Annotated in this window: 53 protein-coding genes, 1 tRNA gene and 2 pseudogenes (2 of these 56 only partly in view); 29 read left to right on the top strand and 27 right to left on the bottom strand. The window is 62.8% G+C overall.

Translation table 11 applies throughout. The annotated features are described in order from the left end of the window. A protein-coding gene (locus tag B0G83_RS27420) for a methyl-accepting chemotaxis protein (RefSeq protein WP_105510520.1) crosses the window boundary here: on the top strand, window positions 1-1,041 show its 3' portion. Its footprint begins 519 nt before the window's first position; the window shows 1,041 of its 1,560 coding nt (coding positions 520-1,560); the start codon falls outside the window, past its left edge; the stop codon is at window positions 1,039-1,041. Window positions 1,042-1,176: 135 nt separating this feature from the next. Here the strand turns inward: B0G83_RS27420 and B0G83_RS27415 are convergent, their stop codons facing one another. Then, window positions 1,177-1,530 carry a transposase gene (locus B0G83_RS27415; RefSeq protein WP_146120303.1) on the bottom strand — a complete coding sequence of 118 codons (354 nt, stop codon included), beginning with the start codon at window positions 1,528-1,530 and terminating at the stop codon, window positions 1,177-1,179. Between the two features lie 219 nt (window positions 1,531-1,749). On the opposite strand from B0G83_RS27415, the pseudogene B0G83_RS27410 reads away from it, so the two are divergent. Next, window positions 1,750-2,328 (top strand): annotated as a pseudogene (locus tag B0G83_RS27410) (porin); the annotation flags it as partial. 160 nt (window positions 2,329-2,488) lie between these two features. On the opposite strand, the gene B0G83_RS27405 reads toward B0G83_RS27410, so the two are convergent. The 4 genes from B0G83_RS27405 to rpoD all read right to left on the bottom strand — a co-directional run bounded on the left by B0G83_RS27405 (window position 2,489) and on the right by rpoD (window position 7,491). Next, a complete protein-coding gene (locus B0G83_RS27405) occupies window positions 2,489-3,622 on the bottom strand; it encodes a porin (protein ID WP_035561201.1) in 1,134 nt (377 codons plus the stop codon). A 904-nt stretch (window positions 3,623-4,526) separates the two neighbouring features. Beyond that, on the bottom strand, window positions 4,527-4,733 hold the full coding sequence (locus tag B0G83_RS27400) for a hypothetical protein (RefSeq protein WP_105510599.1): 207 nt from the start codon (window positions 4,731-4,733) through the stop codon (window positions 4,527-4,529). 309 nt (window positions 4,734-5,042) lie between these two features. Next, window positions 5,043-5,130 (bottom strand) — tRNA-Ile (locus B0G83_RS27395). Between the two features lie 153 nt (window positions 5,131-5,283). After that, complete coding sequence (rpoD, locus tag B0G83_RS27390) at window positions 5,284-7,491, bottom strand: RNA polymerase sigma factor RpoD (RefSeq protein ID WP_374954946.1); 2,208 nt, start codon at window positions 7,489-7,491, stop codon at window positions 5,284-5,286. Between rpoD and B0G83_RS39605 the strand changes: the two genes are divergently transcribed. Then, window positions 7,391-7,783 carry a hypothetical protein gene (locus B0G83_RS39605; RefSeq protein WP_374954947.1) on the top strand — a complete coding sequence of 131 codons (393 nt, stop codon included), beginning with the start codon at window positions 7,391-7,393 and terminating at the stop codon, window positions 7,781-7,783. The genes rpoD and B0G83_RS39605 overlap by 101 nt on opposite strands. Here B0G83_RS39605 and dnaG read toward each other — a convergent pair. From dnaG to B0G83_RS27370, 4 genes and pseudogenes are all read right to left on the bottom strand, one after another. Next, a complete protein-coding gene (dnaG, locus tag B0G83_RS27385) occupies window positions 7,780-9,642 on the bottom strand; it encodes a DNA primase (protein WP_105510517.1) in 1,863 nt (620 codons plus the stop codon). The genes B0G83_RS39605 and dnaG overlap by 4 nt on opposite strands. A gap of 81 nt (window positions 9,643-9,723) precedes the next feature. Further along, window positions 9,724-10,170, bottom strand: coding sequence for a GatB/YqeY domain-containing protein (locus B0G83_RS27380; protein ID WP_105510516.1), 447 nt, complete (start codon window positions 10,168-10,170; stop codon window positions 9,724-9,726). A 224-nt stretch (window positions 10,171-10,394) separates the two neighbouring features. Then, window positions 10,395-10,606 (bottom strand): annotated as a pseudogene (rpsU, locus tag B0G83_RS38925) (30S ribosomal protein S21). A gap of 68 nt (window positions 10,607-10,674) precedes the next feature. Continuing rightward, window positions 10,675-11,892: an NAD(P)/FAD-dependent oxidoreductase gene (locus tag B0G83_RS27370; protein ID WP_105510515.1), complete on the bottom strand. Its 1,218-nt coding sequence runs from the start codon at window positions 11,890-11,892 to the stop codon at window positions 10,675-10,677. Window positions 11,893-12,049: 157 nt separating this feature from the next. Between B0G83_RS27370 and tsaD the strand changes: the two genes are divergently transcribed. Further along, the gene (tsaD, locus tag B0G83_RS27365) at window positions 12,050-13,078 is read left to right on the top strand and encodes a tRNA (adenosine(37)-N6)-threonylcarbamoyltransferase complex transferase subunit TsaD (RefSeq protein WP_105510514.1); all 1,029 of its coding nucleotides are present in this window, start codon (window positions 12,050-12,052) and stop codon (window positions 13,076-13,078) included. A 90-nt stretch (window positions 13,079-13,168) separates the two neighbouring features. On the opposite strand, the gene folE2 is transcribed toward tsaD, so the two are convergent. The 4 genes from folE2 to B0G83_RS27345 all read right to left on the bottom strand — a co-directional run bounded on the left by folE2 (window position 13,169) and on the right by B0G83_RS27345 (window position 17,428). Next, window positions 13,169-13,975: a GTP cyclohydrolase FolE2 gene (gene folE2 / locus B0G83_RS27360; RefSeq protein ID WP_105510513.1), complete on the bottom strand. Its 807-nt coding sequence runs from the start codon at window positions 13,973-13,975 to the stop codon at window positions 13,169-13,171. A gap of 275 nt (window positions 13,976-14,250) precedes the next feature. Next, window positions 14,251-16,158 (bottom strand): 1-deoxy-D-xylulose-5-phosphate synthase, encoded by a 1,908-nt coding sequence (gene dxs / locus B0G83_RS27355; RefSeq protein WP_105510598.1) that lies wholly within the window; start codon window positions 16,156-16,158, stop codon window positions 14,251-14,253. An 83-nt stretch (window positions 16,159-16,241) separates the two neighbouring features. Beyond that, complete coding sequence (locus B0G83_RS27350) at window positions 16,242-17,123, bottom strand: polyprenyl synthetase family protein (RefSeq protein ID WP_105510512.1); 882 nt, start codon at window positions 17,121-17,123, stop codon at window positions 16,242-16,244. Then, window positions 17,120-17,428 carry an exodeoxyribonuclease VII small subunit gene (locus B0G83_RS27345; protein WP_105510511.1) on the bottom strand — a complete coding sequence of 103 codons (309 nt, stop codon included), beginning with the start codon at window positions 17,426-17,428 and terminating at the stop codon, window positions 17,120-17,122. Before B0G83_RS27345 ends, B0G83_RS27350 begins: the two co-directional genes overlap by 4 nt. Window positions 17,429-17,736: 308 nt before the next feature. On the opposite strand from B0G83_RS27345, the gene B0G83_RS27340 reads away from it, so the two are divergent. After that, window positions 17,737-18,843 carry an aromatic ring-hydroxylating dioxygenase subunit alpha gene (locus B0G83_RS27340; protein WP_105510510.1) on the top strand — a complete coding sequence of 369 codons (1,107 nt, stop codon included), beginning with the start codon at window positions 17,737-17,739 and terminating at the stop codon, window positions 18,841-18,843. Between the two features lie 181 nt (window positions 18,844-19,024). Beyond that, window positions 19,025-19,894: a sulfurtransferase gene (locus tag B0G83_RS27335; RefSeq protein ID WP_105510509.1), complete on the top strand. Its 870-nt coding sequence runs from the start codon at window positions 19,025-19,027 to the stop codon at window positions 19,892-19,894. A 99-nt stretch (window positions 19,895-19,993) separates the two neighbouring features. Here B0G83_RS27335 and B0G83_RS27330 read toward each other — a convergent pair whose 3' ends face one another. The 3 genes from B0G83_RS27330 to polA all read right to left on the bottom strand — a co-directional run bounded on the left by B0G83_RS27330 (window position 19,994) and on the right by polA (window position 25,254). Beyond that, window positions 19,994-20,866, bottom strand: a complete 873-nt coding sequence (locus B0G83_RS27330) for a dienelactone hydrolase family protein (protein WP_105510508.1) — start codon at window positions 20,864-20,866, stop codon at window positions 19,994-19,996. 141 nt (window positions 20,867-21,007) lie between these two features. Further along, entirely contained in the window at window positions 21,008-22,357 is a 1,350-nt protein-coding gene (locus B0G83_RS27325) for an NAD(P)/FAD-dependent oxidoreductase (RefSeq protein ID WP_105510507.1), read from the bottom strand. A gap of 155 nt (window positions 22,358-22,512) precedes the next feature. Then, window positions 22,513-25,254, bottom strand: coding sequence for a DNA polymerase I (gene polA / locus B0G83_RS27320; RefSeq protein WP_105510506.1), 2,742 nt, complete (start codon window positions 25,252-25,254; stop codon window positions 22,513-22,515). Between the two features lies 1 nt (window position 25,255). On the opposite strand from polA, the gene B0G83_RS27315 reads away from it, so the two are divergent. After that, entirely contained in the window at window positions 25,256-25,999 is a 744-nt protein-coding gene (locus B0G83_RS27315; RefSeq protein ID WP_074766765.1) for a TIGR00730 family Rossman fold protein, read from the top strand. 91 nt (window positions 26,000-26,090) lie between these two features. On the opposite strand, the gene B0G83_RS27310 is transcribed toward B0G83_RS27315, so the two are convergent. Next, window positions 26,091-27,008: a transcriptional regulator GcvA gene (locus B0G83_RS27310; RefSeq protein ID WP_105510505.1), complete on the bottom strand. Its 918-nt coding sequence runs from the start codon at window positions 27,006-27,008 to the stop codon at window positions 26,091-26,093. 97 nt (window positions 27,009-27,105) lie between these two features. Here B0G83_RS27310 and B0G83_RS27305 point away from each other — a divergent pair, with 97 nt between their 5' ends. Both B0G83_RS27305 and B0G83_RS27300 read left to right on the top strand, forming a co-directional pair. Beyond that, on the top strand, window positions 27,106-27,675 hold the full coding sequence (locus B0G83_RS27305; RefSeq protein ID WP_105510597.1) for a chromate transporter: 570 nt from the start codon (window positions 27,106-27,108) through the stop codon (window positions 27,673-27,675). Further along, on the top strand, window positions 27,672-28,202 hold the full coding sequence (locus B0G83_RS27300) for a chromate transporter (RefSeq protein ID WP_105510504.1): 531 nt from the start codon (window positions 27,672-27,674) through the stop codon (window positions 28,200-28,202). Before B0G83_RS27305 ends, B0G83_RS27300 begins: the two co-directional genes overlap by 4 nt. Window positions 28,203-28,236: 34 nt before the next feature. Here B0G83_RS27300 and B0G83_RS27295 read toward each other — a convergent pair whose 3' ends face one another. Then, complete coding sequence (locus tag B0G83_RS27295; RefSeq protein WP_105510596.1) at window positions 28,237-29,763, bottom strand: AMP nucleosidase; 1,527 nt, start codon at window positions 29,761-29,763, stop codon at window positions 28,237-28,239. Window positions 29,764-29,963: 200 nt separating this feature from the next. Between B0G83_RS27295 and B0G83_RS27290 the strand changes: the two genes are divergently transcribed. The 7 genes from B0G83_RS27290 (at window position 29,964) to B0G83_RS27260 (ending at window position 35,884) form a co-directional block, all read left to right on the top strand. Further along, a complete protein-coding gene (locus tag B0G83_RS27290) occupies window positions 29,964-30,359 on the top strand; it encodes a hypothetical protein (RefSeq protein WP_035561139.1) in 396 nt (131 codons plus the stop codon). 297 nt (window positions 30,360-30,656) lie between these two features. Then, entirely contained in the window at window positions 30,657-31,652 is a 996-nt protein-coding gene (locus B0G83_RS27285) for a homoserine kinase (RefSeq protein ID WP_105510503.1), read from the top strand. Continuing rightward, entirely contained in the window at window positions 31,643-32,449 is an 807-nt protein-coding gene (locus tag B0G83_RS27280; RefSeq protein ID WP_105510502.1) for a BPSS1780 family membrane protein, read from the top strand. The genes B0G83_RS27285 and B0G83_RS27280 overlap by 10 nt, the downstream gene beginning before the upstream one ends. Window positions 32,450-32,602: 153 nt before the next feature. Next, on the top strand, window positions 32,603-33,055 hold the full coding sequence (locus B0G83_RS27275; protein ID WP_105510501.1) for a MarR family winged helix-turn-helix transcriptional regulator: 453 nt from the start codon (window positions 32,603-32,605) through the stop codon (window positions 33,053-33,055). Between the two features lie 176 nt (window positions 33,056-33,231). Next, on the top strand, window positions 33,232-33,651 hold the full coding sequence (locus tag B0G83_RS27270; protein WP_105510500.1) for an organic hydroperoxide resistance protein: 420 nt from the start codon (window positions 33,232-33,234) through the stop codon (window positions 33,649-33,651). Window positions 33,652-33,868: 217 nt separating this feature from the next. Then, on the top strand, window positions 33,869-35,368 hold the full coding sequence (locus tag B0G83_RS27265; protein WP_105510499.1) for a deoxyribodipyrimidine photo-lyase: 1,500 nt from the start codon (window positions 33,869-33,871) through the stop codon (window positions 35,366-35,368). 42 nt (window positions 35,369-35,410) lie between these two features. Then, window positions 35,411-35,884, top strand: coding sequence for a TspO/MBR family protein (locus B0G83_RS27260; RefSeq protein WP_258168325.1), 474 nt, complete (start codon window positions 35,411-35,413; stop codon window positions 35,882-35,884). Window positions 35,885-35,971: 87 nt separating this feature from the next. Here B0G83_RS27260 and B0G83_RS27255 read toward each other — a convergent pair whose 3' ends face one another. Together B0G83_RS27255 and B0G83_RS27250 are read right to left on the bottom strand one after the other, a co-directional pair. Next, a complete protein-coding gene (locus B0G83_RS27255) occupies window positions 35,972-36,148 on the bottom strand; it encodes a DUF3563 family protein (RefSeq protein ID WP_105510498.1) in 177 nt (58 codons plus the stop codon). 108 nt (window positions 36,149-36,256) lie between these two features. After that, a complete protein-coding gene (locus tag B0G83_RS27250; protein WP_105510497.1) occupies window positions 36,257-37,450 on the bottom strand; it encodes a PHB depolymerase family esterase in 1,194 nt (397 codons plus the stop codon). Window positions 37,451-37,817: 367 nt separating this feature from the next. Between B0G83_RS27250 and B0G83_RS27245 the strand changes: the two genes are divergently transcribed. The 4 genes from B0G83_RS27245 to B0G83_RS27230 all read left to right on the top strand — a co-directional run bounded on the left by B0G83_RS27245 (window position 37,818) and on the right by B0G83_RS27230 (window position 40,853). Further along, window positions 37,818-38,519 (top strand): phosphatase PAP2 family protein, encoded by a 702-nt coding sequence (locus B0G83_RS27245; protein WP_105510496.1) that lies wholly within the window; start codon window positions 37,818-37,820, stop codon window positions 38,517-38,519. Between the two features lie 136 nt (window positions 38,520-38,655). Further along, window positions 38,656-39,429 (top strand): molybdate ABC transporter substrate-binding protein, encoded by a 774-nt coding sequence (gene modA / locus B0G83_RS27240; RefSeq protein WP_105510495.1) that lies wholly within the window; start codon window positions 38,656-38,658, stop codon window positions 39,427-39,429. 46 nt (window positions 39,430-39,475) lie between these two features. Further along, window positions 39,476-40,150: a molybdate ABC transporter permease subunit gene (gene modB, locus B0G83_RS27235; RefSeq protein ID WP_105510494.1), complete on the top strand. Its 675-nt coding sequence runs from the start codon at window positions 39,476-39,478 to the stop codon at window positions 40,148-40,150. Between the two features lies 1 nt (window position 40,151). Further along, window positions 40,152-40,853, top strand: a complete 702-nt coding sequence (locus B0G83_RS27230) for an ATP-binding cassette domain-containing protein (protein WP_105510493.1) — start codon at window positions 40,152-40,154, stop codon at window positions 40,851-40,853. 29 nt (window positions 40,854-40,882) lie between these two features. Here the strand turns inward: B0G83_RS27230 and B0G83_RS27225 are convergent, their stop codons facing one another. Continuing rightward, a complete protein-coding gene (locus tag B0G83_RS27225) occupies window positions 40,883-41,719 on the bottom strand; it encodes a TOBE domain-containing protein (RefSeq protein WP_105510492.1) in 837 nt (278 codons plus the stop codon). Between the two features lie 207 nt (window positions 41,720-41,926). Here B0G83_RS27225 and B0G83_RS27220 point away from each other — a divergent pair, with 207 nt between their 5' ends. Beyond that, on the top strand, window positions 41,927-42,721 hold the full coding sequence (locus B0G83_RS27220) for an SDR family NAD(P)-dependent oxidoreductase (RefSeq protein ID WP_105510594.1): 795 nt from the start codon (window positions 41,927-41,929) through the stop codon (window positions 42,719-42,721). Window positions 42,722-42,859: 138 nt separating this feature from the next. Here B0G83_RS27220 and B0G83_RS27215 read toward each other — a convergent pair whose 3' ends face one another. Continuing rightward, window positions 42,860-43,243, bottom strand: a complete 384-nt coding sequence (locus tag B0G83_RS27215) for a tautomerase family protein (protein WP_105510491.1) — start codon at window positions 43,241-43,243, stop codon at window positions 42,860-42,862. A gap of 100 nt (window positions 43,244-43,343) precedes the next feature. On the opposite strand from B0G83_RS27215, the gene B0G83_RS27210 reads away from it, so the two are divergent. The 4 genes from B0G83_RS27210 (at window position 43,344) to B0G83_RS27195 (ending at window position 45,965) form a co-directional block, all read left to right on the top strand. Beyond that, a complete protein-coding gene (locus B0G83_RS27210; protein WP_105510490.1) occupies window positions 43,344-44,195 on the top strand; it encodes a LysR family transcriptional regulator in 852 nt (283 codons plus the stop codon). A gap of 57 nt (window positions 44,196-44,252) precedes the next feature. Further along, on the top strand, window positions 44,253-44,495 hold the full coding sequence (locus B0G83_RS27205) for a DUF4160 domain-containing protein (protein WP_105510489.1): 243 nt from the start codon (window positions 44,253-44,255) through the stop codon (window positions 44,493-44,495). Beyond that, on the top strand, window positions 44,492-44,893 hold the full coding sequence (locus tag B0G83_RS27200; protein ID WP_181157098.1) for a DUF2442 domain-containing protein: 402 nt from the start codon (window positions 44,492-44,494) through the stop codon (window positions 44,891-44,893). The genes B0G83_RS27205 and B0G83_RS27200 overlap by 4 nt, the downstream gene beginning before the upstream one ends. 148 nt (window positions 44,894-45,041) lie before the next feature. Beyond that, the gene (locus B0G83_RS27195; protein WP_105510487.1) at window positions 45,042-45,965 is read left to right on the top strand and encodes an HTH-type transcriptional regulator ArgP; all 924 of its coding nucleotides are present in this window, start codon (window positions 45,042-45,044) and stop codon (window positions 45,963-45,965) included. Window positions 45,966-45,981: 16 nt separating this feature from the next. Here the strand turns inward: B0G83_RS27195 and B0G83_RS27190 are convergent, their stop codons facing one another. Then, complete coding sequence (locus B0G83_RS27190) at window positions 45,982-46,650, bottom strand: hypothetical protein (RefSeq protein WP_105510593.1); 669 nt, start codon at window positions 46,648-46,650, stop codon at window positions 45,982-45,984. A 113-nt stretch (window positions 46,651-46,763) separates the two neighbouring features. On the opposite strand from B0G83_RS27190, the gene B0G83_RS27185 reads away from it, so the two are divergent. Then, the gene (locus tag B0G83_RS27185) at window positions 46,764-47,201 is read left to right on the top strand and encodes an MbcA/ParS/Xre antitoxin family protein (RefSeq protein ID WP_105510486.1); all 438 of its coding nucleotides are present in this window, start codon (window positions 46,764-46,766) and stop codon (window positions 47,199-47,201) included. Next, window positions 47,198-47,899, top strand: a complete 702-nt coding sequence (locus B0G83_RS27180) for an RES family NAD+ phosphorylase (RefSeq protein ID WP_105510485.1) — start codon at window positions 47,198-47,200, stop codon at window positions 47,897-47,899. Before B0G83_RS27185 ends, B0G83_RS27180 begins: the two co-directional genes overlap by 4 nt. Window positions 47,900-47,968: 69 nt before the next feature. Here the strand turns inward: B0G83_RS27180 and B0G83_RS27175 are convergent, their stop codons facing one another. The 4 genes from B0G83_RS27175 to B0G83_RS27160 all read right to left on the bottom strand — a co-directional run bounded on the left by B0G83_RS27175 (window position 47,969) and on the right by B0G83_RS27160 (window position 52,591). Further along, the gene (locus B0G83_RS27175) at window positions 47,969-48,706 is read right to left on the bottom strand and encodes a metallophosphoesterase (RefSeq protein ID WP_105510484.1); all 738 of its coding nucleotides are present in this window, start codon (window positions 48,704-48,706) and stop codon (window positions 47,969-47,971) included. Between the two features lie 145 nt (window positions 48,707-48,851). Then, a complete protein-coding gene (locus tag B0G83_RS27170) occupies window positions 48,852-50,312 on the bottom strand; it encodes a cytochrome c (RefSeq protein ID WP_105510483.1) in 1,461 nt (486 codons plus the stop codon). 20 nt (window positions 50,313-50,332) lie between these two features. Further along, window positions 50,333-51,934 (bottom strand): GMC family oxidoreductase, encoded by a 1,602-nt coding sequence (locus B0G83_RS27165; RefSeq protein ID WP_105510482.1) that lies wholly within the window; start codon window positions 51,932-51,934, stop codon window positions 50,333-50,335. A 39-nt stretch (window positions 51,935-51,973) separates the two neighbouring features. Then, window positions 51,974-52,591, bottom strand: a complete 618-nt coding sequence (locus tag B0G83_RS27160; RefSeq protein WP_105510481.1) for a sugar dehydrogenase complex small subunit — start codon at window positions 52,589-52,591, stop codon at window positions 51,974-51,976. 292 nt (window positions 52,592-52,883) lie between these two features. Between B0G83_RS27160 and B0G83_RS27155 the strand changes: the two genes are divergently transcribed. Both B0G83_RS27155 and B0G83_RS27150 read left to right on the top strand, forming a co-directional pair. Beyond that, complete coding sequence (locus B0G83_RS27155; RefSeq protein WP_035561076.1) at window positions 52,884-53,546, top strand: DUF1345 domain-containing protein; 663 nt, start codon at window positions 52,884-52,886, stop codon at window positions 53,544-53,546. Between the two features lie 448 nt (window positions 53,547-53,994). Then, window positions 53,995-56,032, top strand: partial view of a maltotransferase domain-containing protein gene (locus tag B0G83_RS27150; RefSeq protein ID WP_105510480.1) — the 5' portion only. The gene runs 1,415 nt beyond the window's last position; 2,038 of the gene's 3,453 nt are visible here — the first part of the coding sequence; the start codon lies at window positions 53,995-53,997; its stop codon lies beyond the right edge, outside the window.

Raw genomic sequence — 56,032 nt, 5'->3', positions numbered from 1 at the left:
GGCGCCTATATGGACGACATTCAGGCGCAGTTCTACGCGACGTTGGCCCGTTCGGCCGGCATGCTCGTGGTGCTGGGCGTGCTGGTCTCGTTTGTCGCTTCGCGCGTGGTGCGCAACGTGTCGCGCTCGATCGGCGGCGAACCGGCCACGGCGGCCGCGATCGCCATGCAGATAGCGCGCGGCGATCTCGCCACCCGCATCGACCTGCGCCGCGACGACACGTCGAGCCTGCTGTTCTCGCTGCGCGAAATGCGCGATCAACTGGCGGCCACCATCGCACGCATCAAGACGTCCGCGGAGACGATCACGATTGCGTCGAAGGAAATCGCCGCGGGCAACCTGGACCTGTCGAGCCGCACCGAGGAACAGGCCGCGTCGTTGCAGCAAACCGCCGCCAGCATGGATGAACTCACCAAGACCGTCACGCAGAATGCCGACAACGCGGCCACTGCGTCGGAACTGGCGACAGACGCCTCAAGCATCGCCGCACGCGGCGGTCAGGTGGTCAACGACGTGGTGCAGAAAATGGCCGGCATCACCGATAGTTCGCGCAAGATCGGCGAAATCATCAGCGTGATCGAAGGCATTGCGTTTCAAACCAATATTCTTGCGTTGAACGCGGCGGTCGAAGCCGCCCGCGCTGGCGAGGAAGGGCGCGGCTTCGCGGTGGTCGCGGGTGAGGTGCGCAATCTCGCACAGCGCAGCGCGACGGCGGCCAAGGAGATCAAGGTGTTGATCGATCAGTCGGTGACGCAAGTCGGCGAAGGTTCGACGCTGGCCGGCCGTGCCGGCAGCACAATCGGCGAAGTGGTCGATGCGGTGCGCCGCGTGACGGCCATCATCAACGAGATTTCGGCGGCTTCCAAGGAGCAGAGCTCGGGCATCGGTGAGGTCAACCTCGCGATCCGTCAGATGGACGACGTCACGCAACGCAACGCCGCGCTCGTCGAGCAGGCCGCGGCAGCGGCGGGTTCGCTCGATGAGCAGACCGAGCGTCTGCAGCATGCCGTTGCGGTGTTCAAGGTCGAGCAGCGCGCGTAGCCGGTTGGTGGATGGCGCCGCATCGGGCGCGAGAAGCTTCAAAGAAAAAACCGTCACGGGGAATCGATGCCCGGTGACGGTTTTTTCTTTTGAAACTTAGATTACTCAACAAAAATGGACGATGCCCGCTGCGATTTACGCGGCCCGCACGTCGCTTCTTCGCGTGAGTGGCCGCTCGAGCATATCGTCGCTGCCAAACAACGTGAACGCGATATCGGCCAGCACACCTGACTTCTTCCAGCGCAGGTAATAACGATGTGCCGTCTGATACGGCGCATAGCGCTCGGGCATCGCGCTCCACGGCGCGCGTGTGCGTAGCACCCATATCACGCTATTCATCACGCGGCGAATGTCGATACTGGGACGGCCACGCCGTGGCCCGTGCTCCTTCATTTCGGGCAGCAGCGGCACAATGCGGTGCCATTGCTCGTCCGTGAGATCGTGAACGACCGGTGCGTGGGTCAGCGGATTTGAAGCGAGAGTATTCATGCAGTAAAAACGTGCCTGCAGCACACGTGCTAGCGTCGCCGCGAAAATAAGTCGATCAGTGAATGAATTTCAGACTAACGCAAGCAAGCATTCGCGAAAGTTAATTCTTGTCAGATGCACGTAGACAAATGTCAATAAACGCAACGATTTATTGTGCCAAAGGACTTTTGGCGTGGTGAGGAGGGTGATTTATTGTCGGCGCCCACGGCTCGCTAGAAGGGCGTGGGCGGTTTCTCCGGACAGGTTCCGGGTCATCTCGGCGCGGGCAATAAGATCGGCTTCACGTTGTCATACGTGGCCGGTCCATCGAGCGTCGCGGCCGGGGTGCAGCAGAGCAGCGACAACAGCAATCACAAACAAACTCGCTGCAACGCGGACACGGTCTATGCCTTCAGCACGGCGAACGTGTACATCGGCTATCTGCATTCGAAGGACGACACCGGTTTTGTCGACAGCGCATTGGTGCAACAGCCGCTGGTGCAAGGCGTCGACACTCTGAAGGGATCAGGTCGGGTCGACAACGGCCCGTTTGCCGGCGTGACCTGGCAGGCTATCCACGCGCTGATGCTGACCGGTGCGGCGTACTACGACCACATGTCGAATGCGGCGATCGGTAACGGTTTGCTGGGCAGCGGCAATCGCTATACGTTCGTGGCGCCGGCGGAATACGCGCTGTCGAAGCGCACCGAGGTATACGGCACGGTCGATTTCGACAGGGTGTCGGGCGCTGCCTCGGTCGAGTTGCCGGGCAAAAACAGTCAGACCGGCGTTGCGCTCGGTCTGCGGACGATTTTCTGAAGCGTCTGAATCAGCGGTGGGCCCGCTCGGGGCTGCTCGGACTTTGCTGGGCGCGCGGCGTCTGGCGTCCCGATGGGGCGCCGCTCATCAATATCTTTCGCCCATAAAAAAAGGTGCCGCGAACGGCACCTTTTCCACAACAACTAGCTTCGGTGGAAGCTTAGAAGCGGTGACGCAGACCGACCGTAGCAGCCGTCTGGTTCTTCGACGACGACGGCAGTTGCGAGTTGTCGCCGCTGTAGATCGAAGCGACACCGCCGTCGCCCATTGCGTGCTGGTACACGGCTTGAGCGTAGACGTCCGTACGACGCGACAGCGAGTAGTCAGCTTGCACGCCGATCTGGTGGTAGCGAACCGATTCCGAACCACCGTTGGCAGCAACGCCGTAGCCCTTGCCGTCGGTGAACGTGTACGCAACGCCCAGGCTCATAGCCGGCGTCAGGTTGTACTTGCCGTTGACTTCGTAGTTGTTAGCGCGCAGCGACTGTGCACCACCGACGAAGTTGTCCGAACGCGATTGCGTCCATGCCAGACCCAGCGTAGCCGGACCGAATGCGTACGAACCAGCAAAGCCGAATTCACGCTGACGGAAGCTGCCGACGTTACCTGCCAGTGCGTTGACGTACGAACCGTCAGACGCGCCGCCGTTGCCTGCGCCCGGGTTGTTTTGCTGTGCGTAAGCAGCGCCCAGGTGCAGACCTTGCCACTGGTATGCAGCACCAACGCTGTATTCGCGGTTGTTTGCGAATGCACCAGCCTGGTTCGAGAAGCCGTACGTGCCGCCGAACGTGAAGCCAGCGTAGTTAGCGCTCGAGTACTTGATCGAGTTGTTGACCGAGTAGCCGCCGTTTGTGCTCAGGTTGTCGTTGTTGAACGGGTGAGCGAAGTACGTACCGCCCCAGCTGCCCGTTGCGGTCAGCGGTGCCAGGTAGTCTTGTGCTGCGTCATATTGACGACCCAGCGTGACCGTACCGAATTGCGCGCTCGACAGACCGACGAACGACTGACGGTTGAACATGCCGTTGTTGTTAGCGAACTTGCCGTTGTTGATGTTGAAGCCGCTTTCCAACGTGAAGATTGCCTTCAGACCGCCGCCCAGATCTTCCGAACCACGCAGACCGAACATGCTTTGGTTGATGCCACCGCTACCTGCCGAGTACTTTGCGTTGTGGTTGACGTTGCTGGTGTACGTCAGGCCTGCGTCGAGCAAACCATACAGGGTCACGCTGCTTTGTGCGTGAGCGACGGATGCGAACGATGCGGCAACCGCAACAACGATGAGACTCTTTTTCATGCGTGGGACTCCTGTTCGATAAATTTACGCGGGGAGCGGGACCTGCCTCAGCAGCGCATGCGTTGCATCCACTGCTGCCCGTGTTCGCCGAACCGTTTTCCGCTCGGCAGCCGGGCACCCTTGAAACGAAGCGTGAGTGTAGGGGGCGACCCTGGTGGTAACGCCCGCAATTTACACAACAGGATTTTTCAGAATCCGCAACAATCCGAGCGCACTGGGCATTAAGTCGTTGTTTTTCATGCATTTATCGCAACATCGCAAAGGTCTGACGCCTGCTCTAGCCACAAGTCATTTGCAATCTCTCAATATTAAAAGTTGTGCGTATGCAACAGTGTTTAATACCCGTGACGTAATCGGGTCGGACCCAATAGCGACGAGCGCCGGTATATTGCTCGAAAATGAGGCAATGAGAAAGTGCCCATTACAGAGGGGAGTAAATTTATTTTAGAAAGACGGGAACTTAATTCAGAAAATACGGTCCCTGCATTTAAATGCCGGTTAACTCGCGATATCTGATGCGAGTCATTAATGTCTTTACAGGTCTTTACAACGGAAGTAGCCGCGAATTCAATTCTTGGTCAATTCGCGCGGCCCGGATGCCGCTGGGCCAAGCGTTGCCATAATTTGGCCGCCCAAGAAAAAACCGCCATGGGGCGGTCTGATGAAATCCGGCTTTAGTCGCTCACGTCCAGTCAGCGCTGCGACAAGCGCGCGCGTCAACAGTAAAGCCTTCGGCACGGGCATTGCCCGGAGGTAAATTGCGGCGCCGACCGCCGCGTGACAAAAACCCGTGCTGAAAGCGGACGGCAAACATCGAACAGCCTTCCGTCTTCATTTAACGGCGAAGCAGCGCCATTTTTTACACGGAGTTTCCCTAATTACCGGCAAGGCTTACCTTGTGAATTCAGTGGCGGTCCAGCCGGGAGCGCGGCACCTCGTCCGCCGACGCACTCAGGAACGGCTCGAGTCCAAATAGCCAGGCAAAGCAGAACGTCGCGCGCGTCAGCACAGAAATTTGCCTGCGCGGTACGGCTTCCCCGCCGTCTTCCACGGATGAAGCCAACAACGATTGAGGCGGAACGAATTCGGTAACGGTGTGGTCGGGTCGCATGATAGTTCTCGTTATGGGTACGGTCGTGACGCCGACACTGAGCAAACCACGTGCCACGCGGGCAAGGACGGATTTCAGGATCGTACCGGGGTGAGATTAGCGGAACGCCGCGGATCAATCTGTGCGCTTGACCGCCAACGAGAAACCCTGAAACGGCACGATGGCCTGGCGGAGATAGCAAGGCGTATCGACATACGCCAATCCGAATTAATCACGCGGCGTAAGCGCCTTATCGCCGCACGCCGTTATTGATTTCAAGCCGCAAAAACGAAAAAGGGTTTCGAAGTCTCGAAACCCTTTTTACGTTTATGGTGGGCCGGGTCGGATTCGAACCGACGGTGTCCTTTCGGAGGCGGATTATGAGTCCGCTGCCTGCAACCAGCACGGCGTCCGGCCCAAGAAAAAGACCCGGTCTTGAAGGCCGGGCCGATTCATTGATTGGCCGACATACTACACGAAAAAGGGGCCTCCGCAACCGCCTCGCTCTCGCGAAACAACCGGGAAGCCCCTTCAAACCGCTATGTGGATTACTACACGCCACCAGCGTCGCTCAATTCCCTTCGAGGAACGACTTCAGCTTGTCCGAACGGCTCGGATGACGCAGCTTGCGCAGCGCCTTCGCCTCGATCTGACGGATCCGTTCACGCGTCACGTCGAACTGTTTGCCGACTTCTTCGAGCGTGTGATCGGTGCTCATCTCGATACCGAAACGCATGCGTAGCACCTTCGCTTCGCGCGGCGTCAGCGAGTCGAGCACGTCTTTCACGACGTCGCGCATGCTGGCATGCAAAGCCGCATCCGCCGGCGCCACCGTGTTCGTATCTTCGATGAAGTCGCCCAGATGCGAATCGTCGTCGTCACCGATCGGCGTTTCCATGGAGATCGGCTCTTTCGCGATCTTCATGATCTTGCGGATCTTGTCTTCCGGCATTTCCATCTTCTCGGCCAACGTTGCCGGATCCGGCTCGAGACCGGTTTCCTGCAGAATCTGACGCGAGATACGGTTCATCTTGTTGATCGTTTCGATCATGTGAACCGGAATCCGGATCGTGCGCGCCTGGTCGGCGATCGAACGCGTAATGGCCTGGCGAATCCACCACGTGGCGTACGTGGAGAACTTGTAGCCGCGACGATATTCGAACTTGTCCACCGCCTTCATCAGGCCGATATTGCCTTCCTGAATCAGGTCGAGGAACTGCAGACCACGGTTCGTGTACTTCTTCGCAATCGAGATCACGAGACGCAAGTTCGCCTCGGTCATTTCACGCTTGGCCTGCCGCGCCTTCAGTTCGCCGGCAGCCATCTGACGGTTGGTTTCCTTCAGGTCCTTCAGCGGCAGTACGACCCGCGCCTGCAGGTCCAGCAGACGCTGTTGCTGCTCGCGAATAGCCGGAATGTTCCGCGTGAGGATCGCGCTGTAGGCGTGACCCTCGCCGACAATCCGGTCGGCCCATTCGAGATCCGTTTCGCTGCCCGGAAAACGCGCGATGAACTCCGCACGCGGCATGCCGCACTTGTCGACCACCGTATGCAGAATCTGACGTTCGACCTGGCGCACTTCGTCCACTTGCGCGCGCAACGTATCGCACAGACGCTCGACCGTACGCGCGGTGAAGCGGATCGTCATCAGTTCGTTCTGGATCGTTTCCTGAGCCTTCAAATACGACTTGGACTTGTAGCCCTCTTTCTCGAACGCGCGACGCATCTTGTCGAACCATTCGCTGATGAGGGCAAACTTCTCGAGCGACGCACGCTTGAGCGCTTCCATCTGCGCTGCGTTAGCCGTGGCTTGCGCCGTGCCGTCGTCTTCTTCCTCGTCTTCGTCGGACTCTTCTTCGACTTCTTCTTCGTCGCTCTCGATCGCTTCCGCCTCTTGCGCGGAGAAGCCGTCCGCGTCTTCCGCATTGGCGTCGATCAGACCGTCGACCAGTTCGTCGATCCGGATTTCCTCGTTCGCGACCCGCTCAGCCATGGCGAGGATGTCGGCGATCGTGGTCGGGCACGCTGAGATCGCCATCACCATGTGCTTCAACCCGTCTTCGATCCGCTTGGCGATTTCGATTTCGCCTTCGCGCGTCAGCAGCTCGACCGTGCCCATTTCGCGCATGTACATGCGGACCGGGTCGGTGGTGCGGCCGAATTCGGAGTCGACGGTGGAAAGCGCGACTTCGGCTTCCTCTTCCACTTCGTCGTCCGACGAAGCGGCGGGTGCGTTGTCGTTCAGCAGTAGCGTTTCAGCGTCCGGGGCCTGTTCATACACCGCCACGCCCATGTCGTTGAACGTGCTGATGATGCCTTCGATCGCCTCGGTCTCGGTGAAGTTGTCCGGCAGGTGGTCGTTGATTTCGGCGTACGTGAGGAAGCCGCGCTCCTTGCCGAGCTTGATCAGCGCGCGCAGTTTGGAACGACGCTCCTCGAGTTCCTCGACCGTGCCAGGCTGTGACGACGCGAACGCGTCTTTCAGCAGCGCTTTTTCCTTTGCACGACGGTCGCGAGCCTTGACCTTTTCCACTTTGGCCGGAGCCGCGGCGGCAGGGGTTTCTTCGCTTTGGGTTGCTTCGTCATCGACGGGTACTTCATTCAGCTTTTTCGTCATGGAGTTCGCCGTACCGGCTGTAGTCTCGACTCGCGGCTGGTGGACGCCAGCCGGTTGAACCGTGGATACTGGAACCTCGCGGACTGCCGCATCGTCCTGCGCGACAACCGCTTCCCTTGCGCTTCTGACACCCGGCCGCTTCGTGACCGGTGGTGATACCACTCTCGCTGCCTTGACCGGCTCCGCTCGCGCAGCCGAACTGGTCAAGGATTTCTTCCCCGCAACCGGTGCAACACTGACGGTAGACGTTTTTCTGGCGGAAGAATCTAGCCTGGCCTCGGTGACCTTCTTTCGGGTCGGCTCCTTCGAGCCTGTGCCTGCCGCTTTATTTCCGCCTGTAGTCTTTGCCATCGCATCGCCCTTCGCCTATCGGCCTTTGCTAGGAAAACCCTTTGAAAAACAAACCGCTGGAAACCTTTTATTATACCACTCCGACCCTCGGCAACCCGCCTAGAGCCCCAGCTGGCGCTTCATGTCGGCCCGCTTCCGGTTCAACTCGGACAGTTCCGCAAACTCCTCCGGCGTGTGCCGGGATTGCCGCGAAAGTTGTTCAAGACGATCGCAATAAGCGTCGTACCGCATCTTCAGGATGGCGGCTTTCAATTCCTCGCCGACAATCCGCTCCTGCTCGCGCCGTTCCTCGATGACGGTCGCATCCTCCGGGTCCTTCAGCAGCAAATCCCGGACATTTTCATCATAGTCTAGAATTTTGCGAAAGATTTCCTCGAAAGTTGGGGCGTTTGCGCCGTTTCGCAATAGATCGGACAGCAACTGAAACTCCGCCGAATCGCCCAGCGCACGCGCGTGCGTCGTCACTTCTTCGAACAGCTCGCCGTGCCGTGTCACCGACAGAAGCGCCTGTTCGGCGTCTTCGTCGAGCACCGCCACCGTGCGCGGGTACATCACCAGATTGCGCAGCGTTTTCTCTTCGATCCCGGTCACGCTGCGCCGGTCTTTGCGGGCCGGCGCAGCACGGGCGGCCGCCGCGATTCTCGAATCGACCTCGCAGAGGGCCGCCACTTCGTCGAACGGCACGTCGAGCCGGTCGGCGAACATATGCATGATCTGGGCGCGCAGCGCGTTGGCCGGCAGCGCCTGCAACAAGGGCTTGGCGTCGAACAGCGCGCGGGCCCGGCCTTCCGGCTGATCCAGTTCCTTGCCGGTCAGCACTTCATTGAGCATGAATTGCGACAGCGGCATAGCGCGCTCGACCTGCTCGGCAAACGCCTCGGTGCCAAATTCGCGCACGTAGCTGTCCGGATCGTGCTCGGACGGCAGAAACAGGAAGCGGATGGTGCGATTGTCGGCCGCGTGCGGCAGACAGGCGTCCAGCGCGCGGCGCGCGGCGCGACGCCCCGCCGAGTCGCCGTCGAAACTGAAAATGACCGTATCGGTCTGACGCATCAGTTTCTGCACATGAACCGGCGTGCAGGCCGTGCCGAGCGTCGCGACCGCGTTCTGGAACCCCAACTGAGCCAGTGCGACCACATCCATATAGCCTTCGACCACCAGCACGTAATGCTGTTCGCGAATCGCCAGACGTGCCTCGAATAGCCCATACAGCTCGCTGCCTTTGTTAAATAGCGGCGTTTCGGGCGAATTCAAATATTTCGGCTCGCCGCTGTCCAATACCCGGCCGCCGAAGCCGATCACCTGCCCCTTCACATTGCGGATCGGGAACATGATCCGCTCGCGAAAGCGGTCGTAACGGCGGTTCTGACCCTGCGCGTCCGACTTTTCGCTAACAATCACCAGTCCCGACTCGACCAGCGAATCGTCCCGATAGTTAGGAAATGCCGGTTCGAGGTTCTGCCAGCCGTCCGGGGCGTAGCCGAGCCCGAAGCGGGCCGCGATTTCGCCGGTCAAGCCGCGCTTCTTCAGATACTGAATCGCGGTCGGCGCGCTGCGCAGTTGCTTGCGGTAGAAGTCGCAGGCAGTTTGCATGACGTCGGAAAGCGCCGTGGTGACCGCTTTGGACGCCGCCGGCGCATACCCGCCGCCCCCGCCATACCCCGGCGACGGCTCGTTCGGCACGGTCAGGCCGACCGATTGCGCCAGATCGTTGACGGCCTCGGGGAACGACGAGCCAACGTGTTCCATCAGGAACCCGATTGCCGTGCCATGCGCACCGCAGCCAAAGCAGTGATAGAACTGTTTAGTCGGACTAACCGTAAACGAGGGGCTTTTCTCGTTGTGAAACGGGCACAGCCCCATGAAGTTCGCGCCGCCCTTTTTCAGCTGCACATACCGGCCGACCACGTCGACGATATCGACGCGGTTGAGCAGGTCCTGCAGAAATGACGGAGGAATCACAGTAAATGACGCTACCTGAAAAGCTCAACGCCGCGCGCGCCGCCCGTCGAGCGACGGTGCGCGCAGACGCGATAGACAAAATTACTTCGCGAGCGCGGCCTTGACCTGCGCCGAAACGGCGGTCATGTCGGCACGGCCGGCCAGCTTCGGCTTCAGCACGCCCATCACCTTGCCCATGTCCTGCGGGCCCGCAGCGCCGGTTTGCGCGACTGCGGCCTGCACTTCGGCAACGATCTCCGCTTCGGACATCTGCTCCGGCATATACGCGGACAGAATCGCCAATTCGGCCTTTTCCTTGTCGGCCAGATCCGTGCGGCTGGCGGCTTCGAACTGACTGATCGAGTCTTTGCGCTGCTTGATCATTTTGTCGATGACAGCAGTGATCGCGGCGTCGTCGAGCGTGACGCGCTCGTCGACTTCGCGTTGCTTGATCGCGGCGAGCAGCAGGCGGATCGTGCCGAGACGCTCGGTTTCACGGGCCCGCATGGCGGCTTTCATGTCGTCGTTGATCTGGTCCTTGAGGCTCATCACTCACCTGAATGCGTTGGAATTTGAAAATCCGGCAGGTCCGACTGCATCAACACGAATACCCGCTTGGGACTGCTTCCTCAAGCGGGTTGGCGCGGTATGCGTAATGTATGCGACCCTGCCGGCTGGCCCAAAGGGGCCGTGTTTTCCGTGATGGCGCCTGCAGCGCCCTCACCGGTTGGATGTCGCCGCTCCGTTCGACGGGAACCGCGGCAACGCCAGAATCAGTAGAACTTTTTTGGCAGCATCTGACTACGCAGATGCTTGAATGACGCTTCACCGCAGCCGCTTTCTTGCGCTTGCGCTAAGCCGTAGGCTTTTCGTAAAACTCGCGAGCGCGAAGTTCCGTCAACAAGCCGGTTTTCTCCATGGGGCGCTTGAAACGGCGCATGGCAACTTCAAACGGCTCGTTGTCTTTTACGCGGATGGTCGTCATTTTTCAATAACGGAACTTTGTAAAGGTTCAGGAGTATAGCAGAGCTTTGTCACAAAGCTAATGCGCCGTCAAGCCCCCTGAACGTACTCTGCGGCGGCCTGTCCAGCCGCCACGCCCGACGCCCACGCCCATTGGAAATTGTAGCCGCCGAGCCAGCCGGTCACGTCGACCGCCTCGCCGATGAAGTACAAACCCGGCGCACGCGCGCTCATCATCGTCGCCGACGACAGGTCGCGCGTGTCCACCCCGCCGCGTGTCACTTCGGCTTTGCGGTAGCCTTCGGTGCCGTTGGGCGTGAGGGTCCAGCGCGACAGGGCTTCGCCGACACGTCGCAGGGTCTTGTCCGGCAGATCGGCGACGCGCGCGTCGGCGGGAATCTGGTGGGTTTCCAGCCAGACGTGCGCAAGACGCTGCGGCACCCATTCCGATAGCAGATTGGCGATCTGCCGCTTCGTGCCGGTTTTGGCTTCCAGCAACGCGGAGGTGGCGTCGTGCCCCGGCAGCAGATTGATATGGATCGGCTCGCCGGGCTGCCAGTAGCTCGAAATCTGCAGCACGCCCGGGCCGGACAGGCCGCGATGCGTCAGCAGCAGATCTTCGTCGAATTCCGCGCCGGTCTTCTTGTTGCCCGTCGCGAGTTGCACTTCCAGCGATACGCCCGAAAGCGCCGCGAACGGCTCCCAGTCGGACGCGGCGAAGGTCAGCGGGACCAGCGCCGGGCGCGTGTCGATCAGCTTGTGGCCGAATTGCCTGGCGACACGGTAAGCGAAATCCGTCGCGCCGATCTTGGGGATCGACAGACCGCCGGTCGCGATCACCAGCGCATGCGCCGTGATCGGGCCCGACAGGGTGTCGAGCGCGTAGCGGCCGTCCGCGTCCTGGCGGACCTGCTCGACCGACAACGGCGTGCGCCACGCGACACGGCCCGCGTCGCACTCGGCCTTCAGCACGTCGATGATGGCGTCGCTCGACTGGTCACAGAAGAGCTGCCCTTTGTGCTTCTCGTGCCACGTCACATGGTGCCGCTTGAGCAGCGCCATGAAGTCGCGCGGCGTATAGCGCGCCAGCGCCGAGCGGCAAAAATGCGGGTTGGCCGACAGGTAATTGGCCGGGCCGGCATACAGATTGGTGAAGTTGCACCGGCCGCCGCCGGAAATGCGGATTTTTTCCGCGAGACGCTGCGAGTGGTCGATCAGCACCACGCGACGGCCGAGTTGCCCGGCCACGGCCGCGCACATCATGCCGGCCGCGCCTGCGCCGATTACCGCGATATCGAAGGATTCCATGGGGCCGCATTGTACCTGCGCGTCTGCGGCGGCTTGTCGGCACTGCTATACTTTCAGGCTTGGCTTTTCATTTTCTCGGCCGCGTGCCTGACGGTCCCTGCGCGTCGTATTTGCAGTGTCACGCACGGCCGTGGCCGTTCAAACCCAACCATCCATCATGCTCGTTCTCGGCATCGAAAGCTCCTGCGACGAAACCGGTCTCGCGCTCTACGACACAGAGCGCGGCCTGCTCGCGCACGCGCTGCATTCGCAAATCGCGATGCACCGGGAATACGGCGGCGTGGTGCCGGAACTGGCGTCGCGCGACCACATCCGGCGGGCGCTGCCGTTGCTGGAAGAAGTGATGGACCGGGCCGGCGCGGTGCGCGGCGACATCGACGCGATCGCCTACACGCAAGGGCCGGGCCTCGCGGGTGCGCTGCTGGTCGGCGCGAGCGTGGCCAATTCGCTGGCCATGGCGTGGGACAAGCCGACTATCGGCATCCACCATCTCGAAGGGCATTTGCTGTCGCCGCTGCTGGTGGACGAGCCGCCGCCGTTTCCGTTTGTCGCGCTGCTGGTGTCGGGCGGACACACGCAACTCATGCGCGTGACGGACGTCGGTGAGTACGAAACGCTCGGCGAGACATTGGACGACGCGGCCGGCGAAGCCTTCGACAAAACCGCCAAGCTGCTCGGACTCGGTTATCCCGGCGGCCCGGAAGTGTCGCGCATGGCCGAATTCGGCACGCCCGGCGCGGTGGTACTGCCGCGCCCCATGCTGCATTCCGGCGACCTGGATTTCAGCTTCAGCGGGTTGAAAACCGCCGTGCTCACGCAGGCAAAAAAACTCGGCGGCGCGAATATCTGCGAGCAGGCAAAAGCCGATCTGGCGCGCGGTTTCGTGGACGCAGCGGTCGAAGTGCTGGCGGTGAAGTCGCTGGCCGCACTGAAAAAGACCAAGTTGAACCGCTTGGTGGTGGCTGGCGGCGTGGGCGCCAATCGGCAACTGCGCGAGGCGCTTTCCGCCGCGGCGAAGAAGCGCAATTTCTATGTGCATTACCCGGATTTGTCGCTGTGCACGGACAACGGCGCGATGATTGCGCTAGCCGGCGCGTTGCGGTTGCAACGCTGGCCGGATCAGTCGGGCAAAGACTACGCGTTCACGGTGAAGCCGCGCTGGGATCTGACGTCGCTCGCACGCTGAACTCGGAAGTGCTAAAGCTCAGCGCATGTAAAAAAGCCGCTCACGTAGAGCGGCTTTTTCGTTGGCGACCAGCGTGGGCTGATAAACGTATCAAACCGCCCGCTTATCCCGCTCGATCACAGCGTACGCACTGTGATTGTGAATCGACTCGAAGTTCTCCGCTTCGAGCACATACGCGACGATCCGCTCGTCCGCATTCAGACGTTGCGCGACGTCGCGCACCAGATCCTCGACGAATTTCGGATTCTCGTAGGCGCGCTCGGTGACGAACTTCTCGTCCGGGCGCTTCAGCAGGCCCCACAGTTCGCACGACGCTTCTTCTTCAGCGATACGAACCAGTTCCTCGACGGCCACGTCGCCGGCCAATTCGGCGTTGATCGTGACATGCGAGCGCTGGTTGTGCGCGCCGTACTGCGAGATCTTCTTCGAGCACGGGCACAGGCTCGTGACCGGCACCAGCACCTTCAAGAACAGACGCGTCGCGCCGTTGCGGGTCTCGCCGGTCAACGTGACTTCGTAGTCCAACAGGCTTTGCACACCCGACACCGGCGCGGTCTTGTTGACAAAATACGGGAACGACACTTCGATACGGCCCGCCTCGGCCTCGAGCTTCTCCAGCATCGCGGCGAGCATTGCGCGGAACGTGGCCGACTCGAGCGGCGCCTTGTTCTCTTCAAGCAACGCAACGAATCGCGACATATGCGTGCCCTTCTGGTCAGCGGGCAGATGCACGTCGAGATTCCACGTGCCAATCGTCGGCTGGACGTCGCCGCCTTGCGTGCGCACCGTCAACGGATGCCGCACAGCCTTCACGCCGACCCGCTGAATCGGGATCTGACGCGTATCGGGCGTGCTTTGCACGTCGGGCATCACAAAGGCGGGATTCATCTGATTCATTGTCTTGTCCTTTCCAGAAAACGCCGGGCCGCGCAGGTTTTTCGCTCCGCAGGAAGTCACCTTGGAAGGCTGCCGCGGATTGTCGCGAATCGACAGTTCGGAGGCGCTCGGCGGCCGTGCGGATCAGGTCGCGCAACGGCGAACGCCGGCCCCGGCCGGCGTTGGATGATGGGCCCGAAGGCCCATCGATTCAAGTTGGAGATTGCTATGGCCGCGATAGCAGCGCGGCTCGGACAGCAAACTGCGCCGCCTGATACGACGCTCAATGTAACGCTTTAAGCGACGCGCTTCACCGACGACTGACCGCCGACCGCGCCGCTCGACAGAAAGCGTTCGCGAATCGACTTGGCGATGCCCGCGGCGTCGAGACCGCACGCGACGAGCAGCTTGCCCGGATCGCCGTGATCGATGAACTGATCGGGCAGGCCCAATTGCAATACCGACCGCAATACACCGCTTTCAAGCAGCGCTTCGACGCAGGCTGAACCCGCGCCGCCCATCACGCAGCCTTCTTCGACGGTGACGATGGCGTCGTGCGTTTCGGCGAGCTGGCGGACCAGATCCGCGTCCAGCGGCTTCACGAAGCGCATGTTCGCGACGGTAGCGTCCAGTTGCTCAGCCGCGGCAAGCGACGGCGCGACCATCGTGCCGAACGCCAGAATCGCGATCCGCTTGCCTGCAGGCTGCGAAGTCTCGCGACGGATCTCGCCCTTGCCGATCGGCAGCGCAGCCATCTGCTTGACGGTTGCGACACCCGTGCCCGCGCCGCGCGGATAGCGGACGGCTGTCGGGTTCGGTTGCTGCAACGCCGTGTACAGCATCTGACGGCATTCGTTTTCGTCCGACGCGGCCATCACCGTCATGTTCGGAATGCAGCGCAGGAACGCCAGGTCGTAAGCACCCGCGTGCGTGGCGCCGTCGGCACCGACCAGACCCGCACGGTCGATGGCGAACACCACCGGCAGATTTTGCAGCGCGACGTCGTGGATCAACTGATCGTAAGCACGTTGCAGGAAGGTCGAGTAAATCGCGACCACCGGCTTCATGCCGTCCGCGGCCAGGCCGCCGGCGAACGTCACCGCGTGCTGCTCGGCGATACCGACGTCGAAGTAACGTTCCGGGAAGCGCTTCTCGAACTCGACCATGCCCGAGCCCTCACGCATGGCCGGCGTGATGCCCACCACGCGCGGATCGAGCTCGGCCGCGTCGCACAGCCATTCGCCGAACACCTGCGTGTAGGTTTTCTTCGACGGCGTGGTAGCCGGCTTGATGCCTTCCGCCGGATTGAATTTGCCCGGGCCGTGATACAGCACCGGATCGGCCTCGGCCAGCTTGTAGCCCTGGCCCTTCTTCGTCACGACGTGCAGGAATTGCGGACCACGCAGTTCCTTGATGTTCTGCAGCGTCGGGATCAGCGAATCGAGGTCGTGACCGTCGATCGGGCCGATGTAGTTGAAGCCGAACTCTTCGAACAGCGTGGCCGGCACGATCATGCCCTTCGCGTGCTCTTCGAGCTTGCGGGCGAGATCGAGCATGGGCGGCGCGACGCGCAGCACGCGTTCGACACCGGCGCGCGCGGCGGCGTAGAAGCGGCCCGACATCAGACGCGCCAGATGGCGATTCAGCGCGCCGACCGGCGGCGAAATCGACATGTCGTTGTCGTTCAGGATCACCAGCAGCGGCACGTCGTCTTCGACGCCGGCGTTGTTCAGCGCCTCGAAGGCCATGCCGGCCGTCATCGCGCCGTCGCCGATCACGGCGATGCCCGTGCGGTTTTCGCCCTGCAGCTTGCTCGCGATCGCCATGCCGAGCGCAGCCGAAATCGACGTGCTGGAGTGCGCGGTGCCGAAGGTGTCGTATTCCGACTCGTCACGCTTCGGGAAGCCCGAGATACCGCCGAGCTGACGCAGCGAGTGCATTTGGTCGCGGCGGCCGGTCAGGATCTTGTGCGGATAGGTTTGATGGCCGACGTCCCAGACGATCCGGTCACGCGGCGTGTCGAACACATAGTGCAGCGCAATGGTCAACTCGACCGTGCCGAGGTTGGACGAAAGATGGCCGCCCGTTTGCGATACGCTGTCGAGCACAAAGGCGCGCAACTCGTCGGCAAGCGGTTGCAGTTGGCGGCGATCGAGGCGGCGCAAGGCCGCCGGGTCGTCGATGGTTTTCAGCAAGTCGTACATCGTCGTTCCATTGTAGGAAAACTTACGCGCCCGCACTTCATACATGCACCTGGGGAAAGATGCGCGGCGGCGGGCTTTCGCGTTCAGCTAACCCGGTTCACCACCAGGTCGGCCAATTCGGCAAGACGCTGCGCGCGTGCGCCAAACGGCGCCAGTGCAGCATGAGCGTCGCTACGCAGCTGTGCCGCGAGCGTGCGCGAGGCGTCGAGCCCAATAATCGACACGTAGGTCGGCTTGCCGTCCTTCGCGTCTTTACCTGCGGTCTTGCCGAGCGTCGCGGAGTCGGTCGTGACGTCGAGAATATCGTCGACGACCTGAAACGCGAGGCCGACAGCGGCCGAATACGCGTCCAGCGAACGCATCGCGTCCGCCGACGGCGTCTCGCCTGCCAGCGCGCCCATGCGCACCGCGGCGCGCAGCAACGCGCCGGTTTTCATGCGGTGCATGGTTTCGAGCTGGCTGCGCGTCAGCGTATGGCCGACGCTGTCCAGGTCGATCGCCTGACCGCCGCACATGCCGATCGAGCCGCTCGCCAACGCCAGTTCACGCACGAGCGAAGCCTGCTGCGCCGGCGCCAGAACGTCCGACGTCAACGCGACGAACGCCTGCGACTGCAGTGCGTCGCCGACCAGCAGCGCCGTGGCTTCGTCGTACTGGACGTGCACCGTGGGCTTGCCGCGCCGCAGCGCGTCGTCGTCCATGCAGGGCATGTCGTCGTGCACAAGCGAATACACGTGGATCATTTCCAGCGCCGCCGCCGCCGCATCGAGGCATTCGGCGCGCGCGCCGGTCAGCTCGCCGGCCGCGTGGCACAGCAACGGGCGAACCCGCTTGCCGCCGCCCAAGACCGCATAGCGCATGGCTTCATGCAGTTTGGCCGGCTCGGTGGTCTCGGTCGGCAGGTAGTGTTCCAGTGCCGTTTCGACGCGCTCGAGTACCGAGCGCATCCATGGTTCGAATGTCATAGGTCGTCCCCGCTCTCAGTAGCGGCTGTGCCTGCGCTATTCATGGGCAGCAGTTTGAGCGTCTCACCGTCGAGCACGCGCACTTGCTGCTCGACCTTTTCGAGCTGTTGCTGACAAAACGCCACGAGCGCGGCGCCGCGCCGGTAGGCGGTCAGCGACTCCTCGAGGCTGAGATTGCCGCTTTCCATGCGTGCCACCAGCCCTTCCAGTTCCGCCTGGGCGGCCTCGTAGTTCTCGGGCAGCGGCGTGGTGTCGACGCCTTCAGCTGGCGCGGCAGCAGCCTCTTTCGATGCGGTCTTCGCCATGAATAGTCGCAAAATTAAAACAAGTCGGACATTCTACGGCAAAAGCGACATTTCCGATCCGCTCGCCACCCTGCGCTGAGCCTTTCCCCTACGTTAACCCTCCGCTTGCCCTGCACGCGCCACCCGAGTGTCGCAGAAAAGAATCCTTGGGTCAGCGCCAAAAAACCACGAACTTCTTCGACATTTTTGATCCAAATGAACTACTTACGTGCCCCGGACCAGGGGAACCGGGTATAATCGCCGGCTCCCTAAATCGAATCTTCGATGGTTGGGTTGTTCACTGCTTTCACGTCTTCACGGGAGTGGGAATGTCCAATCTGAGCAATGCATTGCAGTTGCGGTCTGTCCACAGCCAGCTGCCAGTCACGGCTTACTTTGACGAAGCGCTTCTAACGCGCGAAATCGAAACCCTTTTCAAAAAAGGTCCTCGTTACATCGGCCACGATCTCATGGTGCCCGAAGCGGGGAATTATTTTGCCTTGCCCAGCGAGAGCGAGGGGCGCGTGCTCGTCCGTAACCAGCAGTCGCAAGTCGAACTGCTGTCGAACGTATGCCGCCACCGGCAAGCCATCATGCTCAACGGCCGCGGCCAGACGGAGAATATCGTCTGCCCGCTGCATCGCTGGACGTACGACCTGAACGGTCAGCTCCTCGGCGCGCCGCATTTCGCGGACAACCCGTGTCTGAATCTGGGCGCCACGCCGCTGCAGAACTGGCAGGGCCTGCTGTTCGAAGCGCAGGGGCGTGACGTCGCGCGCGATCTTGCACGCCTTGGTCCCAGCCAACACTTCGATTTTTCGGGCTTCATGTTCGATCACGTCGAAGTGCACGAGTGCAACTACAACTGGAAGACCTTTATCGAGGTCTATCTGGAGGATTACCACGTCGCGCCGTTCCATCCGGGCCTCGGCAGCTTCGTCAATTGCGACGATCTGACGTGGGAATTCGGCGACTGGTACAGCGTCCAGACCGTTGGTGTGCACAAGGATCTCGAGCAGCCGGGCAGCCCGACGTACCGTAAGTGGCACGACGAGGTGCTGCGCTTCCGCGGCGGCAACCCGCCCGAATTTGGCGCGATCTGGATGGTGTACTACCCGGGCATCATGATCGAGTGGTATCCGCACGTGCTGGTGGTGTCGTGGTTGATTCCGCGCGGGCCGCAGAAAACCACCAACGTGGTGGAGTTCTATTACCCTGAGGAAATCGCGCTATTCGAACGCGAGTTCGTCGAGGCCGAGCGCGCCGCCTATATGGAAACGGCCAGCGAAGACGACGAAATCGCCGAACGCATGGACGCCGGCCGCCGCGCGTTGATGAACCGTGGCGAGTCGCAGGTCGGTCCGTATCAGAGCCCGATGGAAGACGGCATGCAACACTTCCACGAGTTCCTGCGGCGCGAGCTCGGCACGATCTGATCGGCGTTTGAGTAGGATGTGATCCGCTTTAGCTCAGGCAGCGCCAATAAGCAACTCCAAGACAAGGAAAGACGGACTTCGGTCCGTCTTTTTTTGTTTAGACTAACGGGATAGCTCGGCCATCCACTCGCGGCGTCATGCCGCCGACCGGAGCCGCCATCGCCCGTATGAAGGAGACGTCATGCCGCACACTCACTACACCACGCTGATCTCCGCGACGAATCTCGCGGAACGGCTCACCGCTGCGCCGGGCAGCGTGTTTGTCATCGATTGCCGGTTCGATCTGGCCGACACCGAAGCGGGCGAAAAAGCCTATCTGGCCGGGCATCTGCCGGGCGCGCATTACCTGAACCTCGATCGCGATCTGTCGGGGCCGAAGACCGGTACCAACGGACGTCATCCGCTGCCGGATCGCGCGCGCCTCGTGGAGACGCTGGAGTCGCGCGGGCTGAAGCAAGGGCAGCAGGTTGTCGCGTATGACTCGCAGGGCGGCATGTACGCCGCGCGGGCGTGGTGGCTGTTGCGCTGGCTCGGACATGACGCGGTCGCGCTGCTCGACGGCGGCTTGCAGGCCTGGGAGGCCGCCGGTCTGCCGCTGACGCAAGACGTGCCGGCGCAAAATACCGGCGACTTCAAGGCGGCCGCGCCGCTGGCCGTCACAGTCGATGTGCAAACAGTCGAGCGCAATCTCGCCTCGAAGGAACGCGTGGTGGTCGACGCCCGCGCGGCCGATCGCTATCGCGGCGAGAACGAGACGCTGGATCGCGTCGGCGGCCATATCCCGGGTGCGCTCAACCGCTTCTTCAAAGACAACTTCACCGTCGACGGCCGCTTCAAATCCGCGCATACCTTGCGTGAGGAATTCCACGCGCTGCTGGGCGATACGTCGCCGGAACACGTGGTACTGCAATGCGGCTCGGGCGTGACGGCGTGCGTCAATGCGGTGGCGATGGAAGTCGCCGGTCTGCATGGCGCGGCGTTGTACGCGGGCTCGTGGAGCGAATGGAGCGCGGACTCGACGCGGCCGATCGGCACCGGACCGAATCCTTAAGCGGAAGTCGCTGCGAGCTGCCGATTGGTTTGACAACAAAAGCCGTTGCCGCGGTCAAGCGGCAACGGCTTTTTTCATCGTATCGTCGAGTTCCGCGCCTCACGCCACGCCATGCTGCCTGAACCACACCAACGCCCGCCGCCAGCCATCCTCGGCATCGGCTTTCTTATAGCTCGGTCGATAATCCGCGAAAAACGCGTGCCCCGCGTCGTCATACACCACGAACTGCGACCCACGCCCCGCCTGCGGCCCCTGCGCGATGGCCTGCTTCATCTGCTCGAGCGTGTCCTGCGGAATGCTCTGATCCTGACGCCCGTATAAGCCAAGCATCGGCGCATGCAACTGCGCCACTTCGTCGAGAGGATTCGCCGGGTTCATCGCGGTTTTCTGCCCCGTCACGCGACCATACCAGGCCACACCTGCCTTCAGTCGCGGATTGTGCTCCGCATACAGCCACGCGATCCGGCCACCCCAACAGAAGCCGTTCACGCCGAGCCGGTTCAGATCGCCGCCATGCTCGCCCGCCCAGGCGACCGTCGCATCCAGATCGCCGAGCACCTGATCGTCGGGCACCTTGCTGACCAGCTGCTCGTTGAGCTGCTGCATGCTCGTATAAACGGTGGGGTCGCCCTGCCGTTCGTACAGATTCGGCGCAATCGCCAGATAACCCTGCTTTGCAAAGCGCCGGCACACGTCGGCAATATGTTCGTGCACGCCAAATATCTCATGCACGACGATGATAACCGGCAGATGCGTCTTGCCCTTCGGCTGCGCGCGGTAAGCAGGCACCAGCGTGTCGCCGGAGCGCACGGCCACCTCGCCGGCTTCCAGGCCGTCGCTATCGGTATGGATGGTTTGCGCCGACACCGGCAGCACGGCAGCCGCGAATCCGGTGCCGAGCGCGGCTTTGATGAAGGTGCGTCGATTGAAGGGAACGTGCGGGACCAGGCTGTCGATCTCAGGTTTCAGCATGCGGCGCTCCGTGATGACGTCAGATTGCGTAAGGGAGTCATCAGGATACGCCTGACGCGCATCCCGTTGCAGATGCAACGTTCGCGGCGCGAAGGCCGCAGTATCCGCCGCCCTCGCAACCGCCCTTGCCCGCCGTTGCCTTTAGTGCAGCTTGACCCGCGGCAGCGTGGTACGCCGCAACCAGTGTGCGAAAGTATCGAGCACCATCCGCGCGTAGCCGTGCAACGCGGCGATATGCAGCCGGTACAACGACATGTACATGAACCGCGCGAACAGCCCTTCGATCAGCATGTTGCCGCCGATCACCCCGCCCATCAGATTGCCGACCGCGCTGAAATGCCCCAACGACACCAGCGAGCCGAAGTCGCGATAGGTAAATTCCGGCAGCGGCTTGTTGTCGAGCCGCGCGGCGAGCGCTTTCATCAGAAAGCTCGCCTGCTGGTGAGCGGCCTGCGCGCGCGGCGGCACGTTACGTTCGTTGCCGGGCCACGGACACGCGGCGCAATCGCCGAGCGCGAAGACGTTGTCGTCGATCTCGGTTTGCAGCGTACGGCGCACCACGAGTTGTCCCAGACGATTGACCGGCAAGCTGTCGAGCTGGCTCAGAATCGCCGGCGCCTTGATGCCCGCCGCCCACACCGTCAGATCGGCGCGCACGGTTTTACCGCTCGCGGTGCGAATCATGCCGGGCGCGACTTCGGCCACGGTCTCGCCAATCATCAGCTTCACGCCGAGTTTGGTGAGCAATTCGGCGGTGGCTGTCGAAACACGTTCCTGCAAGGCCGGCAAAATACGCGGCCCCGCTTCGATCAGCACAATGCCGACGTCATGCCGCGGATCGAGCTTATGCAAGCCGTACGCCGACAACACCTGCGCGGTGTTGCGCAATTCCGCCGACAGTTCGACGCCCGTCGCGCCGCCGCCGACAATCGCCACCTGAATGCGCGGCTCGGTGGGCACACCCACGTCCGGCACCGCTTCCACAGGCTCATGCACCTGATGCTCGGCGCGCATGCAGGCTGCGATCAGACGTTTGCGGAAACGCTCGGCCTGGCTGACCGTATCAAGCGCCAGCGAAAACTCCGGCGCACCTTTCACGCCGAAGAACGCCGTGGTGCTGCCAATCGCGATAATCAGCGTGTCATATTCGAGTTCGCGTTCGGGCAGCAACTCGGCGCCGTCGTCGTCGAGCACGGTGCTGAGCGTGAGACGCTTGTTGGCACGGTCCAGACCGGCCAGTTCGCCCTGCTGAAACTCGAAGCCATGCCAGCGCGCTTGCGCTGCATATTCGAGTTCCTGCGTGAACGGGTCCATGCTGCCGGCTGCCACTTCATGCAGCAGCGGTTTCCAGATGTGCGTGGGATTGCGGTCGACGAGCGTGACTTGCGCCCGCACACCGCCTTTGTTCTTATGAGGCGCATAGCGATCGCCCAGACGCGTCGCTAATTCCAGCCCGCCCGCTCCCCCGCCAACGACGATAAATCGATGCATTGAACTCTCCGTGTTTGCTGATCGGTTATGCGTCGCACGGCGCGTCGTAACGCGCCGTCTTTCAGCGATTGTCCGCGAGCATCACGGGTTGTCACAAGCTATCAATGCGCATATGTGACATGCGCACGACGATATCGCTTCCCGTCACACCTGCGTCAATGCGCCTCTTCCCAGTTCAGGCCGGCGCCGACCTCGGCGACCAGCGGCACTCTCAGGTCGGCGACGCCGCACATCAACTCGGGCAAGCGCTTGCGCACGTCGGACAATTCGGCGTCCGGCACTTCGAGAATCAGTTCGTCGTGGACCTGCATGATCATGCGCGTGCCGATCTTCGACTCTTCGATCCACTTCTGCACGGCGATCATGGAGAGCTTGATCAGGTCGGCGGCCGTGCCCTGCATCGGCGCGTTAATCGCGGCGCGCTCGGCGGCCTGACGGCGCGGACCGTTGCCGCCGTTGATTTCCGGCAGCCACAGGCGACGGCCGAATACGGTCTCCACATAACCCTTGGCCTTTGCGCTGACCCGCGTTTCGTCCATATAACGCGCCACGCCCGGATAGCGCGCGAAATAGCGGTCGATGTACAGCTTGGCGGCGTCGCGCGTAATGCCGAGGTTCGACGCGAGGCCGAACGAGCTCATGCCGTAGATCAGGCCGAAGTTGATGACCTTGGCCACACGCCGCTGGTCGTTCGATACTTCGAGCGGCGTGACGCTGAAGATTTCCGCCGCGGTGGCACGGTGAATGTCTTCCCCTTGCGAGAAGGCGCGCAGCAACGATTCGTCGCCGGAAATGTGCGCCATGATGCGCAATTCGATCTGCGAATAATCCGCCGACACCAGCTTGTGGCCCGGCGGCGCGATGAACGCCTCACGAATACGGCGGCCTTCGCCGGTGCGCACGGGAATGTTCTGCAGGTTCGGATCGTTCGAAGCGAGACGCCCGGTGACCGCCACGGCCTGCGCGTAATTCGTATGCACGCGACCCGTGCTTGCGTTGACCATGCGCGGCAACTTATCGGTGTAGGTCGATTTGAGCTTCGACAAACCACGATGTTCCAGCAAGATCTTCGGCAGCGGATAGTCTTCGGCGAGCTTTTGCAGCACTTCTTCGTCGGTGGACGGAGCGCCGCTCGGGGTCTTCTTGACGATCGGCAACTCAAGCTTCTCGAAGAAGATCTGGCCGATCTGCTTCGGCGAGCCGAGATTGAATTCGCCGCCGGCCAGCACATACGCTTCGGCTTCCAGTTGAATCAGACGCGCGGCGATTTCGGTGCTCTGCAGGCGCAGTTTTTCCGCGTCGATCAGCACGCCGGTGCGTTCCATCTTGCGCAACACGCGCGAGGTGGGCAGTTCGATATCGCGGTACACGTACTCGAGCGCTTTCTCCGCGGCCACTTGCGGATACAAAGCCTGATGCAGACGCAACGTGATATCGGCGTCTTCCGCCGCGTATTCCGCTGCCTGCTCCAACGCGACTTCGTCGAAACCGATTTGACCCGCGCCCTTGCCCGCGACTTCTTCGTATTTGATCGTCTTGATGCCGAGATGACGCAGCGCGAGGCTGTCCATGTCGTGCGTGCGGTGCGATTCGACCACGTACGATTGCAGCAGCGTGTCGTGCTCGACGCCGCGCATTTCGATGCCGTAATTCGCAAGTACCTGTTCGTCGTACTTCAGATGCTGGCCGACCTTCTTATGATCGACGCTTTCGAGCCACGGCTTGAGCCTGGCGAGCACCTCGTCGCGCGGCAATTGCACGGGCGCGTCCGGGCCGCGATGCGCGAGCGGCACATAAGCCGCGCGCCCCGCCTCGACCGACAACGACAAGCCCACGATCTGCGCCGTCATCGGATCGAGCGACGTGGTTTCGGTATCGAACGAGGTCAGTTCGGCCGCGTTGATCTTGTCGAACCATGCGTCGAATTGCTCCCACGTCTGCACGGTATCGTAGTGCCGCTCGTGATCCACCGACAACGCCGGCTCCGCGTCGACTTGCGGACCTTCCACGACCTCGGCGATTTCCACTTCGCGCAGCCAGGTCTTGAAGCCGTGACGCGCGAACACGTCGCGTAATTCCTCACGCGACTCCGGTTTGCTTTGCAGGCTTTCCTCGATCGACACGATGTGCTCGGTCAGATTGCAATGGCGGTCGACGGTGACGAGTTTGCGCGCCATGGGCAGGAAATCGAGCGCACGGCGCAGATTGTCTCCTACCGCACCTTTGATTTCGTCCGCGTGTGCGACGATGCCATCGAGCGAATCGAACTGCGTGAGCCATTTGAGCGCGGTTTTCGGCCCGCACTTCTCGACGCCCGGCACGTTGTCGACCGTATCGCCGATCAGCGAGAGATAGTCGATGATGCGTTCCGGCGGCACGCCGAACTTGGCGATCACGCCGGCACGGTCGAGCTTTTCGTTCGTCATCGTATTGATGAGGGTGACATGATCCGACACGAGCTGCGCCAGATCCTTGTCCCCGGTCGACACGATCACGTTCATGCCGCGCTGTTCCGCTGCGGTGCTGAGCGTGCCGATCACGTCGTCGGCTTCGACGCCTTCGATCATGAGCAGCGGCCAGCCGAGCGCGCGCACCGCCACATGAATCGGCTCGATCTGACGCGACAGATCGTCCGGCATGGAAGGACGATTCGCCTTGTAGTCCGGATACCAGTCGTCGCGAAACGTTTTGCCCTTGGCGTCGAACACGCACGCGCTATACTCTGCTGTGACTTCCTTGCGCATGCGCCGCAGCATGTTGATCATCCCGTAGAGCGCACCCGTGGGACCGCCCTCGGGTCCGCGCAGATCAGGCATCGCATGGTAGGCCCGGTACAGATAACTCGAACCGTCGACCAATAGCAGGGTCTTACCTTCAAGGCTTCGTTCTTCAGGCATTATGACTAAGAGAAAAGTGATTCCGAGTCTGCGATCACTCGCAGATCAAGAGCGCGCTACGGCTAAGAAGGCCCGCGCATCGTGGCAGATGTTCACGATTATGGCAGAGTTTATCGAGGCGACCGAGTACCTCTCGGAGATTCGCCCGGCTGTCAGCATCTACGGTTCAGCGCGGCTGAAACCGAACTCGCCGTACTACAAACTCGCCACGCAAATCGCGCGCAAGCTGTCGGACGCAGGCTTCGCGGTGATCTCGGGCGGCGGCCCCGGCATCATGGAAGCGGCCAACAAGGGCGCACATGCCGGTAAGGCGCCGTCGGTCGGTCTGAACATCGAACTGCCGCACGAGCAATCGGGCAATCAGTGGCAGGACATCTCGCTGCGTTTCCGTCATTTCTTCACGCGCAAAGTGACGTTCGTGAAGAACTCGGACGCGGTGATCGTGATGCCGGGCGGCTTCGGCACGCTGGACGAACTGGCCGAAGTGCTCACGCTGATTCAAACCAAGAAGTCGCGCCACGTGCCGATCATTCTGGTCGGCGCCGAGTTCTGGGAAGGCCTTCTCGCGTGGTTCAAGAATTCGCTTACGCCCATGGGCCTGATCAATCCGACCGACATGGATCTGATGCAGGTAATCGACGATCCCGACCAGGTACTCGAAGCCGTGCTGAAGTTTTATGAAGACCGTGAAGAGACGGAGCCGCATCCGGCAAAGTCGGACGAAGACCGGATGTTCTATCTGTAAAGCATTGGGTTGTTCGGCGTTCGCTTCGCGCTTTGGTGCGGGGTGAATGCCGCTCGATGCCGCGCAACGCGACGCCATGCATTCGCGAACGCTAACGGGCGGCCGCCAGGCTGCCTGTTTCCGCTATATCGGTCTGATCGCCCTGCGCCTGCAGCCATTCGCAGAACAGCGCCACCAGCGGCGCCTGCGCGACCTCCCGCCTCGCCACCCACCAGTAGCCGCGCGCGTCGATACGCGGGCCGGCCAGCGGCACGACGAGCCGTCCCGAGACCAACTCATCCGCGAGCAACGGCAGCGGACCGAGCGCCACGCCGAGACCATCCACCGCGGCCTGCAAGGCCAGATAGAAGTGGTCGAACGACTGCTTCTTGCGGCATTTCACCGTCACTCCAGCCGCCGACAACCAGTTAGCCCACGCATCCGGCCGTGTGTCGGAATGCAGCAGCACGTGTCGTGCGAGATCGTCGGCGACCTTGATCGGCGAGCGCTGCAGGAGCGCCGGACTGCAGACGGGAATCTCACTCTCGCCGAGAAAATGACCGCTCACGCAGTTCGGCCAATGTGCCGGACCGCGCCGCACGGCGACGTCGAAACTTTCCAGGGTGTCCACCGGCGCGTTCGACGTGGATAGCCTCAGCTCCACATTCGGCACCTTGCGTTGGAACTGATGCAGGCGCGGCAGCAACCACTTCATCGCGAAGGTGGGCAGCGCATTCACGCGCAGCACCTGAACGACGCCGGTGTCGCGCAGTTGATCGGTGGCGAGCGCGATGCTGTCGAACGCGGCCTGCACGGTGGATAGATAGCGGCGGCCGTCGTCGGTAAGACGCACGCGTTTGCCGCGTCGGTGGAACACCTGTACGCCGAGCCAGGTTTCGAAAGCCGCAACCTGGCGGCTGATTGCACCGTGCGTCACATGCAATTCGTTCGCTGCGGCGGTGAAGCTTTCATGCCGCGCCGCGGCTTCGAAGGCGCGCAGCGCCGGAAAGGGGGGAAGGTTACGGGCCATGCTTGTGATTCTAAGTCACAAAGCCAAGCCGAAAAATCGTTTTGCGTGCAGCCGGTTCGGCGTTAACCTGCTGAGCTTGCACTGGAAGCTTACCGATATGGATCACGACCTCACCTCGTCCGAGACCGGCTTGGCGCCGACGCCCACCCTGCGGGAAATTTTCGGCGGTTTTCTCGGCCTCGGACTCATCTCCTTCGGCGGTGCGCTGCCGTTGGCGCGGCGCGCGCTGGTCGAACAACGCCGTTGGCTGAGCGGCGAAGAATTCACCGACCTGCTGGGTCTTTGCCAATTCCTCCCTGGCGGTAACGTCATCAATCTGTCGGTGGCCATGGGCATGCGCTTTCGCGGCGTGCCGGGGGCGCTGGCCGGCCTGCTTGGACTGATCGCGGGGCCTTCGCTGGTGGTGATTGGGCTTGGCGTGCTGTACGAACATACGCAAAACGATCCGCATGTTCGTCATCTGTTTGCCGGACTAGCCGCCGCCGCGGCCGGTCTGTTAATCGCGATGGCGGTGAAGATCGTGCTGCCGTTGCGCGGCAAGCCGTTGGCCGCGCTGATCGCCGTGCTCGGCTTCATCGCGATTGCGATCCTGCGGCTACCGCTGCTGCCGACCATGCTGGTCCTGACGCCGCTCAGCATCTACATCGCATCGAGGAGCGCACGATGAACGACACGCTCATTGCTCTCGCTGTCATTTTCAGTCAGCTTTCGCTGCTCGCGTTCGGCGGCGGCAATACGATTCTCCCAGAGATGCAGCGCCAGGTGGTGGACGTGCATCACTGGATGCCGGCCAGCGAATTCAGCGCGCTGTTCGCGCTCGCGCAGGCCGCGCCGGGACCCAATCTGATGATCGTCACGCTGGTGGGTTGGCACGTGGCCGGTTGGGCGGGGATGCTGGTGACTTCCGTGGCGAAGTTCGGGCCGTCGTCGCTCGTGACGATCCTGGCGTTGCATGCATGGGAGCGGTTCAAAGACCGTCCGTGGCGTAGTTACGCTCAGTTGGGACTGGTGCCGGTGACGGCCGGGATTGTCGCGGCAAGCGCGGTGCTGATCGCGAAGGCGTCGGATCCGACGGCAATTGCCTGGGGCATCACGGCGTTGACCGCTGCGCTGTCGTTGAAGACGCGGATTCATCCGCTGTGGCTGCTGGCGGCGGGGAGTTTGATCGGGTTGACGGGGTTCGGGCAGATGTGAGGCCCGAACCCGCCTGAAGCTTGCTGAGACTAACTTACTGAAACGCCACTTCCGCAAAACTCCGCAGCTTGCGGCTATGCAGCCGATGCAGCCCATTCATCCGCAATAGCTCCATCGCCTTCACACCGATCTGCAAATGCTGATCGACCTGCGCGCGATAAAACTGATCGGCCATGCCCGGCAACTTCAACTCGCCGTGCAACGGCTTATCGGAAACGCAAAGTAAGGTCCCGTAAGGCACCCGGAAACGGAAACCGTTCGCGGCGATGGTTGCGCTTTCCATATCGAGCGCAACCGCGCGGCTTTGCGACAGCCGCTGCACCGGCTCGCGATGATCCCGCAACTCCCAGTTCCGGTTATCCACGCTAGCCACCGTGCCGGTGCGCATCACCCGCTTGAGTTCGACGCCATCCAGTTGCGTGATCTGCGCGACCGCGCGCTCCAGCGCCACCTGCACTTCGGCGAGCGCCGGAATCGGCACCCACAGCGGCAAATCATCGTCGAGCACATGATCCTCGCGCACATAGCCGTGCGCCAGCACGTAGTCGCCAAGACGCTGCGTATTGCGCAGACCCGCGCAGTGGCCGAGCATGATCCACGCATGCGGACGCAGCACGGCGATGTGATCGGTGATCGTCTTCGCGTTCGACGGCCCGACGCCGATGTTGACCATCGTGATGCCGCTGCCGTCCGCGCGCTTCAGGTGATACGCGGGCATTTGCGGCAAACGCGGCGGCGGCGTGCCCTCCTGCGCCTCTTCGCCGAGATTCTCGTTGTACGTGATCACGTCGCCGGGTTCGACGAACGACGTGTATTCGCTGCGATACGCGCGCAGTTCTTCGTCGTCGGTATGGGCCATCATCGTGCGGCCGAGTTTGACGAACTCGTCGATATAGAACTGGTAGTTCGTGTACAGCACGTAGTTCTGGCAATGCGTGGGCGACGTCGCCGTATAGTGCTTCAGCCGATGCAGCGAGAAATCCACCCGCGCCGCCGTGAACAGCGCGAGCGGATGCGGCTCGCCCGGCAGCGGCTCATATGTGCCGTTGACGATGCGGTCGTCGAGCAACGCGAGGTCGGGCACGTCGAACACGTCGCGCATCAGGAACAGGCGCTCGCGATCCAGATCGCCCTCGAGGTGAATGCCCTCGGCGAACGCGAAGTGAATCGGAATCGGCTGCTCCGATACGCCCACTTCGATCTTCACATGATGATTCTTGGCCAGCAAACGCAGTTGCTCGCGATAGTAATTACCGAACAGATCCGGCCGCGTCACGGTCGTCTCGAACATGCCCGGACCCGCGACGAACCCATACGAGCGACGCGAGTCGATGTGCGTGTTGACCTCGGTCCGCACGCGCACGAACGGATAACAGGCGCGCACCCGGCGTTCGAATAATTCGTTGCGGCGGTAGCGCGCGAAAGCGTCACGCAGGAACGAGGTGTTCGCTTCGTAAATCGCCGAAAGGTAGGTGACGGCCTCGGTGGCGTCGTCGAAGGATTCGGTTGGGAAGCTGCTGGCGGGAGTCTGCACCGCGCGTAGATTGGTATCGTTGTTCATCTTCATTCGCCTCGATTGATGCAACGACATTACCACGGAACCCGCGATCGCCAAATGACCTTGCAGCGCGCGCAACCTCTGCCTCCGCAAGCCCGGCAAGATTGCGCGCGCGCCGCGCGAAAGCGGCGCAAAATAAGGCGATCGCGCCCGTAGGCCTGGCTGGATTTGCTAGAATCGGGCCACCAAATTGGAGAATCACCATGAAGCCGCTCCTTCCCGTCGCCGTTGCACTGGCCCTCGCCTTTGGCAACGCCGCGATGGCTGCCCAGCCTGTCGATGACACTCCGGCCCCCGGTGCACCTCAGTCGGCCAATGAACGCGCCGGCTTGCCCGACCTGGAGAAGATCAATCGTCCGGCCGCCGAGGTCAGTTCGAAGGTCGAAATCAATGTCCCGCGTACACCGAGCTTCTACGAAAAAAGCGGCAACGGCACCGAAATCACCGAATACCGCGACAAAGGCAAGCCTGTCGAAATCAATGTGCATTCGAACCTCGGCACGCGCTATCAGATGAGCGCGCCGCTCGACACATCGCCGAAGGTGCGCGACAACGGCCAGGCCAGCACGCGTTTGCCGTCCGTGCATTTGAGCTATTGATGGGGTGAGGCGTCGCGGCGCGTCGGTCCAGTGCGAACGCCGGGCCGGATGCGTGCACGTTGCGCAGCGTCTCCCGGGGCTTTCAGCCTGCTTGCCGAACGGACCTCACTGAGGCGGCACGGCGTTGTGTGTGATGTCTAGCTCGCCTGACGGCCCTTGTGTTCGACACCGCATTCGCTGGCGTTTCCTGTCTTTGCCGTCGTCGCTGTTTTCACCACCGCTTTTGTCATCGCTTTTGCCATACCTCGCACTGGCCGCACCGAGCCAGCCCGACCAACCTGATCCGACGTTTCCCGCATGGCTGTCTTCACTGCTGTCACCGAATCCCAACTAGCTGAATGGATGTGCCATTACGATCTCGGCGACGTCGTCGAGTTGCGTGGCATCTCGTCCGGCATCGAGAACAGCAACTTCTTTCTGACGACGACGCGCGGCGAATACGTCCTCACGATCTTCGAAAAGCTGACGGCCGACCAACTACCGTTCTATCTCGACCTCATGCAGCACCTGGCGGCGCATCGCGTGCCGGTGCCGGACCCGTTGCCGCGCGAAGACGGCACGCTGTTCGGCACGTTGAACGGCAAGCCCGCGGCGATCGTCACCAAACTGGAAGGTGCGCCGGAACTCTCGCCGGGCGTCGAACACTGCGCCGAAGTCGGGCAGATGATGGCGCGCATGCATCTCGCGGGTCGCGACTATCCGCGCTATCAGCCGAATCTGCGCAGCCTGCCGTGGTGGCAGGAAACCGTGCCGACCGTGCTGCCGTTTCTGGAAGGCGAGCAGCGCGCGTTGCTGGTGTCCGAACTGGCGCATCAGGAAGCGTTCTTCGCCTCGGCGGATTACGCGGCGCTGCCTGGCGGCCCCTGCCACGCCGATCTGTTCCGCGACAACGCCATGTTCGCCCACGCCGCGCCGGACACGGGCCACGAAGTGCGCCTCGGCGGCTTCTTCGACTTCTATTTCGCCGGCTGCGACAAGTGGCTGTTCGACATCGCGGTCGCCGTCAACGACTGGTGCGTCGACCTCGCCACCGGCAAGCTGAACGACGCGCGCACCGAGGCCATGCTGCGCGCCTATCAGACCGTGCGACCGTTCACCGTCGAAGAAAACCGCCGGTGGGGCGACATGCTGCGCGCCGGCGCATACCGTTTCTGGGTCTCGCGCCTGTATGATTTTCATTTGCCGCGCGCGGCGGAACTGCTCAAACCGCACGACCCCGGCCATTTCGAGCGCATTTTGCGCGAACGCCTTTCCGGCGTTGCACTCCCAGGCATTCATACCTCATGCAACTGATCGAAGTCCCCGCGAAAACCGGCTACGTATGGTTCCGGCAGGGTATATGGCTGTTCCGCAAGAACCCGCTCGCTTTCCTGACGCTGTTCTTCACCTATCTGCTGGTGATGACGCTGGTCGCGCAGATTCCGGTGATCGGCGGCGTATTGCCGCTGGCGTTCATTCCAGGTGTCGCGGTCGGCTTCATGGCCGCGTGCCGTAACACGATCGCCGGCAAGCCGGTGTTCCCGACCATTCTGGTGGATGGTTTTCACTCGTACGGTCCGGTGGTCGCCAAACGGCTGCTGGTGCTCGGTGTGCTGTATGTCGTCGCCATGGCGCTGGTGCTGGCCGGTTCGGCGCTCGCCGACGGCGGCATGCTGCTGAAGGTCATGCTCGGCGCCGCCGCCATGGACCAGGATGCGATCGCCAACAGCAATATTCCGCTCGCGATCCTCGCCGCCTTTGCGTTCTACATTCCGGTGGCAATGATTTTCTGGTTCTCGCCGATTCTCGCCGCCTGGCATGACGTGCCGCCCATGAAGGCCATGTTCTTCAGCGTCGTCAGTTGCTGGCGCAATCGCGGCGCGTTTATCGTATTCGGCGCGCTGTGGTTCGCGGCGGCGACCACGGTATCGCTCGGCTTGTCCGCGTTGATGCAGGCGTTAGGCGCGGCCGACTTCGCGTTCGCCGTGCTCATGCCCGCCACGATGATCGTGACGACCATGCTGTATTGCTCGTTTTACGCGACGTATCGCGGCTGCTTCGGCGTGCAAACGCCCGAAACGCCGGATCTGCCGACAACCCCGGCGGCTTGATCGAGCCTGACCAAAGATTATTCAGACGCGGGCACCGTTCTGGCGCCCGCCCTCTTGCCCCCGTCGTTCCCCAGCACTCGTCAACCCACGTCGATTTGCGGCACAATAGTTTGTGCGCAATCCATTTGTGCGCTATTCCAGACGAGATGCATCATGACCCAGCGCCCCGCTTTGCCCTTCACGCTCGACGAGCAACTTTGCTTCGCGCTCTATTCGACTTCGCTTGCCATGACGAAAGCCTACAAGCCGTTGCTCGACAAGCTAGGCCTCACCTACCCGCAATACCTGGCCATGCTGGCGCTGTGGGAGAGCGACGACGTCACGGTCAAGGACATGGCCGCGCGCCTGAATCTGGATTCCGCGACGGTCACGCCGCTGCTCAAGCGCCTTGAGTCGCAAGGCCTGCTGGAGCGGGTACGCGGCGTCGACGATGAGCGGCTGGTGTACATCCGCCTGACCAAAGCCGGCACCGCGCTGAAGCGCCAGGCGCGCGAAGTGCCCGCCGAAATTTTCTGCGCGACCCAGCAGACGCCGGAATTCCTGCTGCGTCTGCGCGACGATTTGACACGTTTGCGGACTACGCTCAACGATTACATGGACCACTAGCCCGCCTGGTACGTCGGGCCGGCTATCGGTTCGATGTGAAATTTCATTTGCATACTAATGATTTGTGTACTATCTTAATCACATGCCACTTCCAAAGCGCTTCGCCGGAAAGGCGGGCACATCGCGGCAACCAAGCAGATCCTGAACCCTGACAACCGAGACAAAGGAGCAGCACCATGAACATTCTGTATAAGACCAGCGCAACGAGCACCGGTGGCCGCGACGGCCGCGCCGTATCGGCGGACAACGCGTTGGACGTTAAGCTGGCCGCGCCGCGCGAACTCGGCGGCAACGGTGCCGCGGGCACGAATCCGGAACAACTGTTTGCAGCCGGCTACTCGGCGTGTTTCCTGAGCGCGATGAAGTTCGTCGCCGGTCAGCACAAGCAGACGCTGCCGGCCGACACGCAAGTCACTGCGGAAGTCGGTATCGGCCCCAACGACCAGGGAGGTTTCGCACTCGACATCGAACTGCGCGTCTCGCTGCCGGGTCTCGAGGCAGCCGCCGCGAAAGAACTGGTCGACGCCGCTCACCAGGTTTGCCCGTACTCGAACGCCACGCGCAACAACGTCGCGGTTCGCCTGCAAGTCGCGTAAGCCGCGACGTCGGCGAATTGCTGAAGCAATACGCGATGCGGCGCGGCACACCGCGCCGCCGCGAACAGCGCCCGCTCCCTGCACAATAGGGGCGGGCGTTTTGTCGTTGGTGGACGCGGCACGCAATGTGCGACGACAATCCCATCTCCAAGCTGGCGCGCCCGACCGCGGTTTAGATGGCACAGCGCAACCCCTCACCTAACTCTTCTTGCACCCGATGACACGCGCCCGACGACTGAACGACTCCTTCGACACCGGTCTGGTCTGGTTCCGCCGCGACCTGCGCGGCACGGACAACGCCGCGCTTTACTACGCGCTCAAACATTGTGAGCGCGTGTGGTGCGTGTTCGTGTTCGACACGACGATTCTTCAGCCGCTCGTCGACGCCTGGCAGGCGCGTCATCCGGATACGCCCGTGCAGGACCGCCGCATCGAGTTCATTCTGGCAACGCTGGGCGAACTGGATGAGGCGCTGCGCGCCGAGGGCGGCGGTCTGATCGTGCTGTACGGCGATCCGGCCGACCTTGTGCCGAAGCTTGCCGACCAGCTCGGCGTCGAGGCGGTGTTCACGAATCACGATTACGAGCCCGTGGCGATCGCGCGCGACGAAACGGTGCAAGAACGTCTCGCAGACGCCGGACGCCAATTGCTGACGTTCAAAGACCAGGTGATTTTTGAACGCGACGAGGTGCTGACGGGCCAGAAGAAACCGTTCACCGTGTTCACACCGTACAAAAACGCGTGGCTCAAGCAATTGACGGCGTTCGATCTGAAGCCGTATCCGGTGGAAAGCTACGCAAAACATCTGGCCGCGCCGCCGGCCAAGCTGGATCGGCAATTACCGACACTCAAGCAGCTTGGTTTCGCGCCGAGCAATCTGGCCGAACTGGCGCTGCCCACCGGCGTGAGCGGCGCGCAGCAATTGCTCGACGATTTCATCACCCGCATCGACAGCTACGCCGACCGGCGCGACTTTCCAGCGGCCAAGGGCCCAAGCTATCTGTCGATGCATCTGCGTTTCGGCACGGTCTCGATTCGCACGCTCGCGCGGCTCGCACACGAGATGTCGCTGCAACCCGACGGGCAAGGGTCGGCCACGTGGTTATCGGAACTGATCTGGCGGGATTTCTACTTCATGATCCTGGCGCATCATCCGCGACTGGCGAGCGGCGCGTCGTTCAAGGAAGAGTACGACCAGCTGCGCTGGGAGCAAGGTCCGGAAGCGGACGAGGCATTCGCCGCCTGGTGCGATGGCCGCACCGGTTATCCGCTGGTCGATGCCGCGATGCTGCAACTGAACCGTACCGGCTACATGCACAACCGCTTGCGGATGGTCACAGCGAGTTTCCTGGTGAAGGATCTGGGCGTGGACTGGCGGCTCGGCGAGCGCTATTTCGCCGAGCAGCTGAACGACTTCGATTTTTCGGCGAATAACGGCGGCTGGCAGTGGGCGGCGTCGACGGGATGCGATGCGCAGCCGTACTTCCGAATCTTCAACCCGATCACGCAGTCCGAAAAATTCGATGCCGAAGGGCGTTTCATCAAACGCTATCTGCCGGAACTGGCGAAGCTGCCGCCCAAGTGGATTCATGCACCGTGGCTGGCCGGTACAGAACGGCTCGCGGAATTTGGGGTGGTGTTAGGCGAGGATTATCCGGCGCCGATCGTCGATCATGCGGAAGCGCGAGCGCGTACGCTGGCTCGTTTCGGCAAGTGAGTGCCCGCTTACATCATTGAGACTGAACGGAAAACGCCTGACATGGAGGCAATCGGAATGCGTCGTCTGCCGTCGCTGATCGTATTTCTGCTGTTGACGCTGGCCGCCGCGTTAGTCGCGAGCCAGTTTCTACCCGACGCCTGGTACGCAGGGCTGCAAAAGCCTGCGTTCAATCCACCGAACTGGGTGTTTCCGCCGGCGTGGTCGGTGCTTTATGTGCTGATGGCAATCGCTGCGTGGCGCGTGTGGAAGCGCGATGGGCTGAGCGTCGCGATTGTCTTATGGGCCGTTCAACTGCTATTCAACGCAGCATGGATGTGGCTTTTCTTCGGCCTGCATCGACCGGACATGGCGTTGGTTGATATCGCGATACTGCTGGTCCTGATCGCCGCGCTGACATTCGTGTTCTGGCGACGGGACCGCTGGGCGGGCGGAATGCTTGTGCCCTATGTAGCCTGGGTGGCGTTCGCCGCGGCGTTGAATCACGCGTTGTGGCAATTGAATCCGGCTGTGTAGGCGTGTTTGCGTGCTCACAACAGCTTGGGCGGTTCACCCGAACACCGGCGCATTTCAATTCCCGCCGATGCTTTAACTTTGCGCAGCTTAGTGCTGAGTCATCCACGACGGTTGACGCGGATTCGCTTCGCGATCCAGCTTGCGCATACGGAATTCCAGATCGTACAGATCCGTGGCCTCGGCGAGGAAAGCGTCAGCGCGTTCTTTCGCAAGTTGATCGGGCGATTTGGTCAGAAACAGGAACAGGCGGCTAAGCAGGTACATGGTCAACCTCGACAATGAGTGTTAGGCGTTAACGCCTAAGGGATAACCCGTATTATAGGGAAAACCCTAGGAACGCGCTACGACTCATTTCGAAGTGTTGTTCCAACGTCACCGCGCGGTAGCGGACATCGCTGCGACAGTGCTTTCCGCCGATCGAGCGGCGCCGGCGCGGCGCTGATGCTTGAAAAATTCCCACATCATGGCGCTCGCTTCAGGGCCTTTGGCGGAATGAAACGGGATCACGTCGTCGCCGCCGCTCCACGCATGAGCGAGTCCTTGCACGCGACACAGCCGCACCACCCGCCGTCCGCCGCGAATGTAATCGCGCATCACGACGCCGCCTTTGCGTTCTTCGCGCACTTCGCCTGATTTACGTGCGCCGTTCGCGTCGACGATACGGTTCAGGCGAAGGAACTGCTCCGCCAGCTGATCCGCATTGACCGGCGACACCACATGGTCGGCGTCACCGTGGACGATGATCGCCGGCATGCCGGGATAGTTCGCCACGTCGACCAGTGCGTCGACCAGTTCAGCCGGTTCACCCCGCGCGCCGCGTCGCATCACGTCCATGGCGGTAATACCTGAGCGGGCCTCGCCGAAAGCGGGGCCGGAATGCAGCGCCACCGCCGCGAAATGGTCCGGGTAGTTGATCGCCAGCAGCGCGGTCAGCCCGGCTCCGGCCGAAATACCTGCGACATACACACGCTCGCTGTCGAACCCATGCTGCGCGACCAACGCATCCACCAGCGACACCACGGCACGCGCCTCCGCCCCACCGGCGCTTTCGCTGGCGTCGTACCAGTGCCAGCAGCGATGCGAATGCACATGTTTCGACTGTTCGGGGTACACCACGGCAAAGCCGAAGCGGTCGGCGAGCACGTTCATCCGCGTGCCTTCGGCGAATTCATCGATTGACTGGGTGCAGCCGTGCAGCATCACCACCAGCGGCATGGAGTCAAGCGCATGCCCCGACGGAATGTACAAACCGTACTGCAGATGGTTGACCAGCCGTCCTGGCGCAGCGGGCGCGGAATGGAACGAGCGCGTCCAGGCGCCGCTCGCCCACGCCGACGCGCGCGGACGTACTCGCGATTCGCGCGCGGCGGGCCGCGGCGTCTCCCGTTTAGCCGGCGCGCGCACCGCGGCGGCCTTAAGCGGGCGAACTTTCGCCGAAGCCTTGCTGGTGGCGGCGCGAGTCGGCCGTGCCGGGGTACGCTTGGCGGCTTTGTGAAGGGGCTCGGCCTGGATCGCCAGCAATCGCTTTAGGCCGCGCAGCCAGATTTTCGATAGACTTTTTGCCATCGGCGGATAACCTCGCAAAAAGGGACGGGATCCGTCCGATAGAACGGGAATAGTGCTTCGTTGTGCAATGCACAATAACACCATTCCTCGTGCGATGCTGGAAGCATGGATCGCGCCCAACCCGCGAAATTTCCGCTTGGCGAACCTTGTCGCAGACTCCGCGTCAAACCGCGTCAGGGCTTGTTCGCCAGCCAACGTCCTGCGCCGGAAAGCGTGGCGCGCGGCAAGACCGGCCCGCAGCACCCGTCTATACTGGCGGTTAGTTATTCTTTGACGTGCGAGGCAGCGCCCGGTCGGCGATTCGTGCCGTTCACGCGTTAACTTCACTACCAACCGATTCCACGCGGCCTCGGTCGCGCTTCTTGCCATGCCCGATTTACCGGTTCATTTGTGGTATCTGATTACCAGCCTCGGCGGCGCCGGCATGACGCTGCCGCTCGCGTTCGCCATCGCGTTGTGGCTGGCGGTCGGCTACTCGTGGCGCATGGCAGCGGGCTGGCTGCTGCTGCTGGGCGCGGCCATCGGCGTGACGACCGTGACCAAGCTGGCCTTCCTGGGCTGGGGCGTGGGCGTGCGCGAGCTGGATTTCACCGGCGTCAGCGGTCATGCCATGCTGTCCACCGCGGTTTATCCGGTCGCGCTGTTCCTCATGCTGCTGCCGTCGCGGCCGGCCATCCGTTTGCTCGGTGTGTTGCTCGGCCTGGCTGCCGGCATCGCAGTGGGGTTGTCGCGCGTCGTGCTAAGCGCACACTCGCCTTCTGAAGCCATTACCGGTTGTCTGGTGGGCGCGCTGGCCGCGCTGCTGTTCGTGCGCATGGCATGGCACGCCGAACCCGGCCGTCTGTCGGCGCTGCCCGTCACCGCAAGTCTGATGGTGCTTGCACTGCTGATGCACGGCGTCCATGTGCCGACGCAACGCTGGGTCACGCATATCGCGCTGAAGGTGTCCGGTCACGAGCGGCCGTTCATCCGCGCCAAGTGGCGGGCCGTGCGCGATGTCCGGCCGGCCGCCACCCCGCTGTCGCAAACGCTCAATACGCTCACGCCGCCGCGTTCATCGCACGTCTAATGCCGGTCCGGTGGCGCATTACACGCCGGGTCATGCGCACAGTTGAATAATCGTCATGCTTACCGTTATAACCTTTCATATATTACGATAGCGTTTTAACCTGCCGCTCCGGCTTGAGCCGGACTCCCACGCCTCCATGACACTGTCCCGCCGCTTTCTGAAACACGCGCTGTTCATCGCCAGCGCCTTCTCTCTGGTCGTCAGCGTCAATGCGCGCGCCGATGAACTGGTGGTCTCCGCCGCCGCCAGCCTGACCAACGCCTTTAAGGCCGTCAGCGACGTGTTCGAGCAGCAGCATCCGGGCACCAAGGTTCTGCTCAACTTCGGCGCCTCCGACGTGCTGATGCAGCAAATCGCCAAGGGCGCGCCCGCCGACGTGTTCGCGTCCGCCGATCAGAAAGCCATGGACAAAGCCGCCGCCGAAAAAGTGATCGTGCCGGCCACGCGCAAGGACTTCGCCGCGAATTCGCTGGTGCTGATCGTGCCGACGGACAGCCACTTCGCGCCAGCCGCCATCAACGATCTGGCCTCGGCGAACGTGAAACGTGTCGCATATGGCGATCCGGCTTCGGTGCCGATCGGCCGCTATGCGCAAGGCGCGCTGCAGGCCGCGGGCGTGTGGGACGCCGTCAGCGCGAAGGCCGTGCTGGCCGCCAACGTACGTCAAAGCCTCGACTACGTGTCGCGTGGCGAAGTCGACGCCGGCTTCGTCTTCAGCACCGACGCCGCCGTCATGCCGGACAAGGTGAAGGTTGCGCTGAACGTGCCGACGCAAACGCCGATCACCTATCCGATCGCGCAAGTCGAAGGCAGCCGTCACGCGGCCGACGCGCAAGCGTTCATCGGCTTCGTGCTGTCGCCGGCCGGCCAGGCCGTGCTGGCGAAGTACGGCTTCAAGCCCGCGCATTAATCACCGTTAATCACCGCAACCGCAATCACCGAGGCATCGCACACCCATGCAACAGGCCTGGATTCCGCTCCTGCTGTCGCTCAAAGTAGCGGGCTGGGCCACCGCCCTCAATCTGGTGTTCGGCGTCGCGTCGGGCTTCGGCCTGTCGCGCTGGCGCTCCGGCGCGCGCGACCTGGTCGATTCGCTGCTGACGTTGCCGCTCGTCATGCCGCCCACCGTGCTCGGCTACTACCTGCTCGTGCTGCTCGGCCGGCGCGGCGTGATCGGCAGTTGGCTCGACCGTTTCGATATCCAGTTGGTGTTCACCTGGCAAGGCGCGGTGATCGCCTCGACGGTCGTCGCATTTCCGCTCGTGCTGAAATCGGCGCGCGCCGCGTTTGAAGCCGTCGATCCGCAACTCGAGCGAGCCGCGCGCACGCTCGGCGTCAGCGAGACCGCCGTGTTCTTTCGCGTGACCTTGCCGCTCGCGTCGCGCGGCATTCTGGCGGGCGGCTTGCTGGCGTTCGCCCGCGCGCTCGGCGAATTTGGCGCGACGCTGATGATTGCCGGCAACTTGCCGGGCCGCACGCAGACGCTGTCGGTCGCGGTCTATTCGGCCGTGCAAGCCGGCGACGACAGCACCGCGAATTTCCTCGTGCTCGTGACGTCGGTGACGTGCGTCGTGATCCTGTTGCTGGCGGGCCGCCTCGTGCCGCAGCACACCCTGTTGACGTCCCGCTGACATGCCGCTCGCCGTCGACATCCGCAAGACATTCCAGAGCGCCGAGCGCCGTTTTACGCTCGACGTCGCTTTCCAGGCGACCACGCCGCGCGTCGTCTTGTTCGGGCCGTCCGGCGCGGGCAAGAGTCTGACGTTGCAAGCGATCGCCGGCCTGCTGCGCCCCGACGAAGGCGCGATCACGCTGCATGGCGACGCGCTGTTCGACAGCGCGCGGGGCATCGATCTGAGACCGCAGGCACGCAAGATCGCGTATCTGTTTCAGGACTACGCGCTGTTTCCGCATCTCAATGTGCGGCAGAACATCGGCTTCGGGCTGCAGCAGGGCTGGCTCAATCCGCGTGCTCGGTTCGCGCATCCACAGGTCGATTACTGGCTCGATGCCTTGGAATTGAAGAGCGTGGCCGGGAATCACCCGGCGCAGCTTTCCGGCGGACAGAAGCAGCGCGTCGCACTGGCGCGCGCACTGGTCGCGCAACCGCGACTATTGCTGCTGGACGAGCCGTTTTCCGCACTGGATAGCGCGCTGCGTCAGCGCATGCGGCGCGAGCTATCGGACCTGCAAACGCGGCTCGACATTCCGATGGTGTTGATCACGCACGATCCCGACGACGTCGCCGCATTCGGCGATCAGGTCGTGCAAGTCAGCGATGGCTGCGTGCGCGAGCATCAGGCGTTCGCGGGATACGTGCGCAGCGAGCCTTGAATCAGGGCAAAAGGCAGCGCACAGCTCGCTCAGTCCTTCACGCCAAGTATCACGCTCGACGCCTTGAACGCCGCGACCGCAACCGAACCTTCTACCAGCCCCAGCGTGTCGACGCTCTCGTTGGTCACGACCGCCGTGATCACAGCGCCGCCCTCCAACCCGAGCGACACCTCGGCATTCACCGCTCCGCGCTTCACACTCAGCACCGTGCCGCGCAACTGGTTGCGCGCCGACAGCTTGAGCGACGCCCCGCTGGCGTCTTCAACCAGCAACACGACCCACGACGCCTTGATCAGCGCGAACGCCGCCGAACCCACCGCCAGCCCCAGCGTCTCCGTACTCTCGTGCGTGACCACGGCGACGATTTCGTGCCCGCCGGCCAGCGCCAACGACACTTCGTCGTTGATGCTACCGCGCGTCACCGCCGACACCGTGCCGTAAAGCTGATTGCGCGCGCTCGTTTTCACGCCGATGCGGCCGATCAGATCCCAATCCGTCGCGAATCCTTCGATCGCCGCCCCAGCGCGCTCCAGAAAGCGCCGATGCTCGCGCTCGACCGCGCGAAACGTTTCGATCAACTTCACGGCGCGCGGCGTGAGCGTGGTGCCGCCACCGCCCTTACCGCCGGTCAGGCGCACGACGAGCGGCTCACCGGCGAGGTTGTTCATTGTGTCGACGGCGTCCCAGGCGCCTTTGTAGCTCATGCCGACCGCTTTCGCCGCGCTGGTGATCGAGCCGGTTTCGCCGATCGCCGCGAGCAGCGCGATCCGCGACGCGCCGCCGAGCGTTTGCGCGCCCGCCTGGAACCAGACGGAGCCGCCGAGTTCGAGGGGTTCGTGAGAAGGATCGGTGTGGTCGGTTGTCATGGCGAGGAACGGTCGTGGAGAGCAAAAAGGACAGCGAATCATTATAACGACGTGAATGCGCGCCACCGTCCACCGGCCTGGCACGCAGCCGGCTTCCAGAACGGAACCGTGGAATACTCTCTGCTCGATCCCTTGAACACCCATCCTTCCTATTTCTGGCGCGGCCACTTCCGGCTCGTGCGTTGCAATGTCGACAAGGAGCAAACCGTGAACATCGATCTATCGGGCAAGACCGCCATCGTCAGCGCCTCCACTGCGGGGATCGGCCTCGCTATCGCCACCGGCATCGCCGCGTCGGGTGCGCGGACGGTCGTCAACGGACGCAAGCAGGACGCCGTGGACCGCGCCATCGAAGCCATTCTGAAGACAGCGCCGCACGCGCAGTTGCAAGGCTTTGCCGGCGACCTCGGCAGTCAGGACGGTTGCGACGCGCTGGCGAAAGCCGTGCCGCAGGCGGACATTCTGGTGAACAACCTCGGCGTCTTCGGACCCGGCGACATTTTCTCCACGCCAGACGACGATTGGGCGCGCTACTTCGAAATCAACGTCATGTCCGGCGTGCGGCTCACGCGGCGCTATCTGAAGGGGATGATGGAGCGCCAATGGGGGCGCGTGGTGTTCATCTCGTCGGAATCGGGGCTGAACATTCCGCCGGATATGCTCGCCTACGGCTTTTCGAAGACCGCGCAGTTGAGTATTGCGCGCGGCATCGCCAAACAGGCGGCCGGCAGTGGTGTGACGGTCAACTCCGTTTTGCCCGGACCAACGCTATCGGACGGTTTCCGTTCGATGGTGGAAGACACCGCGCGGGAGCAAGGCAAAACCGTCGAACAGGTCGCCACGGAATTCGTGCGCGCGCACCGCAGCAGTTCCATCATCCAGCGCGCGGCCAGCACCGAGGAAGTGGCGAACATGGTGGTGTACGTGTGCTCGCCGCAGGCTTCGGCGACCACCGGCGCGGCGCTGCGCGTGGATGGTGGGGTCGTCGATACGATCGCTTAGCGGCGGCGCCTTTCTTGGCCCAATGACGAACGGGCGGCACGACCGGTCACGACTCCAAAAACGAGCCGAATCGGCATGCCGCCCGTTTCACGTCGCGACACTTCCCGCGACAAAGCGACAACGCGCCCGCCACGTCGCTCAAAGCGCGTACTGCGCGATCCCGTTGCCGAACGACCAGTTTTCCTTCAGCACCTCGACGAGATTGATGAACACATCTTCTCGTCGCAGCCCCGGCGACTCCGCCAGTTCATCCGCCATGCGCTTGTACAGCGCCTTTTTCTGCTCGATCGTGCGCGTGTTGTTGAACGTGATCTGAATGATCACCAGATCGTCGCTGCGCTCGACGTTCAGATACTGGTTGTCGAACACAAAATTGTCGGCCTCGTGCTCGCTGATGAGCATGAAAATGTCGTCTTTCGGCACGTTGCAGGTTTCCACCAGCGAGCGCTGGATGCTCTGCGTCAGCGCCTTCCGGTATTCAGCGGGCTTGCCGGCGCGCAATGCGATTCGTGTAAGCGGCATGGTGAATCTCCTTGGTTGCAGTGATTGGGTAAACACAGCTTAGGCGCGTTCATTCATAATAAACAGACATCATTGACTATTTCATCTATATTCAATTGAAATGAAAGTACTTGATCTCGACGCGGTCCGCGCATTCGTTCTGGTCGCCGATCTGCGCAGCTTCACGCGCGCGGCGGATGCGCTCGACACCACGCAGTCGGCGGTGAGCCTCAAGCTGAAGCGGCTGGAAGCGCATCTGGGTAAGCAGTTGCTGGAGCGCACGCCCCGCGTGGTGCGTCTTTCCGGCGACGGCAACGCGTTTCTCGGCGCGGCGCGGGATCTGTTGAACGCGCATGAACGGGCACTGGGCTCCCTGTCCGTGGAACGCCGCCGGTTGGTGCTGGGGCTCAGCGAGCATGTCGCGGGGCCTGAGTTGCCGCGGTTGCTCGCCAGGCTCAATGCGCACGATCCGGGTCTGGTGGTGGAACTGCACATGGGCACCTCCACCGCGCTGCTCGCGCAGTTCGACGAACGCCGGCTCGACGCGGTGATCGTCCGTTATGGTCTGGACGAGCCGCCGCGCGACGACACGCAGGTGCTCTTCAGCGAACCGCTCGGTTGGCTGGCCACGCCGGAATGGCTGCCGCGTGTCGGGGAACCGTTGGCACTGGCCTTGCTCAGCCCGCCGTGCAACGTGCGCGAAGTGGCGCTGCGTGCGTTGGCGGAAAAGGGCATCGCGTGGCAGGAGGTGTTCGTCGGCGGTGGAGTCGCGGCGGTCGGCGCGGCAGTCGCCGCAGGGCTGGCGGCGTCGCCGCTCGCGAGTCGGGTCGCGCCGCGCGGTCTGGTCGATGTGGGCGAGCGACTCGGCTTGCCGACGCTGCCGGAGTCGCGGGTGACGCTGCACTCGCGGGTGCGGGATCAGCGCTCGGTGGAGACGTTGCGGCTGGTGACGCAGGGGTTGGCGAGCGTTTGAGCGCATTCGCACGGGTTATCGTAAAAACCCAAGCGGCTACGGTATATAATCGTGAGCATGCCCATCATTGCCCGGATCGACGGGCTGATCGTGGTGATTTACCCTCACGATCACGCTCCGCCACATGTTCATGTTCTCGGTCCGGATGGTGAAATTATCTTTATCTTGAATTGTCCCGAGGGCCCGGTGTCGATCCGCGAGGCTCGAGGGTATTCAGAACGCGAAGCGCGCCGACTGGCAAAACGCATTAACGAAATGGTGCCGTTCCTGTGCTCCGCATGGAAAGGAATCCACTCATGAACAGCAGCGAAGAATGGCGGCTTGCTCAGGAACGTGGCGCCGCAACCGCCAAGCGTCCCGCCGCGCTCGGCGCGAAATATAAGCCACGTACCAAACGTCTCGACATCACGCTGACCAACGGCATTTCTCTGCTCGTCCCGGTCGCTTTCATCGAGGGTTTGCACAACGCAGCGCCCGCAGATCTACGCGAGATAGAAATTTTCGGCCTCGGCTCAGCGCTCGTATTTCCAGCGCTCGACGTCGTGGTGTCGGTACACGGTTTGATCGACGGCGTATTCGGCTCGAAAGCATGGATGCGCGATATCGGCCGCAGCGGCGGCAGCGTCAAGTCCGAAGCGAAGTCGGCGGCAGCACGCGAAAACGGCAAGAAAGGCGGTCGGCCGCGCAAAGCGGCTTGACTTGAGATCGTCCGAAGCGATCGTTAGGCGCGCCATGCATTCAATCGCGGCGCCGATCGGCTGGACCGAGCCGTCGCACGGCTTCGCGTCCGTTCGTGGGGCAGCCCATCGCGCCGTTCGGCGTCACCTCCTATAAAAAGGGCATTTCGTGGACCTCGACCCCCGACAAACCGCCGCCGTGCGCGCGGTCATCGAAACCGGCAGTTTCGAGCAGGCTGCCGTGCGGCTGAATCTCACATCGTCGGCGGTATCGCAGCGGGTGCGGGCGCTCGAAACGCGCCTCGGCAATCCACTGATCGTGCGCACGCGACCATGTCGCGCCACGCAGATGGGCCAGCGCCTGTTGCAATATTTGCGGCGCGCCGCGCTGCTCGAAGACGACTTCGCCGGCGATCTGGCGGGCGCCAACGAGGCGCTGCTGAGCGTCGCCGCCGCCGTCAACGCGGACACGCTATCCACATGGTTTTTCCCCGCGCTCTCGGACATTCTGCTGCAGGAAAACGTGCTGCTGGACCTCACCGTCGACGATCAGGATCACACCCACGCATTGCTCGCGTCGGGTCTGGCGATCGGCTGCATCACCACTGAACCTGCGCCGATGCGCGGCTGCTTCGCCGAACGACTCGGGGCGATGCGCTACCGGATGGTGGCGTCGGCTGCGTTCGTCGAGCGCTGGTTTCCGAATGGCTTGACGCGCGACAGTGCGCGCCGCGCGCCGGTGATTCTGTCCTCACGCAAGGACGCGTTACAGGCGCGCTTTCTCGAGACGCGCTTCGGCCTGCCGCCGGAGGCGTATCCGTGCCACTACGTGCCCGCGCCGGCCCCGCGTTACATGGCGATCCAGCGCGGCCTGGCATATGGGATGGTGCCGGAACTGGAATTCGGCGACGCCGTGGAGCGCGGCGAGCTGGTCGACCTGGCGCCGAAACAACCCACCGATGTCGAGTTGTACTGGCACGCGTGGAAGGTGCAGTCGCCACGACTGGAAAAGCTGTCGGCGCGGATCGTGGAGCTCGGCCGGACAGCATTGGGACCGCCGGAGACCAAGGCTAAACGCAAACGCGCCGGCTGAAGTCGATGAGTCGACGTCAGTGAAGAATCGGCGGCAGCGAACCGTTGCCGGCGGTTGCCGGATTGCTGGACGTGGCGGCCATCGGCGCCGGACTGGCGCTAACGTTTGCGGTTTGGGCCGGCGCATTCGCTTGAGTTACTGCCGGTTTCGTCACAGCCGGTTTCGCCGCAATCTTGGTCGCATGCGGAGACGTTGCGTGTGCTTGAACCAGATTGGCGTGCGTGACCTTGCCCCGTCCTGATTTCGCCGTCACCAGTTGTGCATGTGCCTTCTTACCGTGCTGCGCCATCACGGCTGTTTTCGGCTTGGACTTGCCCGTGGTGCCCGGCGCTTTGACGGTGCCCGGCGCTTTGACGCTTCCTTTTGTACCGCTCTTCGCCGTCACCTTCTTCACCGCGCCATGCGGCGCCGGCTTGCCACCGTTGCCCGACGTTGACGCAGACGCCGCGCGCTGCGCCGCATGCCTAAAAGCGGCTTTTGACGCCGTCTTCGACGACCCAATCTTCACACCTGCCTTCGAAGCGCCCGAACCCTTAACCTTGCCAACCTTCTTCGTCTTCCCTGCCTGTTTGACCGCATGCCCCGTCGCTTCGGGCGGATTCCACGTTTCCGCATAACCCGCAGCCACCGCCGCACCCGACACACACCACACGGCCAGCGCCGCTGCTGCTACTCGAACCCACATCTCCCGCTTCTCCTGATCTGCCATTGCCGAATGAGCCGAGGATTATATTCCCTTGCAAAAATCCATATCTAGACTATTATGTATATTAAGTACACAAAAGGACTTACCCGCTCATGGCCCACGCCGCCCGTGCCTCCCAGTCTGAAGCGCCGATTCGACGGCCCGCTTCGCCTCCTTCTCTGACAGAAATGTCCGCAGCGGGTTTGCGCGCTTTCTTCAACATTGCACGCGACTGGGACTTGAGCGCCGAAGAGCAGATCGTGCTGCTCGGCTCACCGGGCCGCTCCACTTTCTTCAAATGGAAAGCGGCGCCTGAAACGGCCCGCGTCGGGCGCGACACGCTCGAACGCCTGTCGTTGCTCCTCGGTATTTACAAGGCGCTGCAAATCCTGTTGCCGCAAGCCAACGCCGCCGACGCCTGGATCAAGCGTCCCAACAGCGCGCCGCCATTCGGCGGCCGTCGCGCGCTAGACCGCATGCTGGCCGGCAACATCAGCGATCTCGTGGCCGTGCGCCAGTATCTCGACGCAATGCGAGGCGGCTGGGCGTGACACAACCGCAATGGCAGGACCGCTGGCCCACGGCGCGGCTCGACTGGTCACCCGCGTATCGGGTGATTCCCACACGCTTTCCAGCCGTCAATCTGTTCGACCGGGTGGCATCGCCGCAAGATTTCGACGCGTTGTACGCGCTCGAGGCAATGACCAACGACCGTCTGCGCACCGAGGTCGGCGAACTCGATCTGGTGCCGTACGAAGAACGCCGCTTCGGCCCGGGCTACGGACCGATCATGGCCGCGTTGACGCATCTGAATCCGCTGGGCAGCCGCTTTTCCGACGGCAGCTACGGCGTGTTTTATTGCGCCCGCTCGCGCGCTACCGCGATCGCCGAAACGCGTTATCACACGGGCAAATTTCTGGAGGCCACTGCCCAGGCACCCATGCGTCAGCAAATGCGCCTCTACACGGTTGCCGCGCAAGGCGACGTGGTGGATATTCGCGGCGACGCGTCGCTGGATCTCGCGGTGCTGTCGCCGGACGATTATCTGGCCGGGCAAGCGCTCGGCCGCGCGGTGCGCGAAGCGGGAGCGCCGGGCATTGCGTATCCGTCGGTGCGAGACCCGCAAGGCGAATGTCTCGCCGCGTTCAAAACGACACCGCTGCGCGACTGCCATCACGCCGCGTATCTGGAATACAACTGGAACGGCACGAGCGTGGATATGGTGTTCGAACTCAACCAGGTGGGTTGATACGCCAACGCTTGAATCGGAAACGAAGAAGGCGGGCTAAAAGCGCCGACAAGCGCCACGCGAACCGCGTCAAGGCAACGCCAACGCCGCCGCGCCATCGGCGCGCGCATCGTCGGTCGAGACTGACCAGCGCCGCAACGCCTGCGGCTCCACGATCGTCAGCTTGCCACCAGGCCCGAACGCGCCCGTGTCGATGAACACCTGGGAGCCGATCTGCTGAATGTCGCGCATCGGCGTATGGCCGCAATACGTCAGCGAGAGGCCGCGTTGACGCTCGGGGTCGCTATTGCCCAAGGCGAGGCCGCGGCCCCACAACAACTGCTGACGCGTGTCGGCGGAAAAATTCCCGGCATCGAGTTCAGCGTCCGAGCCGAAGAACTCGGCATGCAGAATATTGAAGCGCTCCTTGCCGCTGCCCACCACACGCACGAGCGGCAGCGTGCGCAATTGCTCCGCATAGTGCCGCAAGCGTTCGTCGGGCAAATCCGCCGCCCACGCGCCGCCAATCCCATACCACCACTGACGCCGCATACGCCCATCGGCGACACCGCACAGCGTGTCCTCGTGATTGCCGAGCACCGGAAAAAACCACGCCTTGTCGAGCAGCGCCAGCGCCTGTTCGGAATGCTCGCCGCGATCCACCAGATCGCCGACCGAGAACAGCCGGTCGCGCGCGGGATCGAACGCGATGGTGCGCAGCAGATAGCGCAAGGCATCGACGCAGCCATGCAGATCGCCGACCACGAAATCGCGGCCGCTCGCATTGGCCGAATGATGCTGAACGGGGTTGACGAGTACGGAATCCATGAACCCATGATAATGCGACAGACGCGCGGCGTATGCGTGTTGCCCATCGTATCCTGGCGCTCCGAACGGCGAAATTGATGCGAATTGACGCCAAAACCACGTGTTTCCGGAAACCCTCTCCGGAAACACGCGCTCTGTGCGGTCGCTATTGCTGAGTACGCAGCTTGGCGACCTGATCGACGGTCACTGTCGACTGAGGATTGCCGAACTGTTTGGTCACATAGTTGGTGATGGCGGCGACCTGATCGTCGGTGAGTTCGGTGCCGAAGGCGGGCATCAGCACGTCCGCCTGCTGCGTCGTCCGGCTGACACCGTGCAGGATCACCATCGCGAGATTGTTGGCGTCGCTCGCGCCGACCGCCGAGTTATGGATCAGCGACGGATACGCCCCCGGCGCGCTCGCGCCCACGCCCTGGCCCGTCCAGCTATGACAGGTCGCGCAATTGGCCACGAACAGTTGCGCGCCGTTCACCGCGTTGATCGTGGTGCCGCGCAATGCCGTAACGTCGTTGGCGGGATTGCCCCACTGATCGCGTGGACGTGCCTCGCCGCCGCTGATCGGCGGCACCGAGCGCAAATACGCGACGATCGAGCCGAGGTCTTCGCGCGACAGATACTGCGTGCTGTCGGTCACCACTTCGGCCATCGGCCCGGCCGCGTTGGCGCGCCCCGGCGCCGCGCCGGTCGACAGATACGACACCAGTTCGTCGTCGCTCCAGTTGCCCACGCCGCTGTTCTTGTCCGGCGTGATGTTGTACGCATGCCAGCCCGTCTGCAGCGCACCGGAGAAGCGCGAACTCGACTTCAGACCCTGCGTGACATTACGCGGCGTATGACACTCCTCGCAATGCGCGAGGCCTTGCACCAGATACGCGCCGCGATTCCATTCGGCGCTTTGCTTCGGATCGGGGACGAACCGGCCTTCGGTGAAATTGAACAGGTTCCAGAACACCATCAGCCAGCGCTGGTTGAAGGGGAATTTCAGGCTGTTGCCCGGCGGCGCGTAGTGGATCGGCGTGAGCGTGTTCAGATACGCGCGAATCGCCACCACGTCCTGATCGGTGACCTTGGTGTATTCCGCATACGGGAACGCGGGATACAGCCGCTCGCCGCTCTTGCCGACGCCTTCATGCATCGCGCGCAGAAAATCGGCGTCGCTCCATTGGCCGATGCCGGTGTCAGGATCGGGCGTGATATTGGGCGTCACGATGGTGCCGAACGGCGTGTTGATCGGCAGCCCGCCCGCGAACGGACGGGCTTTGTCCGCCGTGTGACAGGCGACGCAATCGCCGGCGCGCGCGAGGTATTCGCCGCGCTTGACCAGATCGCTGCTGCCGGCTGCGGCGGTGGGCGTGAGAGCGCCGTTAGTCGCGCCATTGGACGCGTTATTGCTCGCACCGCCAGGCGCTTGCGACGCGTCGTCGGCATGCGCCTGCATGATCGGCAATTCGTCGTTATGCCGCGCGTTGGGCCCGTGCGCTTCATACCACGCAACGTACAGCGCGAACAGCGAGAACGCCGCCGCCAGCGTCGCGACCCGGAAACGCCGCCGCTTGTGCTGAACGAGCGCCTGAGCCGGCTGCCCGCGAGAGAGGTTCTTCGTCATGGTGACTCTCCGTTCAGGGCTCAGATTTCACGCTTGAGCTTGTCGGCCAGTTTCAGCGACAAGGCCGCGATCGTCAGCGTGCAATTCACCGAAGCCGCGGTGGGCATCACGCCGCTGCTGGCGATGAACAGATTGGAGTGATCGTGCGTGCGGCAATCCGCATCGACGACCGAATCCGCCGGGTCGCTGCCCATGATCGTGGTGCCCATGATGTGGTTGTTGGGAGCGAAGGTATCGTCGAACGAGACCTCGGCGCCGCCGAACAGGTTGGCGATCTGCGCGTAGAGCTCATGTGTGTTGGCTGCGCTTTTCTTTACGTAGTCGTTGATCGAGTAGTAGATCTCCGGCTGCGGAATGCCGAGCGCGTCCTTGTGATCCGCCGACGGCACCACCCGGTTCTGCGGCTCGGCCAGATGCTCGTGGAAGCTGTTGATGTTCAGCGTGCGCGCCGCGCGGTCGCGAATCTGCCGGTCGAGCTCGGCGCCGGTGAGGCCTTTGCCCAGCAGCGCGGCGGTCACGCTCATGGTCGGCACACCGTTCGACAGATGCAGCTTCTTGGCCGCGTAGTCCGAGCGGAACGCGCCGTCGCGGAAGTTGACGATCGAGGTCATTTCCATCGGGCCGCGTCCGGGCCACAGTGGCTCATTGGCGAGGAAGGTCACGCCCGTGCCCGGATGGTCCATCAGGTTGCGGCCCACCTGATCGGAACTGTTGCCGACGCCGTGCGGGAATTTGTCGGAGGTCGACATCAGCATCAGCTTGGGCGTTTCGATGCCGTTGGCGGCGAGCACGAACAGCTTGCCGGTCACGCGTGTGCTATTGCCGTTCGGGTCCTTGTAGTGGACTGCCGTGATGAGCCCTTTGTTGTCCGCTTCGACGCGGTACACCACCGCCTCGGGAATCAGTTTCGCGCCGGCCTGCTCGGCTTTTTCCGCATGCACCACACCGTTGTACATCGCGGCGATCGGGCAGATCGGCATGCAATTGTTGTTGCCGCAGCAGGTGGGCCGCGCGTCGTACGGACGGCTGTTGCGCGCCACCGGCTCGGGCACGACCTTGAAGCCTTGCGCATTCAGTACGTCGCTAAAGCGCTGATCCATGTACGACAGCGGCAGTGCGCTCATCGGATAAGGCTTCGAACGCGGCGAGCCGAGATCGATCGAGTTATCCGGACCCGACACGCCCAACTGCGCTTCCGCCGCGGAATACCACGGTTCGAGCGTTTCGTACGGATACGGCCAGTCGCGCCCCACACCGTACAGCTTGTGCAACTGGAAGTCCGACGGCAGCAGGCGCCACGCGGCGGCCGCCCAATGCCAGGTGGTGCCGCCCACCAGCCGCACGTATTGCGAGTTGTACGGATAGTCGCCCTTCTGGATCAGATAATTATTGGCCGGCGCGTACTCGGGATGCGGCGCGTACGGCGTAGACGGATACGGCGTCGCGAAGTCGGACTTCGCGGGTGAGTTGCGGAAGTTCTCGACGATCTGCCAGCGCGGAATGCGCGGCCCGGCTTCGAGCAGGATCACCGATGCACCAGCCAGCGCCATTTGATGCGCGACCAGTCCGCCCGCCACGCCCGAACCGACTACGACGATGTCGGCGGAATTTGAGTTTGCCATTGTTGCCCTCTTTTATATCGACCGGGGAACGTCGTTGCGTCAGGTGCTGACCGGTTTCTGCGTCCAGTAGAACGGCACGTCGCGGCAATACGACGGAATGGTCAACACGTCTTTCACGGGCTCGAACATCAGCGCTTTTTCATAGGCGATCACGTCCACATGCGGCATCTCGCCGACGAGGCCCAGATACCACGCGCGCATGATCGCGCCGACGGTTTTCGCGAGCGCCGGTTGCTCGGCCTGCAACGCCTGCGTGACCGTATCGGACGGCACACCGCCATGGCCTTGCAGCCACGTGTTGAGCGCGGCGACATTCTGGGTGAACTGGCTGTCGGATTTGGCGAGAGCGTCGTAGTAGCGCTTGCTGAGAATCGGGTCGAAGCTGGCGTGGGCCGTGAGGCGCTGCGAGAGCGCGACGAATGCGTCGAGGCCGCCGCCTGCGGGCGCGTCGGCGAAGGCGGGGGCGATCCACGAGAATGAGCGGCCGGCGCCGACAAAGGCGAGCGCCACGGCGCTGGCGCAAGCGCCGAGTACCCACGCTCTGCGCGACGCGGAAAATGACACTGGAAACGATTTCGACAACGAAGCTGACGACGACAACCCGGTTGCATGCGTCACTTCGTGGTGCGCATTATTTTTCTCAGGAACATCTGTCATGGGGACTCCAGATGGTGAGTCGATCGTGAGTCATACTCAACGGGCAACGCGGCGATGCATGAATGCCCTTCGCGTGCTGCCTCGATGCTCTACCCCAAACCTGGTCTCGTGCCGCTCCGGCGGTCTTCTCGATACAAACGGTGCAACAGAACCAGCCTGCCAATCGCCTTTCAACTGAAAGCCGCGCGCAAGGCCGTTGCGAAAGACTATAGCCTGCGACTCACCCATTCGACAAATGATGCTCGGCGCGCGGGTAGAATCCGCGACACCGATGCCCACCCTCCTACACTTCATGCTCACACGATTTCTACCGCAGGTACTTCGCAATCGGCCCCGCATGCTGATCGGTCTGGCCGTCGGCGTGGTTGCCGCGTTCCTGTTACCCGCTCACACGCGTCCCATGGTGCTGGGTCTGGCCGGCTGGGACGCCGCCGTCTGGACCTATCTGGTGTTGATCTGGGTACACATGGCGCTCGCCGACGAAGGCGACGTGCGCGAATACGCGCGCCGCGACGATGAAAACGCGGGCGTGGTGCTGGCCATCATTTGCGTGGCGACGGTCGCCAGTCTGGCCGCGATCGTGCTCGAACTGGCCTCGGCGAAGGGCACCGCGGGCGCCTCGACGGCATGGCACTACGCGCTGACCGGCCTGACGATGGTCGGCGCATGGTTCATGATCCCGACCATCTTCACGTCGCACTACGCGCGGCTTTACTACGACCCGGACGTCGACGAGACGCCGCTGCTGTTTCCGGACCACAAGCTCCAGCCGAATTACTGGGACTTCCTGTACTTTTCGTTCACCATCGCAGTGGCTTCGCAAACCTCGGACGTGGTGTTGCGTTCGCGCACGATTCGCCGCGCGGCGCTCGCGCAGTCGATCCTGTCGTTCTACTTCAACGTCGCGGTGTTGGGCTTGTGCGTGAACATCGCGGCGGGCCTAGTCGGTTCGTAAGCGCGTTAAAGCTTCGGTTTTCCGGGTGACCGTGCGACCTGCACGGCTCACCCCACGCTCCGTGTAAAACCCGGACGACGCCGCCCGATTTACACGCGCGGCACCGCTTCAGCCAGGCCATAGGCCGCCGACATCCCACCTTCCAGCGTCCCCCGCCTCCTCCTGCGGGGCGCACACTCGCCCCCGCCATCCGCATTTCCGGACCATACTGGCACACCGATTGCTGCGTCTTGCGAATAGTTCCGGCCAGTCCGGCGTCACCGTGCGTGGCGTCAAAGCACCCCCTTACTGGCCAGCGGCGTGACGATCTTTGCACTACATTGACCAGTACGCGCCTTCGCTCGACGCAATCGCGCGGTAGCGGTATCCGGCTCTGGAAGCCCAATGAGCGCTGTGATCGCATGCCAATTGCATCCACACCGCAGCAGGACGAATCTGGAAACGACCGATGGAATCTCCAAACGGGTACGCGCCACGGATTTACTTTTTTCATTCACTTCTGGTTGGACCGCTCGCCGCGTGGCCCGCGCAGTTTGCGCACGCGGCCGCGCTGGGCTTCGATCATGCATTGATCGGCAGTCTCTTCGAGCCGGGACAGGCCGGCCACGGGCAAGTGGTCGGCAATCACGCCAGGCTGCATCCGGTATTCGAGGCGCAGGGCTCTGCTGTCGACGCGATCCGCACGCTCACGGCCGAGGCGCGTCAGCATGGCGTGACCTTGCTGGCCGATCTGGTGATCGACCGGATGGCCGCCGATGGCGCGCTCCACGCTGAACATGCCGACTGGTTCCATCCGTTCGAGTCGGAGGAAGCGCGGCTCGACCCGCGCCATGTGCATCGTGAGGACAATGTCGCGTATGCCAATTTCAACGAGGCCGGCAGTAGCGCCGCGCTCACGCTCTGGTGGACGCAGCAACTGCTGTCACTCGCCGAGGCCGGCGTGGGCGGGTTCCGCTTCGATTCGCCGCATCGCGTGCCCGCTGCCGTCTGGCGGCAACTCGGGGAAGCGGTGCGCGCGAAGTATCCGCACGTACGCTTTCTGGCCGCGACGCCCGGTCTGTCGCGCGGCGACCTGCCCGCCCTCGAAGGCGCGGGCTTCGACAGCGTGTTCACGTCGGTGCGCTGGTGGGACTTCCGTGCGAGCTGGATGGTCGAGGAGCACGCCGCGCTAGCGCGCCTCGGCGCACCAATCGCGTTCCCCGAAGCGCCCTACGGCACCCGCCTCGCCGCCGACCTGAGCGACGCCCACGACGCCGGTATCGTCGAACGTGCTTACCGGCGCGCGTTGTTCGCCTCGGCTTCGACCGGCACCGGCTGGATGATGCCGATGGGCTTCGAATACGGCATCGCCGAGCCGATGTCGCAAACGCGCGGCGATGCCGCGCAATTCGCGCTCGCGGCCCAGGCGAAGCAGTTCGACCTCTCCGAACGCATCGCGCATGTGAACGACGTTGCACGCAACACGGCCACCCTGCACGCCAATGGTGAACTGCGCCCGCTTAGCGGGCCGGGTGCGCCCGCCGCCGTGCTGCTGCGCGCCGATCAGCCCGACCTGCGCGACGCCAACGAGGCGATCCTGATCGCCATCAATCCCGAACTCGGTGCGCCGGTGCGCGTCGACCCGGCCCGCTTTTTAGTGGGCGTGCCCGGCAACTTCACGCGCTTCGTGCCGCTCGACGCGCCCGGCCACATTGCGCCCGTCACGTTGACGCCGTTCACGCTCGCCCCGGGCGCGGTTCGCCTGTTCCGCGCGGTGACGGAGAAACCGATCCGTCTCGCGCCGCCGATCGACAAAGCCAACAGCAAACGCAGCGGTCACAAAACCGTGATCGAGGCGATCAGCGCACCGCGTGTCGCGATAGAAAGCGTGACACCTTGCGTCGACAACGGCCGGTTCCCGGCCAAACGCAGCGTCGGCGAACGCGCCGAGATCAGCGCCGCGATCTTCGCCGAAGGTCACGACAAGATCGCCGCCGCCGTGCTCTGGCGCGCCGCCGACGAAACCGCGTGGCACGAAGCACCCATGTCCCCCGCTCAACCCGCCGGCCTCGACATCTGGAAGGCGCGCATCCCGCTCGAACGGCTGGGTCGCCACGAATTCACGGTCATCGCCTGGCGCGACGACTTCGCGTCGCTGGTCGAGCATATCCAGAAGAAGCTGAAGGCGGGCCAAACCGTCGAGCTGGAACTCGACGAAGCGTCGCATCTGTTCGCGCTGGTGCTCGCCGAAGTCGAAACCGTGGAAGGCGCGATCACGGAACCGCTCGAACACATCGTCAAGGTTTTCACGAAGGCCGACGCCGACACCAAGCTCGCGCTGTTGATCGCGCCGACCACCGCGAAGGCCATGACCGCCGCGCGTCACCGGCCGTTCCTGAGCCGCGACCCGGTCATCTACAAGATCGACGCGGACCGCACCGCCGCGCGCTTCGCAAGCTGGTACGAGATCTTCCCGCGCTCCATGAGCGACGACGAATCGCGCCACG

The organism is Paraburkholderia sp. BL21I4N1, assembly GCF_002973525.1.
Classification (GTDB): Bacteria; Pseudomonadota; Gammaproteobacteria; order Burkholderiales; family Burkholderiaceae; genus Paraburkholderia.
Note: the sequence above shows the minus strand (reverse complement) of the source record. Positions and strands in the feature narration are given on the sequence as shown.

Excerpts from the sequence above, each read along its gene's own strand:
- B0G83_RS27275 (WP_105510501.1), top strand. The coding sequence starts at position 32,603 with ATGACCCAGCGCCCCGCTTTGCCCTTCACGCTCGACGAGCAACTTTGC.
- B0G83_RS27345 (WP_105510511.1), bottom strand. The coding sequence starts at position 17,428 with ATGGCGAAGACCGCATCGAAAGAGGCTGCTGCCGCGCCAGCTGAAGGC.
- polA (WP_105510506.1), bottom strand. The coding sequence starts at position 25,254 with ATGCCTGAAGAACGAAGCCTTGAAGGTAAGACCCTGCTATTGGTCGAC.
- B0G83_RS27350 (WP_105510512.1), bottom strand. The coding sequence starts at position 17,123 with ATGACATTCGAACCATGGATGCGCTCGGTACTCGAGCGCGTCGAAACG.
- B0G83_RS27185 (WP_105510486.1), top strand. The coding sequence starts at position 46,764 with ATGGCCCACGCCGCCCGTGCCTCCCAGTCTGAAGCGCCGATTCGACGG.
- B0G83_RS27330 (WP_105510508.1), bottom strand. The coding sequence starts at position 20,866 with ATGCTGAAACCTGAGATCGACAGCCTGGTCCCGCACGTTCCCTTCAAT.
- B0G83_RS27290 (WP_035561139.1), top strand. The coding sequence starts at position 29,964 with ATGAAGCCGCTCCTTCCCGTCGCCGTTGCACTGGCCCTCGCCTTTGGC.
- B0G83_RS27265 (WP_105510499.1), top strand. The coding sequence starts at position 33,869 with ATGACACGCGCCCGACGACTGAACGACTCCTTCGACACCGGTCTGGTC.
- B0G83_RS27370 (WP_105510515.1), bottom strand. The coding sequence starts at position 11,892 with ATGGAATCCTTCGATATCGCGGTAATCGGCGCAGGCGCGGCCGGCATG.
- B0G83_RS27205 (WP_105510489.1), top strand. The coding sequence starts at position 44,253 with ATGCCCATCATTGCCCGGATCGACGGGCTGATCGTGGTGATTTACCCT.
- B0G83_RS27310 (WP_105510505.1), bottom strand. The coding sequence starts at position 27,008 with ATGGCCCGTAACCTTCCCCCCTTTCCGGCGCTGCGCGCCTTCGAAGCC.
- B0G83_RS27170 (WP_105510483.1), bottom strand. The coding sequence starts at position 50,312 with ATGACGAAGAACCTCTCTCGCGGGCAGCCGGCTCAGGCGCTCGTTCAG.
- B0G83_RS27255 (WP_105510498.1), bottom strand. The coding sequence starts at position 36,148 with ATGTACCTGCTTAGCCGCCTGTTCCTGTTTCTGACCAAATCGCCCGAT.
- B0G83_RS27380 (WP_105510516.1), bottom strand. The coding sequence starts at position 10,170 with ATGAGCCTCAAGGACCAGATCAACGACGACATGAAAGCCGCCATGCGG.
- dxs (WP_105510598.1), bottom strand. The coding sequence starts at position 16,158 with ATGTACGACTTGCTGAAAACCATCGACGACCCGGCGGCCTTGCGCCGC.
- B0G83_RS27165 (WP_105510482.1), bottom strand. The coding sequence starts at position 51,934 with ATGGCAAACTCAAATTCCGCCGACATCGTCGTAGTCGGTTCGGGCGTG.
- B0G83_RS27335 (WP_105510509.1), top strand. The coding sequence starts at position 19,025 with ATGCCGCACACTCACTACACCACGCTGATCTCCGCGACGAATCTCGCG.
- B0G83_RS27230 (WP_105510493.1), top strand. The coding sequence starts at position 40,152 with ATGCCGCTCGCCGTCGACATCCGCAAGACATTCCAGAGCGCCGAGCGC.
- B0G83_RS27280 (WP_105510502.1), top strand. The coding sequence starts at position 31,643 with ATGCAACTGATCGAAGTCCCCGCGAAAACCGGCTACGTATGGTTCCGG.
- B0G83_RS27160 (WP_105510481.1), bottom strand. The coding sequence starts at position 52,591 with ATGACAGATGTTCCTGAGAAAAATAATGCGCACCACGAAGTGACGCAT.
- B0G83_RS27315 (WP_074766765.1), top strand. The coding sequence starts at position 25,256 with ATGACTAAGAGAAAAGTGATTCCGAGTCTGCGATCACTCGCAGATCAA.
- B0G83_RS27300 (WP_105510504.1), top strand. The coding sequence starts at position 27,672 with ATGAACGACACGCTCATTGCTCTCGCTGTCATTTTCAGTCAGCTTTCG.
- B0G83_RS27155 (WP_035561076.1), top strand. The coding sequence starts at position 52,884 with ATGCTCACACGATTTCTACCGCAGGTACTTCGCAATCGGCCCCGCATG.
- tsaD (WP_105510514.1), top strand. The coding sequence starts at position 12,050 with ATGCTCGTTCTCGGCATCGAAAGCTCCTGCGACGAAACCGGTCTCGCG.
- B0G83_RS27200 (WP_181157098.1), top strand. The coding sequence starts at position 44,492 with ATGAACAGCAGCGAAGAATGGCGGCTTGCTCAGGAACGTGGCGCCGCA.
- B0G83_RS27245 (WP_105510496.1), top strand. The coding sequence starts at position 37,818 with ATGCCCGATTTACCGGTTCATTTGTGGTATCTGATTACCAGCCTCGGC.
- B0G83_RS27305 (WP_105510597.1), top strand. The coding sequence starts at position 27,106 with ATGGATCACGACCTCACCTCGTCCGAGACCGGCTTGGCGCCGACGCCC.
- B0G83_RS27260 (WP_258168325.1), top strand. The coding sequence starts at position 35,411 with ATGGAGGCAATCGGAATGCGTCGTCTGCCGTCGCTGATCGTATTTCTG.
- B0G83_RS27285 (WP_105510503.1), top strand. The coding sequence starts at position 30,657 with ATGGCTGTCTTCACTGCTGTCACCGAATCCCAACTAGCTGAATGGATG.
- B0G83_RS27325 (WP_105510507.1), bottom strand. The coding sequence starts at position 22,357 with ATGCATCGATTTATCGTCGTTGGCGGGGGAGCGGGCGGGCTGGAATTA.
- folE2 (WP_105510513.1), bottom strand. The coding sequence starts at position 13,975 with ATGAATCAGATGAATCCCGCCTTTGTGATGCCCGACGTGCAAAGCACG.
- modA (WP_105510495.1), top strand. The coding sequence starts at position 38,656 with ATGACACTGTCCCGCCGCTTTCTGAAACACGCGCTGTTCATCGCCAGC.
- B0G83_RS27415 (WP_146120303.1), bottom strand. The coding sequence starts at position 1,530 with ATGAATACTCTCGCTTCAAATCCGCTGACCCACGCACCGGTCGTTCAC.
- B0G83_RS27215 (WP_105510491.1), bottom strand. The coding sequence starts at position 43,243 with ATGCCGCTTACACGAATCGCATTGCGCGCCGGCAAGCCCGCTGAATAC.
- modB (WP_105510494.1), top strand. The coding sequence starts at position 39,476 with ATGCAACAGGCCTGGATTCCGCTCCTGCTGTCGCTCAAAGTAGCGGGC.
- B0G83_RS27340 (WP_105510510.1), top strand. The coding sequence starts at position 17,737 with ATGTCCAATCTGAGCAATGCATTGCAGTTGCGGTCTGTCCACAGCCAG.
- B0G83_RS27400 (WP_105510599.1), bottom strand. The coding sequence starts at position 4,733 with ATGCGACCCGACCACACCGTTACCGAATTCGTTCCGCCTCAATCGTTG.
- B0G83_RS27405 (WP_035561201.1), bottom strand. The coding sequence starts at position 3,622 with ATGAAAAAGAGTCTCATCGTTGTTGCGGTTGCCGCATCGTTCGCATCC.
- B0G83_RS27225 (WP_105510492.1), bottom strand. The coding sequence starts at position 41,719 with ATGACAACCGACCACACCGATCCTTCTCACGAACCCCTCGAACTCGGC.
- B0G83_RS27190 (WP_105510593.1), bottom strand. The coding sequence starts at position 46,650 with ATGTGGGTTCGAGTAGCAGCAGCGGCGCTGGCCGTGTGGTGTGTGTCG.
- B0G83_RS27210 (WP_105510490.1), top strand. The coding sequence starts at position 43,344 with ATGAAAGTACTTGATCTCGACGCGGTCCGCGCATTCGTTCTGGTCGCC.
- B0G83_RS27295 (WP_105510596.1), bottom strand. The coding sequence starts at position 29,763 with ATGAACAACGATACCAATCTACGCGCGGTGCAGACTCCCGCCAGCAGC.
- B0G83_RS27270 (WP_105510500.1), top strand. The coding sequence starts at position 33,232 with ATGAACATTCTGTATAAGACCAGCGCAACGAGCACCGGTGGCCGCGAC.
- B0G83_RS27250 (WP_105510497.1), bottom strand. The coding sequence starts at position 37,450 with ATGGCAAAAAGTCTATCGAAAATCTGGCTGCGCGGCCTAAAGCGATTG.
- B0G83_RS27175 (WP_105510484.1), bottom strand. The coding sequence starts at position 48,706 with ATGGATTCCGTACTCGTCAACCCCGTTCAGCATCATTCGGCCAATGCG.